Raw genomic sequence first — 54,345 nt, 5'->3', positions numbered from 1 at the left:
TTGTTTCATTATTTCTTGTGTTTCCCGTGTCAGCCGTGTGTTTCAGCGGCGACTTAAATAATATATCATACGGCTGAATCTAATGCAACAGTTTTTTTTATTTCTTTTCTTTAGTAGTTTTACATTATCTAAAACCGTCAATTTAAATCCTATCTTGTCCTATTAAAATGGTGCGCATATAGGGTACAAATATTCTAACACACTCATGAAAGGGTTTACAACAAGTTAGCAATAAAATGCTCCGTATCAGGCCCGAATAGCCATATCTCCGTTATGCGTGCGTGAATCAATCTATATTCAAACAAACGATAAGCCAGCTCTCTATTATAGAGCTGGCTTCCCGCTGATATAACAATTCCCCTGCTTCTTCACCAATCGCAATCCTCTACGTTAGTTTTGTATCCACGGATTACGACGCTTTTTATTTGATTTCCGTTGGTTGGAGGTAGTCGCTCCTTCTCTGGATGTTTTCCCAGACACGGTCACCTTGGATTTATTCTTCAGAGGAGCCTTGGTTGTTCTACGTTTCGCAGCTGCCGGCTTATTCCCGGCTTGCTTGGACTTCGCCTCCGAATCCACTCCAATCTCTTCAATCGCTACCTGGCTTAAGTTGGCGTCGTCACGGCCCCCTTTTTTACCACCCTTACCTTGGCCTTGTGAAGGATACAACTCACCAAAAGCACCAAGCGGGGACGGCGGAACCATGTTCTGGGTAGGGTATGGGTTCTGATAAGCATACTCGATAGGCTGGTTTGGCATCGTTGATGTGGACATTTCAGGCGGCATACCGTACGAAGGACCATACATATTCCAAGCCGGATCCTGATAACCATGTGAAGGATAAGTATACTGAGGCACATGTGTATGTGAACCACATCCGCATGGAGGGTAAGGAAGCATCGAATATGGGGATATAAAAGGCGGCTGATGATTCATATGACTAGGTGCGACATACGATGGGAATGGACTATTCACATGGCCAGCTGGCGATATTGGAAATGAGTTGTTTTGCATTTCTGGGGACAAATTTGGCACAACGTTGTTGTGATTATGGCTCTGCTCCGCCCCAGTCCACGGACTGTTTGGGAGATCACTGCCACTATAAGGACTGACTTCCGGAATTCCTGGAAATGGTGCATTGTTGCTCGCTCCTGCCGTGTACATGTCTTGCTGAACACCATACACCTCTTGTACAGGGACAGGGATTTGAACATAAGGGTGCTCCGCTGGCGCATGATGCAACTTATTACCACAACCGCAAGGTTTTTTCGTTGCTGGTGCAACCTCAGCTGGAGACTTTGTATTAGGCATTACAGGCAAAGGCATAATTTCAGGCGAAAGATTGGGCATTGTGTATTTCTTGGATTCTGCTACAGGTTTTACGTTAACTTCAGGTTTAACCTCTTCTTTTTTGTGCGTTTCCTTTTCAGGCTTCACTTCAGGAAGCTCAGGCAACTGCGGCAGTGCCTCCAGTTCAGGCTTCACATTCGGCTTTACTGGATTGGCTGGTGGTGGAGCAGGCACTGGGACGGGAACTGGAACCTCTGCTACCGGAGCAGGAGGAGTTGGTACAACTTGCGCCGGTGGTTCCGGTTCTTTGACTCCTGTGTATTCCTTACCTTCAGGCGACAATTTTTCATGCGCAGCAATGTTGCTGGCACCCGAATTAGATGTGCTATTTCCTTGTGCGTGCATGGATGGAATATAAACAGTCTCCCCCACCAGCAGAGCGTTCGGATTTTTCAACTGTGGATTGGCATTGATCATATCTTTTAAAGGAACTCCCCAGGCTTGTGACAACTTCCATAACGAATCTCCTTGCTGAACCTTGTGACTGTGCAGCACGCCTTCCGGTTTCGGTGTTACTGGCTCTGCAGGGATTTTGACCTTCATGCCAATATCCAACTTGTCGGGATTTGTGATTTGCGGATTAGCCGCGATCAATTTGTCCAGCGCTACATTGTATTTTTGGGACAGCAGATATAATGTGTCGCCTTTTTTCACCATGTGTATTTTCACAGGGAACTAACCTCCTAGACGTCATACTTGGGCAGTACATTCGCCCATACCGTTACTACATCCTATGCAGAAACCGGGCTAATGACATCAACTAAACAAAAAAAATCCTCCTGTCTCTAAAATCCTCATACGCCAGGTATGCTGAATTTTATCGGACAAGGAGAATTCCTGTTCCCTATGCTAATTGCTCAAACTTAAGATTCCCACACTTTGTAGCCATCTTTGTCAACAATCTGACGGAATGCTTCCAGCAGTCTGAGCGTTACCGGACCTGCTACACCCGTACCAATTGTTCTTCCATCGACTTCATATGCAGCGATAACTTCTGCAGCTGTCCCGGTGAAAAAGACTTCGTCTGCGATATACACATCATGCAGGGTGAATGGCACTTCTTTTAATTCAAGCTCCAGTTCGCCACATAGATCGATAATCGCTTGACGTGTAATCCCTTCAAGTGCTCCGAGATAACAAGGCGGCGTGTACACTACTCCATTTTTGATAATGAAGATGTTATCACTTGAACCCTCAGTAACGTAACCTTGGGAGTTCAGCATAATCGCTTCACCAGCGCCTGAATAATTAGACTGGATTTTAACCAGGATGTTATTCAGATAGTTCAACGATTTAATTTTCGGATTCAATGCGTCCGGAATGTTCCGGCGTTGGGATACAGACACTGCTTTCAATCCAGTAAGATAAGCTTCCTCCGGATAGATCGCCAATTGTTCCACGATGATGATGACAGATGCCTTAGGGCAACGTAACGGGTCCAACCCCAGATTACCAGGGCCACGCGATACAATAAGACGAATATAACCATTACGCATATCATTGCGGCGTACCGTTTCAGCCATGACTTCCAACATCTCATCAATGGACAGCGGGATGTTCAAACTGATGGATTTCGCTGAATCATACAAACGATCCAAGTGGGCCTTACATCTGAAAATGTTTCCGTTATAGATCCGAATACCTTCGAAAATCCCGTCTCCATACAAAAATCCATGATCATATACCGAAACGGTTGCGTTCTCCTTGGTCACATACTGACCATCCAAATAAATCCATTGTTCTGCCACCGATGACTGCACCTCCATAAAATATCCATTCCCTAAACTCCGAAACGTTATTAACCCGTCCATTGTACAACAAAAGACAAGCGATTACTCGCTCATTCTACCCCCACTTATGACAACCTTCTAACATTCACAACCACCATCAGGTCGATTACCTCAAAGGATATGTATAACAAGGATAGCTACCCAGAACGCGCACCTGACAATTCAATGCCTCAATCTCGGCCATGGCTGCAGTCAGTAAAACCGAATCGACCGTTTCCACAACATCAATGTAAAAATAGTAACTGCCCAATCGTTTCTTCGTTGGACGAGATTCGAGACGGGTCAGGTTCAACTTCCGCCAGGCAAAGGCCGACAACACCTGATGCAACGCACCCGGTGCATCTTCTGGCAACGTCACCAGCAAGCTGGTTTTTACATGATCCGGTTCACGTGGAATTTTTACAGGTTCATGGCCAATGAGCACAAAACGGGTGTAGTTATTGTCATGATCTGTAACCCGTTCAGCCATAATGTCCAGGCCATGCTTCTGAGCAGCCAGCTTTGTACCGATCGCCACCCAGCCCTTGCCCGGATTTTTTTTCACAATTTCTACAGCTTCAGCCGTACTATTCACACCTTCAAGTTCCGCCCCAGGCGAATGCAGCCGAATAAAATTCTGACATTGCGGAATAGCCACAGGGTGAGACATAATCTTGGTAATTCTACCGAAATCATACTCGCCGCTCTCCGTCATAAATTCCGAGCCATGTCCAATCACATTCTGGATGGATGGATATACCCACTCCGCTTGCATCGGAATGTCCACTTCGTTCACAAGCCAGTCCATATGAAGACTAACGGAGCCTTCAATGGTATTCTCAATTGGAATAACACTATATTGTGCATTCCCACTATCCGTTGCTCTAAACACATCCGAAATCAGCTTGAAGTGAAGCACATCTAACGGTTCACCGTCAAACAAGAAATCAATCGCTTCATGGGAAACGGAGCCTTCAGGTAATACTGCAATTCGTTTCATGCATTAACTTCCCCTTTGATTCTGTCCAAAAAAGGACGTTCGTCTTGATCAGGCAGCACGGTTACACCGTCCAGATCCGGATCGAGCCACAGTGCCGAAGCAGATATGCCCTCCCGCTCCATGGTGTTCAGCAAATATTGTTCCAATTCCGCTCTGCGGGTGTCATGACGATCTACCAAAGTCAACACGGTTGGCCCAGCTCCGCTCAGGGCAGCTCCCAAAGCTCCATGATCGACAGCGTGTTCCAATATTTCAGCCATGCCTGGTACCAAGGATGCCCGGTATGGCTGGTGAATTCGATCTGACATCGCCTTCTGAATCATATCCAGTCGTCCACTTGCCAAAGCTGCAACGAGCAGTGAGGATCTGCTAATGTTATGCACGACATCAGACATGCCAAATTGCTCTGGAATCACATTCCTTGCTTTTGAAGTAGATAGCTGGAATTCAGGTACAATAACCAAAGCTTGCAGATCTTGATGTGGCTCAATGCGTATATGATCTACCCGCTCACCATCCCATGCAGCTGTAATAATACCGCCATATAGAGATGCACCTACATTATCCGGATGCTTCTCGAGGGATGTGGCCATATCCAGGAGCTTGGCATCCGATAATGGAGCGCCAATTAATGCATTCGCTGCCGCCAGTGCACCAACGATGGCCGATGCACTGCTCCCGAGTCCACGCGTAAGCGGAATATCGGAATACATGGAAATCTCCAATTCAGGTACAGATACCCCAGCTTCATTGAATACCATCTGTGCAACTTCGTAAATCAAATTCGATTTATCTGTTGGCAGGCCTGTCAAATGATTGCCATGAAGATGAAATGTCGTCTGCTCGGCAGGTTTCATTTCCAACCAGGCATACAAAGACAATGCCATGCCCAGGGTATCAAACCCCGGACCGAGATTGGCTGTACTTGCAGGTATTTTTACGGTTACCTTTTCACGCAAACTCATACAGATTGCTGCTCCAGTTGTGCAATGGCCGCCATTACTGCTTCTTCCGTATCTTCAACAACAAGTGGCTCAGTCGCTACCGTTTTGATCGCAATATTAGGATCTTTCAGGCCATTACCTGTCAGCACACAAACGACAGTCTCTCCGCCTTTAAAGTACCCTTCACTCTTCAGTTTGTATACACCGGCAAGGGAAGCGGCAGAAGCAGGTTCTGCAAAAATCCCTTCACGAGAAGCAAGTGTACGATACGCTGTCAGGATTTGTTCATCTGTTACATAGTTAATCTGTCCGCCAGATTCCTCAGCTGCAGCTACTGCTGTTTTCCAGCTTGCGGGATTACCAATTCGAATCGCTGTTGCTACCGTTTCAGGTTCAAGGATCGGCTCACCTTTGACAATAGCCATCGCACCTTCAGCTTCGAAACCAACCATGCGTGGCAACGTATTGGATTTACCTGCCTCTTTATATTCTTTGAAACCTTTCCAATATGCAGAGATATTCCCCGCATTACCGACTGGAATAGCCAGAACATCCGGCGCTTCGCCAAGTTGTTCAATTACTTCAAACGCTGCTGTCTTCTGTCCTTCAATCCGGAACGGATTCACAGAGTTTACAAGCGTGATCGGATGTTTGGCTGTGATCTCACGCACAATCTCCAGTGCACGGTCAAAGTTACCATTAATCGCGATCACCTTAGCTCCATAGATCATGGCTTGGGCTAGTTTACCCAGTGCAATGTTGTTATTCGGGATCAGCACGATACAGTTGAGACCACCACGTGCGGCATAGGCCGCTGCAGCAGCTGACGTATTACCTGTGGATGCACACATGATTGTACGGCTGCCCTCTTCAAGTGCTTTGGCAACAGCCATGACCATTCCGCGGTCTTTGAAAGAACCCGTAGGGTTCAAGCCTTCGTATTTGAAATAGAGGTTCAAACCGAGTTCCTCAGACAGATTCTCTGCATGAATCAAAGGTGTGTTTCCTTCCTGAAGCGTAAGCAGGGGTGTATTTTCGTTAACTGGAAGGTGCTCTCTGTACGTTTGCAAAAGTCCTTGATATCTCATTGTGGGTAAACTCCTTTATGTTTTAATAATCTGAAATGATGACCTTTTGTTACGCATATGATTAACTTGTGCGTTATAACTGAAATAATTGAGATGCCGTATGGAATACGGAAGATTATCCTTCGACTCGATAGACACTCTTAATGCGGCGAATGACGCTGAGTGATTCAAAATGTTTTAACACTTTATCCATTCTTGCCTTACTTGCATTATGTGTAACGATAATAATCTCGGCATCCGGGTTGTGCTCATTCGGCTGTTGAACAACCGAGGCCAGACTGACATCATATTCTGCGAAGATTTGTGTGATTTGTGCCAATACACCGGCTTTGTCATCAACGTGTAGTAAAATAAAGTTTTTCGATACGATCTGCTCGTCGCTTTGCAGTCGCTTCGTCTTATAAGGCACAATCGCTTTTAGACCATTTACGCCAAGTTTAAGGTTTTTGGTGACCGCCACAATGTCAGCTACAACAGAAGTTGCCGTTGGAAGTTCTCCCGCACCTGCACCGTAGAACATCGTCTCCCCTACAGCTTCGCCGTGTACATATACTGCGTTGAATACACCGTTGACTGAAGCAATCGGGTGATTCTGTCTAACCATAGTTGGCTGTACGCTAATCGTGATCTCATCGTCAATACGGTCCGCAATACCAAGTAATTTCATCTCATACCCAAGTCTTCTAGCATACGTAATGTCTTCACGGGTTACGGAGGATATGCCTCTAACGGTTACATCCTTCAACTCCACATTGGTGCGGAAACCGAGTGTACTCAAGATCGCCATTTTACGAGCTGCGTCAAGTCCTTCTACATCGGAGGTTGGATCCGATTCAGCGTATCCCAGAGCCTGTGCCTCGGCCAGCACTTCTTCATAGGATGCACCTTCCTGACTCATTTTGGTCAAAATAAAGTTCGTTGTTCCGTTCACAATCCCCATAATGCGGGTGATCCGGTCGGAAGAGAAACCTTCAATCAATGTACGAATGATCGGAATACCTCCCGCAACACTCGCCTCATAGAACACGTCACATTGTTTTTCCTGCGCCTTCGCCAAAATCTCCGAACCATGCAGGGCCATGAGATCCTTGTTCGCTGTTACGATATGTTTCCCCCGTTCCAACGCTTCAAGAATATACTCCTTCGTCTGATCAATGCCGCCCATGACTTCAACGATGACATCAATATCCGGATGACGAATGACTTCCCAAGGATCTTCCGTAAGCTTGGCACGGTCTACAGCAATAACACGTTCTTTCTCTGTATTTTTCACTGCGATCTTCTCGATGACAATCGGCGATCCAACCTGACTGCTCAGATCTTCCTGATTCCCTTCCACAATGCGAACGACTCCCGTTCCGACAGTTCCCAGACCCAACAATCCGACTTTTACCGGTTTCACTAACGATCTACCCCCTAATGTCTATTCTTGTCCGTCAGTCTTGTATGATAAAGCCTAATTAACCTTGGCCTACAATACGTGTGCGTCTCACTCCAGGCATATCTTGCATCCGATCCAGCATTTCTCCAATTTCTCCGTGAAGATGTGTCGTCTCCACTGAAATGACGACATTGGCTCTTCCCTGAAGCGGGATACTCTGATTAATTGTAAGTACATTGGCCCCATAACCAGCTACATGTCCAAGCACACGAGACAAGATACCCGACTGATGCTCCAGATCAATGGAGATGGTTACAATTCTCTCGCGTTCAAGCTGGTTTATCAGATGAATTCCATCCTTGTACTTGTAAAAAGCACTCCGGCTTAATCCGACCTGCTCAACTGCCTCATGCACTGTTTTAACATCACCGGAAGCCAGTAACTCTTTTACCTGCATGGTCTTCACCACAGCCTCTGGTAAAATATCTTCCCGTACTAAGTAATAGCGTTCGTTCACAGAACGTCCTCTCCTCAAAGACTCATGTATTCATATAGTGGACATTATATAGGATCTACGCCAAAAGGGCAATACATGACACGCCTATTTTTTGAAATACGTTCCTCACAGTATACAAGTTTATCCCTCTCCCATGTCAGGAAAAACAAAAAAACGCAGAGTTGTGGGTCTACTTTCCCACTTCTCTGCGTTCATATATCTATTGGTCTCTCCACGGAAGACGGCTACTTAGTAGTAACTGCTACCTTCCACGAATTCGAATTCAAAGTCTCCGATGCGCACGATGGTGCCTTCTACAGCTCCGCGCTTACGCAACTCAGCATCTACACCCATATAACGCAGTGTACGTGCGAGTTTCAGTATAGCCTCGTGCGAGTTCAGTTGCATCCGTTTCATCATGCGGTCAATCTTGGCACTTTCGACAACGAACATTTCATTCTCACGCACAATTTTGAAACCATCGTCTTCTTTTTTGTCCAGACTATATACTTTACGTTCAGATACATCTGCTACCTCTTCAACCACTCGCTCGTCTGGAGCCTGATCCAGCAGATCAGCTGCACGATACAAGAGCTCTTGAATCCCTTTACGAGTCAAGGATGAAATTGGCATCACTTCAATATCAGGTTGAACTTCACGAACTTGCTGTAAGAATTGCTCTAGGTTCGCTTCAGAGTCTGGCATATCCATTTTGTTAGCTGCGACAACTTGCGTTCTCTCGGCGAGAAGCGGATTGTACAACTTCAATTCGTCATTGATTTTCTGCCAGTCTTCAAAAGGATCGCGTCCTTCCGAACCCGACATATCTACGACATGAACAATAATACGAGTACGCTCGACATGACGCAAGAACTCATGTCCAAGTCCGATCCCTTCATGCGCACCTTCAATCAGTCCAGGCAAATCGGCCATAACGAAGCTTCGGCCTTCTCCTACACCGACTACACCCAGATTCGGTGTAATGGTTGTGAAATGGTATGCACCGATCTTTGGCTTAGCTGACGAAACGACAGAAAGCAATGTGGATTTCCCGACACTCGGGAAACCAACCAGACCAACATCCGCCATAACTTTTAGCTCTAATACGATGTAACGCTCCTGGCCTTCTTCACCATTCTCGGCAAGTTCAGGTGCAGGATTATTCGGTGTGGCAAATCGGATGTTACCCCGTCCGCCCCGACCACCACGAGCAATAACAACCTGTTGTCCGTGACGTGTCATATCCGCCAGTACTTCTCCACTGTCTTCATCCAAAATGATAGTTCCTGGTGGAATGCGCACAATCATGTTCTCAGCGTTTGCACCATGCTGACTTTTATTACGTCCCTTCTCACCACGTGGGGCCTTGAAGTGACGCTGGTAACGGAAATCCATCAACGTCCGCAGACCTTCATCCACGCGGAAGATGATGTCAGCTCCTCTGCCTCCATCGCCCCCGGCAGGTCCGCCGTTTGGTACATACTTCTCACGACGGAACGAAATAATTCCGTCCCCTCCGTCTCCGGCTTTCACATAAATCTTCGCTTTATCTACAAACATTGGTTAACCCCTTCTTCCTATATTCCACACGGCATTCTGAATTGTATAAACGTATCCTCAGACGGAAGCTGCTCCGTTCTGACTTTTTTTCCTTTGAGTACGGCAGTAAGCTGCCGCAGTGTTTCCGGATCGGGTGTTTGATCCCCATCCAGTCGGACAACTACATCTCCATGATCCTGTCCGAAGTTCAAGGTCAGTTTGCGAACCTCTCCCCAAGAAGACCGGCCGCCGCCATATTGATAGGCCCTGATTGCATCCGCAATCGCCCCGGTAAGTGACTCGCCATCCTCGGGAGAGACCAGAGCACTAAGCTGCAACTCATCTTCTATTTCCACATGCAATTCCAGCGCGATTCCACTGGCGCGAAAAGACTGAAGATAAAATACGAGGGAAGGAATACCCAATCTGGAGATTCGGCTTTCTTCTGTAACCCGCTCTTTTATTCTTTCCACACATTGCAAGGATTTATCAAGTTTGCCCAGCCGAAGATATCCATATAACACCTGAAGGTCGTTCATCCAGTCGTGTCGATGATGATTTAATGAAGCAATTGCTGTCTTTTCCATGGATTGTATGATGGCTCTGCGTTCCGCCTCCGCCTGTTTCTTCATCGCATTCACAGAAATGAGCAATACTGCGACGGACCACAATGCGCATACGACGCTTGAAATCATCGCCGGATACAGCATAACGAAAACCAAAGGAATCAGAAGTGAACATGCCGCAATCCACGGCACTCTTTTCCAAGATTTCATGGCTTCTCCCCGTTCTACAAAACTCGGTTGGTTTACACCCACCGTAACCAAGTATAACATGTCTTTTCTGCCAGTTCATTATCGAATAACCGTTGAATACAAAAAACCTCCGGCAAAAATGCCGAAGGCTCCTTAGGCGGAATGCCGATATTACGCTTCTACTGCAGCTGCTACAGGAGCAACGTTAACAGGATAGATGCTTACTTTTTTGCGATCGCGACCCCAACGTTCGAATTTTACAACGCCGTCGATTTTCGCGAACAAAGTGTCATCTTTACCGATACCAACGTTAGTTCCTGGGTGAATTTTCGTTCCGCGTTGGCGAACGAGAATGCTACCACCAGTTACAGTTTGACCATCAGCACGTTTAACACCCAGACGTTGAGCATTACTGTCACGTCCGTTCTTCGTGGAACCTACACCTTTTTTCGATGCGAATAACTGAAGATTTAATTTCAACATGATTGGTTGTCCTCCTTCTTTGCTTATTTGAATTGCTGTATTTTAATATACTTCCCGTATGACTCTGCAATATTAGAGAGCATAACCACCATGGATTCGAGTAACAATTGTACCTGGGACCAGGTTTCCCCTCTCTCTAACAAAGGTAAAGAACCGCTTAAAAAGCCATTCTTCATCTTGGCATCCATTTCGACACCGGTCAATGTTTCAATCGAGTTCACCGTACCCACTGTAACAGCAGATACCCCGGCACATACGATGTCTTCTCCGCGCTTGGCAAAATTAGCATGCCCTTCGATGGAAAAGCGTTCGATGTTCCCGTCCTCATCACGAAAGATTTGAACGATAATCACTTATCGCACCTTCTTTACGCTTTGATTGTTTCGATAGTTACTTTAGTGTACGGTTGACGGTGACCTTGCTTCACATGGTAGTTCTTTTTAGGTTTGTATTTGTATACGATAACCTTTTGTCCTTTGCCATGTTTCTCCACTTTAGCCGTTACAGTAGCTCCGGAAATCAATGGTGTACCTGCTGTCAAACCTTGATCGTTAGATACAGCCAGGACACGGTCGAACGTTACGCTTTCGCCATCGTTCGCAGTCAATTTCTCGATGAACAGAACATCGCCCTCTTGGACTTTGTACTGTTTGCCGCCTGTTTCAATAATTGCGTACATTTGCCTTGCACCTCCTCATGTCTCAGACTCGCCCGTTCTCAGGTGACAGTGTCCTTACGGAACTGTTCTTATACCCGGCCAGTGCGGTTACAGCATGTGCAAGACCATTAGGCTAAACACATACTTGAAGATTATATCACGCAATATTTCAAAAATCAATGTAAAGGTGAAATATATCTTTTTCCCGTACCATGACAGGAAGAACACGGCTCCACATAGGGCAACGTACTCTCTTCCCGCACTTTTTTGCGTGTCAGTTCAAGCAAGCCCAGCTTGGTCCAGCCCATTACGAACGCTTTGGTCCGATCCTTCTTGAGCTCGCCCTCCAAGGTCGCAGCCACTTCATGCCGATTCGAAGCCTCCTCCATATCAATGAAGTCGACAATAATCATGCCACCGATATCCCGCAAGCGCATCAGACGGGCAATCTCTACTGCTGCCTGCATGTTGGTCTCCGTCACGGTCTCTTCCAGACTGTCACCGCCAGCTCCCGTATATTTACCTGTGTTCACATCCACTACAGTTAGAGCTTCAGTATGGTCAATGACGATATAACCGCCTCCAGGCAGCCACACTTTCCGGGCAAAATCCTTGTTCAATTGCTCCTGCACACCATAAGCAGCAAAGATGGACTCTGTTCCCCGATACACCTGTACTTTGGGTTGATGACCGGGACTAATCTCTTCCAACAATGCTTTTACCTCACGGGCTTGTCCTTCATTATCGGTGATGACCTCATCACTGCCTGGCGTGTAGACATCTCTGATGATTCGCTGTACCATGCTATGATCCCGATGCAATAGGCTCGGGGAAGGCAAACTGTCCGCTTTTTCACGAATGAGGTACCACTGCGCACGTAATGTTTCCAAGTCTGCCTGAATGGCTTCATGCTGTTCTTCTGAAGATACGGTTCGGATAATAAGCCCCTCTTCATCCCGTCTCAGTTGCTCTCCAAGTGCCTTAAGGCGGGAACGATCCCCCTCACGGGCAATTTTCTTGGATACCGCCACATAGTCGGCAATAGGCATGTAGACAAGCCAGCGGCCCGGGAGTGAATAATGAGTCGTCACCCGGGCTCCCTTGCCTCCTACCGGTTCCTTCAGAACCTGAACAATGACTTCCTGACCCGGACGAAGCAACTCCGAGATGGAAGGCTTCACCTGAGGCTGCTTCTCCAGATGGGGATGCAACACATCGTCCACATACAGAAACGCATTCTTTTTCTGACCGATATCCACAAAAGCAGCCTGCATACCTGGTAACACATTCACTACCCGTCCCTTGAAAAAGGAACCCAGCAGTCCACGCTCGCGTGTACGTTCTGCCGTGAATTCCACAGCTTTGCCTTCTTCCAGAAGCGCCATTTGCATGAGGTTATGTTCATTATGTACAATCATTTGTTTCATGGCTTCACCTCTAGAAGACAATTCAATTCATCCACATCCATTTCAGTATCTTTACATTTCTCATCGTACATATCTTACATGTATTAACCCATTTCAGAACAGGTCCACCAGAACACTACAATTTATCGCCATTTTGTTGAAAATAGGAACCGATAATGCGTTGTTCAGGCAATACTGCCATAATTCGTCCCTGTCTGTTCATCACGTATACCATATGGTATCTTTCTCTCTTTAATAGACGCAAAATAGTGTCCAAAGGTTTCGCTGGAAATGAGATTATTGGCTGCGCCAAACTGCCAGTAGCCGCATGTCGAGCGAAAGCACCCTCCCGATTCATGAGAAAACGGATAAAGCGATAGGGCACATTTCGGTAATCCGTCAGGTTGGAATAGAACAAAAAAAGACCGATTAACAAAATGTTGAGCGGTAGGCCGTAGTCTCCGGTAAGCCAGCGGCTGATGGCAACCAAAATAACCCCTATGCTACACAGGATGCTTATTCTGTAAGTCCACATTAATGTTGTATAGTAGGGTGCCCACAGGCTGACAAGCGCCTGAACAATTTTACCTCCGTCCAGGGGCAGTACGGGTAGCAGATTAAAGAGCGCAATAAGCAAATTCCCCTGAATGATGTAGTTCAGAAAAACCGGATCGCCCAGATTGCCATACTGCAGCAGCCAAACCATTCCAACCATCAGCATGTTTTGCAATGGACCTGCCAGAGCGATCATGATTTCCCGGAAGGCCGTGATGTTGCCCCCATCTTCAATAACCGCCACCCCTCCAAAAGGGAGCATCTGAATGGACACGACACGACAGCCCAGAAGGGCCGCAGCAGCAGCATGTCCACATTCATGAATGAATACGATGGCAAATAACGTGATGAGTTCAATAAAATGTCCCGTCAGAAGAGACGCCAGCATGATAATCACAAAAAACGGATGAAACGTAATACGTACTCCCCATACCCTAATCAAGGGCAACGACTTCCGCTGGGTCTACGTACTCCTCACCCTCTTTGACCGCAAAGTAGAGCGTGGCCGGTTGTTCACCACCGGTAGTCTTGAGACTCCCCACCGCATTCCCCGCTTCAACCCAATCGTTCACGTTCACTTCACTCTCGTTCAACCGACCGTATATTGCCGTGACATTGCCTGTATGCTGGATGACAACCGTGAATCCACTTGTTGCATCTCCGATAACCTCCATGACACGCCCTGCATCCGAGCTGGCGACCTGTATAAGTTCTGCACCTGCGGCATCCGGAACGATCTCAATTCCCTTCATGCTCAGCGCGAATGGCTGAACCACTGTGCCCGAGATCGGTTTGCTCAGTAACTGCCGTATGCCGGAACCGTTGACAGCATCCGTCGTATGTCCGAGAACCGGAAGAAACGAAGGGGTTCCTCCAAAATGCCGTTCATACCAGGCTGCAGCAGAGGCAAAATTCATATCTCGATGAAGTGCATCAGCAATCACTGTTTTGGAGGATGTCGTCCACGATGTATCCAATTGAAACAGCCCCCATACTCCGCCAAATATCAAAGCGCTAATGACTGTCCGCCTTAGAAGGGACTTGAACAGGTTGAATCTCGTATGCCCGCCTGGAACGAAATGACCATTCTCTTTTTTCCACAACCATTCCGGATCTCTTTCCTGTATCCCCTCACTAGACGTAAACGGCTTACGGTGTATGATCTCATTCTTGTCCAACAATGAACCTAATTTTTGCTCCTGTAGGACTTCAACAGTCGCACCGTCCATCAGTCGCCGAATGCGTTCTTCTCGTCTCTGCTTGATTCTGAGTTTCGTATTCATGGAATGTCCTCCCGCCGAGGCTTGTTTACTACATCCTATGAAGAGGTGGTTGATAATATGAACAAGCCTGACGGCAGGCAACAAAAAAAGCCGGGCTATAAGCCACGGCTGTCATGTAATCAGTTAATGAATAAGTTCATTTAACGAGTTAACCCATTCCGAAGAACTTTTTAAAACGGGTAAAAGCACCCTTTTTCTGCTCCAGTTGCATCAATGGGACCGTATCTCCCAAAATGCGTCGTGCAATGTTGCGATACGCAATCGCCGCAAGTGAATCCGGATTCATGACCGTAGGTTCTCCTGAATTAGCCGCTTTGATGACCAGCTCATCATCAGGTACGATACCAATCAGGTCAATATTAAGTACTTGTAAGATACCATCGATATCCAGCATGTCACCCGATTTAACCATATTATTGCGAATTCGATTCACCACCAGCTTCGGTGATTGAATGTGTGAACTCTCCAGCAGGCCGATGACACGATCCGCATCACGTACTGCAGCATTTTCCGGTGTAGTGACCACGATGGCCTGATCTGCTCCTGCTACCGCATTTTTGAAACCCTGCTCTATACCGGCTGGGCAATCAATAATGACGTATTCAAAATCTTTTTTTAGTTCAAGGATAATATCCTTCACCTGTTCTGGCGACACCGAGTTTTTGTCTCTCGTCTGCGCCGCAGGCAACATATATAATTCTTCGAAACGCTTGTCTTTGACCAAAGCCTGATTCAAACGGCAGCGGCCGTCCGCAACGTCGCACAGATCGTAAATAATACGGTTTTCGAGTCCCATCACGACATCCAAATTACGAAGGCCGATATCGGTATCTACCAGACAAACCTTTTTGCCGAGCAGCGCCAGCGCTGTCCCGATGTTTGCCGAGGTGGTTGTTTTACCCACGCCGCCTTTACCCGAAGTGATCACGATCGCCTCTCCCATGAGCTACACTCCTTTAAACACATTAAAATCTCGGCGCAACCGAACGATATTGCTCATCTTGTCTATCTGCATCTGATTGTCCTGTAAGTAAGCAAATTCCATTCCGGTCTCTCGGCTCTCCCATTCATCGGGAGGACGACTGATGATATCCGCAATCCGCAGCTGCGTCGGTGCAAACACCGAAGCGGCAATGATGGCTTCTTCGTCCCCGCCAATTCCGGCATGAGCCATACCTCTGAGTGAACCCAACACATATATATCTCCGGTACACGTCACCGTGCCCCCCGGATTGATATCCCCAAGAAACAGGAGATTTCCTTCATGATGAAGCACCTGACCTGAACGCACCATACCACACATGGTAACAATCGGCGGCGGTCCTTTAACCTCCGGTTGGAGTGCAGGTGAGTCGATGGATCGAATAAGCAGATTCCCTTTTTGCTTCAATATATCGAGGATTGCTTCTTTCTGGTCCTCTGTCACTTCGCGGGCACCCAACTTGATATCCACATGAACAATCGGTCCGGTCAAAATATTTTGATGGCTGTGTTCCAGCTTATAGCGGAGCTCATAGAGCAATTCCTCGAATTCACATTGATCGTCCAACAGGAAAACCAGGCCGTCTCGGATGCCTTTAATCGTTACGTGATTCGATTTTACCGTCATAAGCCTGTCCCTCCCATCTCATTACATTTCGTGCCCGGGGCCCCAAGTTCCTGCTTTGCGCTCCATAAATGTATTTAAGAAGCTTCTTCTGTCTTGCTCCGTCTCTTGCCAATCCGCTCCAGTTGTTTCCGAAGCGGGACATAAATGATCAAGGCAAATACAAAATGAACGAACAAATTAGGAATCATGTATTCAAGCAACGCCCAGTCAAAGGTCACGTGGTTAAGTTGGAAGAGCTTGTACAGGAAGAACAGCATGGTGTCATTAAGCAAGCTTCCCAAAATGACAACCGATACCATAACCGGCAGTGGTGCACGCGGTGCTTGAAAAATGAGTCCCATCATGTATGCCGATAATCCCATCGAGAATCCGTACGGTCCAATCATCTCGCCGTAGAATACGACGTCATGCAGTAGTCCAAAAAATATACCGAGCACTAGTGCTGTGTGCCGATGATGATATACAGCGATAAACAAAATTACGATATACACCAGATTGGCAGAAATACGCATCTGCCAGCCAGAAGGAATGAGCAGCGGCAAAATCGTGCCTTCCGCAATGAACAAAATGAATAACAACAGGAACAAGACTTGCTTGCGCGTCACCATTATTCTTTTACCTCAGGCGGGATAATGACAATCAGCTCTTTCCAATCAAGGAAGCTTGCATACGGGTCAATTGTAGCTGTTTGCGTTAAACCATATTCACTCTTCTCGACACTCTTCACTTCACCAATCCGCATGTATTTCGGAAAGTTATTGATGATCCCTGAAGAGATGATCTCATCACCCTTTTGGATATCAGAATCCTCTGAGATCTTGGTCATCTTGAGCATACCCGTCTTCGGATCATAACTCTCAATCATACCAAATACTTTCTCCTTACCTACTGCTGTTGCTGCAATGGCATTGGATGTTGGATCATTGGCGTCCATGGACGTTAACAGATTAACCGTTGATGTATATGAGCTGACATGACTGATCACGCCGACCAGCCCTTCCTGCGAGGTAACGGCCATCCCCGGCTTAATTCCCGCATTCTCACCGATATCAATGTTAATGGTTCTACTGTTTGGATCCGAATTGGCACTGATAACCTGAGCAATTCGTGAACCGTAATTATACCGATTCTTCTGTTCTTCGGTGAAATTGAGCGCTTTCTGAAGCTGCTCATTCACTTGCTCCATATCATTGTACTTCAGCCGATCTCGGGTATAGTGCCCCATGGCAATGCGAAGCTCTTCATTCTCATCATATACCGTACGCATGTTCGCTACATCTTTGAAAAAGCCCGCTACATAGGAAGCGGGCTTGTAAAATACGTATTGTACAAATCCAACTGAATCCTTCAGGAATTTCTCCGGCCAGGATAGAGTGGTTCGCGGACTGAGCGTAAAGCCCATTAACGCGATAAATGTAACAAGGCCCACCAGCAAAACAAAAAGTCTTTTGTTGCCTAGCAGTTTAAACAGTTCGAACACCCTCTAACATCCATTATTCTCTTCCGAGCCATGCCCGGCGGGGAGACTGTCAGACTTGTAGTCCCTGCGAGAATATCAGCTGATCCTCCCCTGTTAAGCGGGTAATAGCTCATCCCCGGGGTTAACCGGGTACTCTATAACTTGGCATTGCCACTTAGTCGCAATGCCAAGTTAGGCAAATACCAATTAACGTTTGGAACGAACTGCCGAACTGCTTCTGCTTTTGAACAAATGAATATTCTCTAGCGCTTTACCTGTTCCGATCGCTACACAATCCAGCGGGTTCTCAGCCACAATGACAGGCATTCCTGTCTCACCAGCAAGAAGCTTGTCCAGATTGCGGAGCAGTGCTCCACCACCTGTAAGAACGATACCGCGGTCCATGATATCGGCTGCAAGTTCAGGCGGGCATTTTTCCAGTGTTACTTTTACCGCTTCAACAATCGCATTCACTGTATCAGCCAGCGCTTCGCTGATCTCGTCCGAAGTAATCGTGATTGTCTTCGGCAGACCTGTAACGAGGTCACGTCCACGAATTTCCATCGTTTCCACTTGCTCCAGTGGCATTGCTGATCCGATGTCCATCTTCAATTGCTCTGATGTACGCTCACCGATCATCAGATTGTATTGGCGTTTGATGTACTGGATAACGGATTCATCCATCTCGTCACCCGCTACACGAACCGAACGGCTCGTAACAATACCGCCAAGTGAGATGACAGCCACTTCCGTTGTACCGCCACCAATATCGACAACCATACTACCTGTTGGTTCCCATACAGGCAGATCTGCACCAATTGCAGCTGCAAAAGGCTCTTCAATCGTATAGGCTTCACGTGCTCCAGCCTGTTTGGTTGCATCTTCAACCGCACGTTGTTCTACTGCAGTAATCCCGGATGGTACACATACCATCACGTTCGGATGACGTTGGAACATGGAGCGTTGTTTTTGCGCCTCACGGATGAAATATTTGATCATCGTTGCCGTTGTATCAAAATCGGCAATGACGCCATCTTTCATTGGACGAATAGCACGAATGTTACCCGGTGTACGACCAATCATTTTTTTTGCGGCTTCACCTACTGCCTCGATGCTTTTTGTATCTGTCCGAATAGCGACAACCGAAGGCTCGCGCACCACAATTCCTTTTCCTCGTACATAAACCAGCGTATTTGCTGTCCCCAAGTCAATACCCAAATCTTTCGTAAAACCACCAAACATAACATAATCTCCTTTTCTGCCTCATATAGCCGCTCTATTCTGATTCAGAGCGTAACAATTTCATTCCCACGCAACACGTGGAGCTAATATTCGCATTTGTTTTTTTGCATTTGTAAAGTGAACCTATCTTTTACGGACAACGCCGTTAACATTCATAGGAAAACATCAACGCCAACCATTATATTATACTAAGCCCTTCTCCTTCAAACTTACGTACGTTCCATCTCCGATAATAATATGATCAAGCACGTCAATGCCAACAATAGCACCTGCTTCAATCAGTCGCTTGGTTATTTGGATATCCTCCGGACTCGGCGTAGGATCACCACTCGGATGGTTGTGTGCGCACACAATCGATGCGCTGCTGCATTTGATGGCAGCCCGAAACACTTCACGCGGATGAACAATCGAAGCGTTAAGGCTGCCCATGGAGAGTGTTTCCTGGGCAATAATATGATTTTTGCTATTCAAAAAGAGACACACAAAATGTTCTTTCTGCAAGTAACGCAATTGTTCCATCAGGATATCGGCTGCATCACGCGGTGTACGAATTGAAGTCGACTGTGTGAGTCTGCTCTTGGCAATCCGATGGCCCAGCTCAATGCCGGCTTTCAATTGCACAGCCTTGGCATTGCCGATCCCTTTCATCGCAGTCAATTCTTCCAGACTCAGATCCATCAACGAGCGAATGCCACCCGCTTCGGCCAGAATCCGCTGTGCCATATGCACCGCGGATTCCTGTCTTGTGCCTGTTCGAAGTAAAATCGCCAGCAATTCAGCATGGCTTAAGGCGCCCGCCCCGTATTCCATCATGCGTTCTCTCGGGCGTTCTTCCTGGGGGATGTCGCGCATCATGTATTGAGGCGACTCCATATGTTCCCTCTTTTCAGTTCAAAACGTCAGTTGGCTTAACTCATGTTCGCGGCAACACATGGACGCCAAACCCATCCAACATATCACTCAGCAAGGATAAGGGCAGGCCAACCACATTAAAATAACATCCTTCAATACGGTCGATCAGTGAAGCGCCAATGCCCTGAATGGCATAAGATCCTGCCTTATCTGAAGGCTCTCCTGTCTGCACATAGGCACGGATGGTCGCATCCGACAGTTCTTTCATCGTTACATCGGTCTGACGGTAATGAACGACCGACTGTCCATTGCCTGCATCAATACAAGCGACGCCGGTAAACACCCGATGTACACGTCCCTGTAGACGTCTTAACATACGTTCAGCATCCGTTTCGTCTACGGGTTTGCCTAGAATCTCACCATCCAGAACAACAACGGTGTCACTACCAACAATAATGGCTTCCTGCTCACGGCCTTCAAGCCCGCGATACACGGCAAGTGCCTTGCGCAAAGCAAGCTCCTGTACCGTCTGTTCAGGTGTCCACTCTGGTGGTGTGTCTTCATCGGCATGACTTGGTATTACATCAAACGCTAAGTGGAGTGATGCGATCAGTTCTTTGCGCCGAGGCGATGTGGAGGCCAGAATAATAGGGCGCTGCTGAGTGTTATCCATAATGAACGGCTCCTTATGCTACGGCAACATCCTGTCCGGATCACGATAATAGATGTCACTGATTTTAATTTTTTTCGTCATAACTCGTCATTCTCCTACAGTCTGCGATACAGCCACACAGCGGCAATAATACCGATCAGACTCAGAAGGCTCATTTGAAATTGAAGTGAAATATCATAACTGATAATATCCAGATCAGCCTGCGGCGACCAACGTATGGTCGTGGCTTTCGTAAGAAAGGCTACTGCCTTTACAGGCTGCAGTGCCTTGGCGATCCACGCTCCGGCCATCCAGCCGAGCAGCAGAAACAGCAATAACATGCCGAAGTTTTTTTTCATCGGTAATCTTCCCTCGCCATTTTTTGACACCCACATTATTATACGGGGTTTTGTACGTCAATACAAACACAAATCCGGCAAGGGGAACTATTTCCAGTTCCTTGCCGGATAGGTATTTCCAAGCGTTGTTATGGGAAAGAGCGTGTTACTGCTTAATTGCTTCAAGCCATTTTTTTTGCTGCAGTACATATTCCATCAGATCGGATTGTACGGACCACATGTGCACATCATCCGGGTTTTTGTTGTACTCCGCGATAGCCGTTATTGCACTGTTCATCGATTTCTCCATACCGCCGATAATAGGTTGTACTTCTGCGGTCAGGCCGGGTGAAAGACTATTCAAACCGGTCATCCATGACTGGTGCTTATTCTGAATTGCGGTCATCGCTTCTGCCGAGACTGCTGCCGGAGCAGACTGTCCCAGCTGCTGAATGGACAAGGTAGACAATTGTTCGAACAATGCAGAACTGTTCGTAAAGAAAAGCTGTACATCCTCTTGCTTGCCACCGAATATGGCCGGATTGACCTCAGGGTTCACAATCTCCTTAACGTACAGTTCAACTCCCTGAGCTTTAAGTCTGGTGCTAAGCAGCTTAGCCTCTTCACGATCAGCCGAAATGCCTGCATATACCCGATTGCCATCTTCAGGATCAGAACCCGCGGCTATACCTGCCTGTGCCAGCTCAATCTTGGCCTGCTCCGCTCGTTCGGGGGAACTGAACACGCCATATTGAAGTGCATAATACGTGCTGCCAGTTGCTGCTGTCTGAAGCTGCTGCTCTGTGCCTGCAACACCTTCCTGACCTGTCACAGTGGAAACGGCCTGATTGACGGGAAGAAGATCGCCTGGTTTTGCGGCTCCTTCTTTATTGAAAAATGAAAGAATAACCATGCCAAAGAGTGCTCCTGTAACGAGTGCCCCGGTAACTGAACCAATCATTTTCCAGCCCCTTGGGGGACGATTGCGCTTATAGGAATAGTTCTCTGTATCTGCAAGCCAGTCGTGGCCTTGATCATCATGCGTATTGGACAGATCACGACGCTCTTCTTCAGGATCTCTTGATTGATTATAATAACCGTAACCGGATCGGTTCCCAAGATAATGGGCCTCATCCAAATTCAAGTTCGAATCATGGCTCACTCGCTCATCAGGTTCAGGTACAGTAGAGCTTGTCAGCACCGTCTCTCCCCAGTCTCCGGGGATATCCTCTGGCGTCCAAGACGGGGTTGTATCCATCCGCTTAGGCGTTAGCGGTTGATTGTTCGGCAAATCTTCACTCAACGTCACCAATGGACTGGACGCGGATATCCCCTTGTTTTCAGGCTTGTCCGACTCATGATCCCCGAAGCGAAACGTCATTCTAGCATTGCTCACCCGTACCCTCTCCTTTGTCCCATTTATATCAGCTATATGCAGAGACGGGAGAATACATTCCGTATAACGCAAAAAAAACGCCTGCTTCTTATCGAAGACAGGCGGTTGCTCAATTGATTTATTTCAAACCTTTGGCAAGTGTATCGCCGACTTTCCAGATATCACCTGCGCCCATGGTAATCACAAGATCTCCTGGCTGCAGACGATGCTGCAGATCAGCCACAACTTCCTCTTTCGTTGGGAGGTAACGTGCAGAAGCATTACTGTTTTGAACGATAAGTTCAACCAGTCTGGCTGAGGTTACCCCTTCGATCTGTTTTTCGCCTGCAGGAGAATAGATATCGGTAATAAGCACCTCATCCGCTTCCGCAAAAGCACGACTGAACGCATCCAGCAGGAAGAACGTCCGCGTATAACGCTGTGGCTGGAATACCGCAATAATGCGTTTGCCTGTTGCCTTGGCGGCACTAATCGTAGCTTCAATCTCGGTAGGGTGATGAGCATAATCATCGATGATTAGCATATCGCGCGCCTCGCCCAATACCTGGAATCTGCGTTTGGCTCCGTGGAACTGGATGATCGCTGCCACAATCTTCTCAAATGGAATGCCTGCTTCCAGACAGGTAATCACCGTAGCCATCGCATTATAAACGTTATGCTTACCTGGCACCGATAACTCCACCGTGCCCATTGCAGCACCCTGATGATTCATCGTAAAGGAAATTCGGCGATCGCCCAGTACAATATCTGTTGCCGTATAATCCGCAGCACGATCAATACCATAGGTTGTAATGCGTGACTTGAGTTCTGGCAAAATCGCTTGAACATTCTCGTCGTCAGAACATACAATCGCTGTTCCTTCCGGACGAATCTGGCTCAAGAACTGCACATACGCCTTTTTGAGCTCCTCAAAATCACTATTGTAATTCTCCAGATGGTCTGCCTCAATATTGGTCACAATACCGAGCCATGGATGGTACTGCAAAAACGAACCATCGCTCTCGTCCGCTTCAGCGACTACCCAGTCGCCTTGACCGGCCTTCGCGTTGGTACCCACATTCATGATTTCTCCGCCAATGATATATGTCGGGTCCGTATCACATTTATCCATAACAAGTGCAATCATGGATGAAGTGGTTGTTTTACCATGCGCTCCGGCCACAGCCACACCTTTACGTTCGTTCAACAAACGTGCAAGCATCTGCGAGCGATGCAGAATCGGAATGTTCAGCTCTGCAGCTGCTACCCGCTCCACATTATCTGCAGGCGCTGCCGTAGAGTAGACAACCAAGTCTGCTCCAGTGACGTGCTCTGCCGTATGTCCGATATATATTTTCGCTCCCTTGGCTGCCAACTTCTCGGTCAACTCTTGTGAAGCGACATCCGATCCGGTAACGGTATATCCCATTTCCAGCATAACTCTAGCGATGGCACTCATGCCATATCCGCCAATCCCTATAAAATGAACGTGTTCCGATGTATTTAACAAAACTTTCACCAACCTTTTTCAGAATCGGTTTGATGCAAAAGGGCTGCCCGCACATCCGCAATCAGGTACAGTGTGCCGGAGACCACCCCCAGATCTTCCGCTTCCGTCCGTGACTTCAATAGATCAAGTGCCTTTGCCCATTCGGGCTCGACGATGATTTCCAGCTCCTGCTTCGCAATGGCGGGACGTACCCGTTCGACAATTTGCAGCAATTCGGCTGCATCCATTTTGCGTCGGAAATCTGGCTCGGTCAGGATCAGCGTATCCACTAGTGGCAGTATATGCTGCAAATACGCTTCGTGATGCTTATTCGCCAACATACCCATCATCAAAATTAACTTGTTGTAAGGATAAACTTCTCTAATGCTCTTGGCCAGCGACTCAGCCCCCTCCGGATTATGTGCTCCATCGAGCACAATTCGGGGTTCATCGACGACTTTTTCGAATCTCCCTGCCCAGAAGGCATTCTCCAGTCCAAGTGCAATATCGTTGTCATCCAGCATAAACGCCATGTATTGTCTGAGCAATTCAAGCACCATCAGTGCAGCCGCTGCATTGTCACATTGGTGTGAGCCCTGCATGCGGATGCGAACGTCCAGGTCACGAAACGGTCCTGTAAAATGAAAAGATTGTCCGCTCTCATTACTGTCCAGTCTATGATAAGAGAATTGATCTCCGGCCAAATACACGGTTGATTGAAGCTGCTGTGCTTTCTCCTGAATCACCTTCACAGCTTCGGGTTGAGTCGCGCAGGTCACCACAGGTACTCCCGGCTTGATAATCCCTGCCTTTTCTCCAGCAATCAGCTCAATCGTATCTCCAAGCACATCCGTGTGATCCATACCAATGTTGGTGATGACGGACACAACAGGTGCAACAATATTCGTTACGTCCATCCTTCCCCCTAGCCCCGTCTCCCATACCACAACGTCAGGGTAGCATTCTTCTGCATAATACAGAAGCGCGAGAGCCGTGGACACCTCAAACATCGTTGGTGATCCAAGCGGAGTGGAGGCCATTTCGATGACCAGTGGACGTAACCGATTCGAGAGCTTAATCAGAATCTCTTCGGGAATATCCTCACCATTGTATTGAAAACGGTTCGTAAACTTGGTGATATAAGGCGACGTAAAGGTGCCCACATCATATCCAGCCTGAAGAAGCACTGACGTCAAAAAAGCGCAAGTCGAACCTTTGCCGTTCGTTCCCGCGACATGAATAAATTTGAGACGTTGGTGTGGATTGCCTAACATGGACATCAGACCCTCGATTCGTTCCAATCCAGGTCGGATGCCAAAAGGAATAAGGCCATTGATCCAGTCCACGGCCTCGTCATACGTAAGTAAAGGAGCTGCTGCATCTGTCCCGTCTAATTCCGTCATCTGATTCACCTTCGGTCCCGAGTTTGATTGAAAAAAGCGGCCGGATGGCATACTAGCTCTCCATCCGACCCAGATATATTAACCTTTCAGTTCCTTGATTCGTGCAATCACTTTATCCCGTTTGTCGGAATAATCGGCTTGCTTGGCGCGCTCTTCCTCAATAACCTTGGCAGGAGCTTTGGCAACAAAGCCTTCATTCGCCAGCTTTTTCTCCACACGGAGTACTTCGCCCTCAAGGTTCTGCAACTCTTTCTCCAGGCGAGCCACTTCCTGTTCGATATCAATAAGACCTGCCAGTGGCAAGTATAGTTCTGCCCCCGTAATGATCGCAGTCATTGCCTTATCCGGTGAGCTTAGATCCAGCCCACTATCGAACTCGGACGTATTACAGAAACGTTTGATGTAATGGCTGTTACGCTGAATGATGCTGGACGTCTCAGCACTATTAGCTTTGACCATCAACTCGATCTTTTTACTCATAGGCACGTTCACTTCTGCACGAATGTTCCGAACTGCACGGATGGTATCCATGAGTAGGTTCATCTCGGCAACAGCCTCTGGGTTCTCAAGAGCAGGATCGTATAGCGGCCAAGATGCCAGCGTAATCGTCTCGCCTTCATGCGGCAGATGCTGCCAGATCTCTTCGGAGATGTATGGCATGAACGGATGAATCAGGCGCATGGTCTGATCGAGCACATAAGCCAGCACGGATTGCGTTTTTTTCTTGGCAACCGGATCTTCTCCATAGAAGGACAGTTTCGCAAACTCAATGTACCAGTCACACAGGTCATCCCAGATAAAGTTATACAGTACACGGCCCGTTTCCCCAAATTCATACGCTTCGATTAGACGCGTAATATCGCGGGAAGTTTCGTTCAGACGGTGCAAAATCCAATAATCCGCTGTACCAAGCTCTCCGCTAATGTCACGTTCCTCATAGGTGAATCCTTCCAGATTCATCAATGCAAAGCGCGAAGCATTCCAGATCTTGTTGGCAAAGTTACGAGCCTGCTCCACCCGTTCCCAACGGAAACGCAGATCCTGACCTGGTGTACTGCTGGTTGAGATCATGTAACGCATTGCATCTGCGCCGTATTTCTCAATTACATCCAGCGGGTCTACACCGTTGCCCAGTGATTTGGACATTTTGCGTCCATCTGCATCACGAACAAGACCGTGCATCAGCACATCCTTGAACGGAATCTCATCGGTGAATTCCAATGCAGTGAAAATCATACGTGCAACCCAGAAATATATGATGTCATACCCTGTCACAAGTACACTTGTCGGATAATAACGTTGCAGGTCTTCCGTATCTTCCGGCCAGCCCAATGTGGAGAACGGCCATAAGCCGGAGCTAAACCAAGTATCGAGTACGTCTTCGTCCTGTCTCAGTTTGCGGCCAGCATTCTCTGGCAGTGTCGTCGGATCTTCAGCAGATACAATGATTTCACCGGTTTCCTCATCATACCAGGCAGGAATACGATGTCCCCACCACAATTGACGGGAAATACACCAGTCACGAACGTTCTCAATCCAGTTCAGATACGTTTTCTCAAAACGGTCTGGAACAAAGTTAACCCCTTCGCCGCTCTGCTGCTTCTGAATCGCTCTCTCCGCAAGTGGTTTCATCTCAACAAACCACTGTGTAGACAGATACGGCTCAACAACAGCTCCGGTACGTTCACTGTGTCCAACCTGATGCGTATGATCCTCGATGTTGATCAATACACCCTGTTCTTTCATGTCAGCAACAATCTGCTTGCGGCAGTCACTGCGATCCAGCCCTTGATACTTGCCGGCCTCTGCATTCATTGTGCCGCTCTCATCCATTACCGTAATTTGAGGCAGATCATGACGAAGACCGACTTCAAAGTCATTCGGATCATGCGCAGGCGTGATTTTAACTGCACCACTTCCGAACTCTTTATCCACATAATCATCGGCGATAATTGGAATTTCACGTCCGATGATAGGCAGTACAAGTACTTTACCAATCATATCTGCATAGCGCTCATCCTTCGGATGAACAGCAACCGCGGTATCGCCCAGCATCGTTTCGGGACGTGTCGTTGCCACGGTAACGTAGCCACTTCCGTCTTTGAGCGGATAACGCAGATGGTACAAGTGACCCTGAACCTCTTTATATTCAACCTCAATGTCGGACAGTGCTGTCCGGTTCACCGGGTCCCAGTTAATGATACGTTTGCCTCGATAAATAAGGCCTTTTTCATACAATTGAACAAATACTTTGCGTACCGCTTGGGACAGACCTTCATCCAGCGTAAAACGTTCACGTGAGTAGTCAAGCGACAGTCCCATTTTGCCCCATTGTTGACGAATGGTAGTAGCATACTGATCTTTCCAGTCCCATACCTTCTCCAGAAACTTCTCGCGTCCCAGATCATAACGAGTCAGACCTTCTTCACGCAGCTTCTGCTCCACTTTGGTTTGGGTAGCAATACCTGCATGGTCGGAACCCGGAAGCCACAGTGCATCATAGCCCTGCATCCGTTTCGTGCGGATTAGTATATCCTGCAGAGTAAAGTCGAGCGCATGCCCGATGTGCAGCATCCCGGTCACATTCGGGGGTGGAATTACAATTGTATACGGCTCGGCATCTTTACGTTGACCGGCTTTGAAATATCCACGCTCCATCCAGGTGGAGTACCATTTGTCCTCTGCCGCCTTAGGATCGTAAGTGGTCGGCATTTCTGTTGCAGCTGATTTTTTTTCCTCAGACATGTGTCATTCCTCCGTTACTTCATCATCTTCGCCAAAAAAAACAAAAAAAACCTTTCATCCATCAAAGGACGAAAGGTTAGCTTTCGCGGTACCACCTTTGTTTCACGCCGACAGCAAGATAGACTTCACCCTCTGTACATGACGTGACACTTCAAGCAGATAACGGCTGCTACCGGCCCATCCTACCTCAGAAATAAATGATGATACATCTCATTCATCTCTTGTATTCAAACAGGCAACTCCCGGGCGACTTCGATCAGTTGGTTCCTGCGGAATCTCACAGCGTTGCAATTCCACTCTCTGAAAGGTCATACTGTCTACTACTCCCGTTCCACGTTGTTCTTCAAAAAACCTACACACATCATACCTTGCTCGTGCGCGATAGTCAACCTGACAACAGCGGATAAAGAGCGCTGGAATGCAGGTTTGGGACGAATCATGCAAAAACCCGCAATCCTCAAGGGGATCACGGGTCGTAACGAAGGCTTTAACTACGGATTAAGGGATGTACAATATCTGACCTTCTTCCACAACCTGTTCAGATAATCGGTTATACAACTGAAGTTCCCTCGTGCTCAACTGGTATCGATCTGCAATGGCATCCAGTGTATCTTCGCGCTGAACGATGCACAGTTTCACCTTGCGGAATGGGGTCTGGTCCACGATCGTTCCCAGGAACAAATTCTTCCATTCTACATCATCAGGTGGATACGCTTCTTCCTGTACTACACCAGCAGGAACCTCGTCGCCTCGCTCCACTTCAGCATCGCGTGCCGCTCTGCCAGAGGATAACAAGGAAGAGATACCTACGCCCTCCTCTTGCCGTGGTGCAGATTCTTTCTTGCTGCCAAAAGCAACCTTCAGCTCCGGCTTGTCTTCCGTCTCAGCCACAGGTTCAGGAACAAATGCTTCGTTCTGCACGAACTCGTCTACCCCAGTCGCTTCAAAAGCCGGTCGGTCTTCCTCAGCGCTGCCTGGTTCGGACGAAGCGAATACCCCCTGCCAGTTCTCCGCCTGTGGTTCAACTGGAACATCGGCAACTGCCTGATTCTCCTGCTGAGGTACAGATCTCGCTGATTCGAAGTGCCATACGTCCGGTGCGTCCGGTACATCTGGTGCTGCCAACTCATTAGATGATTGAGCAGTAGGCTCTGAGACTGCTTGATCTGTACTTCTCGGGTTGGCAGGCAATGCATCCACGGAAGGCTCGGACCACGCAGAAGGCTCTTCCTCCAGAGGCAGCAATGGTTCCGACTCAGGGTAAGAAGCTAACCGATCAGCGGTCTCGGCCATAAATGACGAGATGGGAGACGGTTCGCTGTATTGCTCATGGGATGCCAATTCATCTCCATTCGCTGCCAGAGATGCAAGATCTTCGTTTGCATCAGGTTGTCTGTTTTCATTAGCGTACTCCGCACTTGGCTCCTCAGACTGAAGTGGCTCGGCCGAAGACGCATTCGCATAATCCTGGAGATCAGCGAATTCCGGGGCACCGTATGCAAGTTCTGCTGCATTCGCAAGTCTCTCTTCCTCACTCCGCTGGAGCAGATACTCTTGTGCAAATGCATTGGGATCGATGGCGGGCTGTTCTGATTCCTCGGAACGATTGGAATGCTGAATGTCAGGTGAGTGAACAACTGTAAACTCATCTGCCGACCATACTTGAGGCTCCTCAACAGGAAAACCCTCGATGCCTCGCAGTGATAACACGCCTGTAATGTTCAGACTGCGATTGGATAACAGATCCACGTCAAAATTTTCGATCTCGATGGAAATATCATCAATCGATCTGACCCGGTTCAGCGGCACCGTGATCTCCACAGGAATGAAATGTTTGAGCTCCTCTGAAGCCTCATTTTCTCCTCTGTACGCACCTGTAAGTAAAAGATGTCCTCTTAACGTGGCATGATCATCCTGTCCTATGACTTGAATGCGCGGGTATAGTTCAATTTCCTCCAATTCCTCAATTGCAGGGACTCCCTCAGACAAATGAACGCGCTCATAAATATCGAACCGCAAACCATAAGGTTGATTCAACAAAGGTGGCGTCCTCCTTTCGGCATATGTTCACCATGATCCTTCTCATGGGACTGATCCATGGTCCAAATCCTTCGTTACCCCATCTATATGCCTTGAATGAGATGAGCATGCCACCTTTTGAAAAACCTTGCTATATATGTTCAACTCATGGTTATTTCCACTGTAACTCCAATGACAGAATAACCTCTGGTCGCTGTTATCCCCAGATTTTTTCGATTCCTTTTTATAAAAGGGAAAATCCAGGGATAGCTTATGCTTCCGAAGCAGCTTTCTTTCAGAAAGCTTTAAGGCGAACGCTTTGCTTCTTCTGGTTGTTTCTGTCCTTTGCGTTTTCGTGTAAATAGTTAATCGAACTTATATAGAGTACTAGTAAGACCCCTCGCGCTCTGCCAATTGTGTAAAATCGGGCGGCCAAGGGTCATTCACTTCAATCATAGCTCCAGTTAACGGGTGGCTAAACCTCAACACTTCTCCGTGAAGCGCCTGCCGCCCAATGACATCCGCTTTCCCACCATACAACTCGTCACCTATAAGCGGATGTCCTACATAACTCAAATGTACGCGAATTTGGTGTGTTCGTCCTGTATCGAGCTTTAATCGTACAAGGGTCGCTCGTTCCCACACTTCGCTGATCTCCACATGGGTAACCGCTTCCTGTCCACCTTCCGAGACACGTCTGCGCTGCTTGTGATGTCTATCCTTACCAATCGGAGCATCAATTTTGTGGAGTTCAGGGGATAATTGTCCCCCAACAATGGCTACATAATGGCGGCCAATCTCTTTACGCCGCATCGCTTCATCCAGTTTGGCGAGGGCAAACGTATTTTTGGCATACAAGACAGGCCCGGTTGTATCCTCATCCAGTCGATGAACATGGCGTACGCTCGCCTGAATTCCGTTCATTTCATAATAGGAGGCAACCGCGTGATCCAGCGTGATGGCCTGATCAGCACGGCTTCCATCTGGATGCAGTTTCATGCCTGCCGGTTTGTGCATAACCAGACAGAAATCATCCTCATACAATACATCCACATCAGCCCAGCGTGGCTCGACATCGATTGGCTGGGACGCAAAAAGGGCCAGCCGAAGCCGGTCCCCTGCGAGTTGTATTCCTCGGTTTGCTTTAAGCTGACGGAGCAGTTTCTCCGGAAACTGAAGCTCAGACAATAGCCACTGCTCTGCGGCCATCTGTTTGTCCGAACTGTTTATTACGGCTTTCCCTGGCATCAGCTCAAGCCATTCCCCGCGGCGTTTCCAACTTTTGATGATCATAGCGATTGAAGAGCCTTCCGGTTCGCCTCAATCGTATCGTCAATATCCTGCTCCGTGTGCACACCAGAGACAAACATGCCTTCGTATTGCGAAGGCGCAACACTCACACCTTGATCAATCATGGCTGCAAAATAACGACGGAATTGATCCAGATTGCTTTCTTTGGCAATATCATAATTGGTTACGGGAACGGCACTGAAGAATGGACAAACCATGGAACCGACACGGTTAATGGTTATCGCAACACCCGTCTCAGCTGCATTTTTCTCAAAGCCGGCTTGCAGACGTGCGGACAGTGTCTCCAGACGGTCATAGACCTCTGGTGTTAACAATTTGAGCGTCGTATATCCTGCGGCCATAGCCAGCGGGTTCCCGCTCAGTGTACCTGCCTGATAGATCGGACCTGTTGGAGCAATCTGTTCCATCAGATCCCGGCGACCACCATAAGCACCAACGGGGAGTCCGCCACCGATAACTTTACCCAGACAAGTCAGGTCAGGTGTAACCCCAAACCGCCCCTGGGCACAGTTCAAACCTACACGGAAACCGGTCATGACTTCATCAAAAATGAGCAGGCTGCCATATTGCGTCGTCAAACTGCGCAAACCTTCAAGGAAACCGGAAGCCGGAGGTACAACGCCCATGTTACCCGCCACAGGTTCCACAATAATAGCGGCCAGTTCTTCCCCATAACGTTCAAAAGCAAGTCTCACGGACTCCAGATCGTTATAAGGCACCGTAATGGTATTCACAGCTACGCCTTCAGGCACACCCGGACTATCTGGCAGACCCAACGTTGCAACACCTGAACCCGCCTTGATCAGCAAGCTGTCCGCATGTCCATGATATGATCCTTCAAACTTCAGGATTTTACTGCGTCCGGTTACCCCGCGTGCCAGTCGAATGGCACTCATCGTTGCTTCTGTACCGGAATTCACCATCCGTACGATATCGATGGAAGGTACACGCTCACAAACCAGTTTGGCCATTTCGGTCTCCAGTAAAGTAGGTGCACCAAAGCTTGTTCCTTTGAGGGCTGTTTCACGCAAAGCTTTTACAACATCAGGATGTGCATGTCCCATGATGAGTGGACCCCACGATCCCACATAGTCAATAAAAACATTGCCATCAATATCGTAAATTTTGGACCCTTCGCCACGCTCTGCGTAGATCGGGGTAAGTCCCACCGATTTGAATGCGCGTACAGGGCTGTTCACGCCCCCGGGTATGTACTGCTTCGCTTCTTCAAATGCGCTGCGTGAGCGCTCATCATTACGACGATTACCTTGTTGTGCAGTCATGAGTATCCTCCTTAATCTAATTTATTTCTCAGCCAACCAACGGGAGGCGTCTTTTCCGTAATACGTAATAATCATATCTGCTCCTGCACGTTTCATACTGAGCAGAATTTCCATCGCGACCTTCTTCTCATCGATCCAGCCTTGAATCGCCGCTGCCTTCACCATGGCATACTCGCCACTTACATTATAGGCAACAAGCGGAAGATCGAATTGATCCTTAATGGTGCGCATGACATCCAGATACGAAAGGGATGGTTTTACCATCAACATATCCGCTCCTTCGAGCACATCCGTTTCGGCTTCACGCAAAGCTTCGCGCGCATTCGCCGGGTCCATCTGATACGACTTGCGATCCCCGAATTGCGGCGTTGAATCTGCTGCCTCGCGGAATGGGCCATAAAATGCGGATGCATATTTTACAGAATAGGACATGATCGGAATGTGACTGAATCCATTCTCATCCAGCCCGGCACGGATCGCTTGTACAAATCCATCCATCATGTTGGATGGTGCAATAATGTCCGCTCCTGCTTTGGCTTGGGACACCGCTGTTTGCACGAGCAGATCCAGTGATTCGTCATTTAGCACATCTCCGCAGATGTGACCATCAATCTCCACGGTGTGTACCATACCGCAGTGACCGTGATCCGTGAATTCACACAGACAAGTATCTGCAACAACCAGCAGCTCTGGATACCAGGATTTGATCAATCTCGTCGCTTCCTGCACAATGCCATCTTCTGCAAAACCAGATGAACCCACACTGTCTTTAGTCTCCGGAATACCGAACAATAGCACAGCCGGAATTCCCAGCTCGGCAATTTCCGTTACTTCCTCCTGAAGACGATCCAACGAGAAGCGGAACACGCCAGGCATGGATTTGATTTCAGATTTTACATTTTCTCCATACGTCACATAGATCGGTTGAATAAAATCATCTACGGTTAGATGGGTCTCTCTGACCATATTACGAATACCTGTGGATTGGCGTAAACGGCGATGCCGTACAATAGGAAAACTCATATGTGTAAAACCTCCCTGAAAGTTAAATAGAGCAAAAAGGGAAGCGCGCTGGTATCCTGTCGAATTCAGCACGCTTCATATGTTGACTTATTACATGGATCAATTTCATAACTCGCTAAAAATGGATTTCGTAACTAAATATAGACAAATTGAACCGTTTTGATCTATATCTAGCCTTGATTGAAGCAGCTAAAGGTATTATGAAATTGATTCCTATGTGTATTAATTCCGAAGGACGCCTTCTTTGGTGCCAGTCCGTTTCCAGTCGCATAGAACGGTAATCAAGCTATCCATCGTTGCTTCCTCTGCCATCAGTGTAACATGTAATCCAGCGGCCTCTGCCGTCTTCGCTGTAACAGGTCCGATACAAGCAACCTCCACATCTTTCAATAAAGGCAGTGGATCATGCAATCCCATCCGTTTCAACATGTTCATGAAGTTGGTAACCGTCGATGAACTTGTAAAGGTCACCGCGTGAATGCCGCCTTCTTCAAGCAGCTTGAGCAGTTCGTCATCATCCTCACCAGCGAGGATCGTATCATAGATGATAGCTTCGGTGACTTGGAGTCCTCGTTCTCTCAGCTGGTCACGTAACCACGTACGTGCCAGATCGCCGTGCGGAAGCAGTACTTTCTGGCCTTCCTTCAGCTCACTTTCAAAAGCCTCAAGCATACCTTCGGCCTGGAAAGGACCTTTGACGACCTCTGCAACGATGCCATGTTTGCGCAAAGCATCTGCTGTAGAAGGTCCTACGGCAGCAATTCTCGCTTGATGAATCGAACGAATGTCCTTGCCTTCCTGTTCCAGATGACGGAAGAAGAACTCCACGCCGTTCACACTTGTAAAAAACACCCAGTCATACGTATTTAAAGCACTGAGGGCGTCTTTGACACTTTTCTGCGCAGATTCACTGGACGGCATAACCGTCTCAATGACCGGAAACTCATACGGTTCGCCGCCGAGTTCCTCAATGCGATTCACCAGTTCACTCGCCTGACTGCGAGCACGTGTCACCAGAATTCGTTTGCCAAACAGCGGCAGTGCTTCTGCCCATTTCAATTGTTCCCGTTGATTCACGACATCCCCCACCACAATAACAGCTGGCGGTTGGAAATTGGCCGCAATCACTTTCGCTTCTATATCTTCAAGGGTACCTGTAATGGTATCCTGTTCCGCTCGTGTTCCCCAACGAATCAGAGCTACAGGTGTTTGCGCTGGACGACCATGACGAATCAATTGTTCGCTGATATATCCAATTTTGGCAACCCCCATCATAAATACAAGTGTGCCCGTTGCATTCGTCACTTTATCCCAATGGATGCTGCGATCAAGCTTGTCCGGACTCTCATGCCCCGTAATGATAGAGATAGAGGACGCATAGTCACGGTGAGTCACAGGAATTCCGGCATATGCAGGTACACTTATTGCAGCTGTAACCCCAGGTACAATCTCAAACGGAACTCCGTTTTTGTGCAGTAAATCCGCCTCTTCGCCCACACGTCCAAAGATAGTCGGATCGCCACCCTTAAGCCGAACTACAACCTTACCTTCCAGAGCCAGATCAACCAACAGTTGATTGATTTCTTCCTGTTTCATCGTATGCCGATCGGGGCGCTTGCCCACGTAAATCTTGACCGCACCGGGTTTCATCTGTTTTAACAATCTCGGACTTGCCAAACGATCATAGACTACAGCATCGGCTTTACCAATGGATTCCCATCCTTTTACCGTAATTAGCTTCGCATCCCCAGGACCTGCTCCTACCAAAAAGACCTTTCCCACCATGTCTTCATCCCCTAACTTCTGCCAGTATCTGCTCTGCTCCCCGTTCAATCAATCTCCAAGCCACTTCTTCTCCCAGACGAACTGGATCTTTGCCAGTCAGAGCTTCCTTAAGAATCAGTCCACCATCTGGCGTGCCAACCATACCTGTTAATTGTAACGTGTTTTCTCCATTCAGGGAATCCGCATCTTCCAGAGGCAACCATACCGCATGAGCACCAATTGGAACCTGACAGCCCCCATTCAGTACACTGAGAAAACGGCGTTCCGCCTGTACAGGAAATGCTGTCTCGGGATCGTTATACAGCTGCAACAAGTGCAATAGCTCCTCATCGTCTTCACGACATTCAATACCAAGCGCGCCCTGACCCACGGCCGGAAGACAAGCTGTTTCGGTCAAGTACTCGGTAATCCGGTCTTCCCAGCCCATTCGATACAATCCAGCAGCAGCCAAAATAATCGCATCAAGTCCTTCGGTCTCCAGCTTCCGCAGACGGGAATCGATATTGCCACGAAGTGATTCCAATTGCAAATCTGGGCGATAGGCCTTCAATTGACTCGATCGGCGCAGGCTGCTTGTACCGACTCTTGCCCCTTCTGGTAATTGATCAAGCGTAAGTCCACCATTGGAAATCAGCGCATCACGTGGATCTGCACGACGGGGAACAGCACCATTGATTAATCCTTCAGGTAACTCTGAAGGCATATCCTTCATACTGTGCACGGCCATATCAATGGTACGATCAAGCATCGCCTGTTCAATCTCTTTGACGAACAAACCTTTGCCCCCCACTTTTGACAACGTTACATCTAGAATGAGATCTCCCTTCGTAACAATCTTATGTACTTCAAAGTCAAAAGCTAATCCTTCCCGCTCACAAATGTCGCGTAAATCCTGAATAACATGGCCTGTCTGGGTTAACGCAAGCGCGCTCTGTCTACTACCAACTTTAATTGTACGCATATCTACACTTCCTCCTGATTACGGGATATCCAGTCCCCGATTTCTTCTTCGGTCCACCACCGGAAATAGCCCGCACGAATATCTTCTAATATGTTCATTTCAGTTAATTGCCGGAGCAACGTGCTTCTGAGACTAGGAGAGGATACGCGTGACTTCACCTCAGTCCTCATCTGGTGCAAAAACTCCAGATACGTCTCATACTCATCACCGAACTGTTGTTCCAGTGTAGCACGTATCTCGGCTGCTGCTGCCGGCCCCGCTCCTGCTGTGGATATAGCTATGCTTAATCTCCCACGCCTAATCACGCTGGGCGTAATAAAGTTACTTTGTTCGGAAGACATCGCGTTATTTACCAGTATGCCCGCGGCCTCTGCATCCCGAACCACAGTTGAATTAACCTCTGAACGGTCAGTCGCTGCATATACGAGAAAGGCCCCCCGCAAATCTCCATTGCGGTAGGACCGGTCTATCCATTGAATTCGGGATTCATGATGCAGTTGTTTTAATACGGGAGTAAGCTCCGGACTAATGACCGTAATCTGTGCCTCGGCATGCAGCAATCCCTTTATTTTACGTTCAGCAACACGTCCGCCACCAACCACGCAGCACTTCTTGCCTGAAGTATTCACAAATATCGGCGTGTAGCGGTCCATACCCTTCACTCTCCCGTCCAACGATGAAACGCTGAATACGCATTGGATAAAAAACTCATAATGACAAATCCGTATCCAATCAGTGTCCATCTTGCCATAATAATCGTTGAGAACTGTTTCCTTCTCTTGGATACGAAGTAACCCACATAGATGGCTATGGCAAGACCTGTCGCAATAACTTTGAGATCCAAGAGCAGGACCCAGCGTGTTTCCGCTACAATGGACAATACCGCAAGCATCACAGAAACACCCAGGAGCGGTGTACCTATGAAATTAGCACCATCCATGTATTTGCCGATCACTTCCAGGCTCGGCATTCGCCGCATCGTATCATTCCACTTTTTTTTCTTCAGCTTGTGATGCAAGAACAGATATAACAAGGCAAATACCGTAGCAACTGTTAACGCCGCAAAACCGAGATTCGCCAAGGTAATATGCATAATGAGTAATCCATGTACCGTTTGCCAATTGTGCAGTGATATCTCTCCAGCCGTGAACCACAGTCGGTTCAATACAGTAACGGAAAAACCAACAACATTCAGCAACAGAATTACAAATTCAGAACGCTGGATGCGAGTCATGGCGAGCGACATCAGCACAATACTAAATGAAAATATAAACAAAAAATCAAAGGTCGTGTAGATCGGGAAATGGCCTTCGGTCCACATGCGCAATATGACATGCGTTACCTGTAGCCCCCAAACCACAACAAGAAACCCTGTGCCTGTCCGCTTCGCCCCCGCATTGCGTCGAATGCAGTCCGAGAAATAGAAGAGTAGGCTCAGGGCATACATATAAATTAGAGCTTCATAGACTTGTTCAGCTAGGGTCAAGCTGCCCACCCGCCTTATACGCCTGCCGGAGCATAAGCCGGCACGGGGTCTTGCCGGTTTTCGTTAAGGTGAGCGGCTGGTTTGCCCAGAGCCGTGGCATCACTCTGATTTACTTTTTCAGCAGCCATCTCTACGGCATCTTCCAGAGCAAAAATCTGAGTAAACATGCGCAGAGCTTCATCACCTTGCTTCGTACCTGCCATTTCCTTGATCCGGTTAATCGGATCTGTCGTCATTTGATTCACAATACTCTTGGTCAAACGACGAATGACTTTACGTTGATGTTCATCGAGCTCAGGCAGTTTATTGAACAGGCTATCCATCGTTTCTTCATGAATGGAGACACCTTTTTCCTGCAAAGCACGAATGACGGGACGAACGCCCAACGTTTTGAGCCAATGGTAATAATCCTCCATCTCAAGCTCAATCATTCTCTCAATCTTGGCAGCTTCCACTTTACGCATCTCAAGGTTGCTCTCCACGATTCCTTCCAGATCATCAATATCGTAGAGAAATACGTTGGATAATTCACCAATGGCTGGATCAATATCACGTGGAACCGCAATATCAATCAGGAACAATGGGCGAGATTGACGACGCTTCATGCTCTCCCGTACCACTGCTGCATCCATGACATAACGTTCAGCTCCAGTGGAACTAATCACAATGTCAACTTCATTAAGTCGCTCTAATGCCTGTTCCATGGTACAAGGCGTTCCCCGGAACTTGGCTGCCAATTCTTCGGCTCTTGCGAGCGTACGATTCGCCACGATGACTTCGGATGCCCCGTTGGCATAGAGATGTTTCACGGTTAGTTCACTCATCTTGCCGGCACCCAAAATCAGTACCTTTTTGTCTGTGAACATGCCAAATATCCGCTTGCCCAGCTCAACAGCAGCATAACTGACGGATACGGCGCTCTCCCCGATGGAAGTCTCCGAATGTGCCCGTTTGCCCAGCGTAACTGCCTGTTTGAACAGCATATTAAACCAAGTACCTGTTGATTTCTCTTCCTGAGCTTTAAGAAAAGCCTGTTTCACCTGTCCAAGAATCTGAGTCTCACCAATAACCATGGAGTCTAGTCCGCAGATCACACGGAACAAATGGCGCATGGCTTGATCATCTTCATATATATATAAGTGTTGCGTGAATTCTTCCCGTGGTACATTAAACCATTGTTCCATGAATGTTCGAATAAAATAACCACACATGTGAAGACGGTCTACCACAACATACAACTCGGTACGGTTACATGTGGCTACGATTACACCTTCCAATACACTCTTGGTCAGCTTGAGCTGCTGCAGCGCTTCAGACAAGTCCTTTTCTGCAAATGTGAATCGTTCCCTAACCTCTACAGGCGCCGTGCGATAATTCAAACCAACGACAACGATGTGCATTGCAAGTTCACCTGCCTAATAAATTTCCAATCAAAGTGCTTACTACATATCTCTATCCATTTATGATTGACATGGTTAATTATATCACACATCATAGCCGTGACCGGGTCATTTTTATGAAATGTTTATGAAATCACCATGTTCATCATCATATGCACTGTCATTTATTGTAGTGTCTCACCAAAGTTCACCGTTATGCGTTAAAAAGTCCTTATTATGAATATTCATAAGAATTCGGATATTAAAACAAATAGCCATGGAGTAATTCCATGACTATCTCGGTTATCCGTTAATTTCGTTGGTTTCTTCCTCTTCAGAAGCATTCTCTGCATCCAGTACTTCTGGTGCATACTTATCTATGCGGGCATGGCGGGTGATAATGTCCCATAACTCTTCTTTCCCCAATCCTTCTTCGGATGAGAATGGTACAAAAAGATCCCCTGGACGAAGACCCAGTGATTCCTTAATGACTTTGATATATTTGGCTCTGCGGGTTTTTGGAATCTTGTCCATCTTGGTTGCTACTACAACCAAAGGCAGTCCATTATGACGAAGCCATTCGTTCATCATCTTGTCCTCTTTGGACGGTTCATGTCTCATATCCACCATTTGCATGACCAGTTTCAATTCCTCGCGTCCCAACAAGTATTTCTCCATCATTTTGCCCCAGGCAAAACGTTGCTCTTTCGAAACTTTGGCGTAGCCATACCCCGGGAAATCGACGAAGTAGAGATCCTGATTAATCTTATAGTAGTTCAGTTGCTGCGTCTTACCCGGTGTTGAGCTCGTCCGAGCCAGATTTTTACGATTAATCAAACGGTTGATCAGGGAAGATTTCCCGACATTGGAGCGTCCCGCCAAAGCAATCTCTGGCAGACCGTCCTCAGGGTATTGTTCAGGCCGAACGGCACTGATAATAAATTCAGATTGATTTACTTTCATCTTGTATCTTTCCTCTCTTGAACGCCTGTGCTTAGAAAACCTGTTGATGGTATTATGCCATGGATTGTTCTATCATACAAAAAAAACCGTTCCAGCGGACGCCGAAGCCTCCGCAGAACGGTCTACTCTTCATACGAACCTTTCGGATATGTGGATTACAGGTGAATTCCTGCCTGCTCAACAAGTGCATGCTGCAGCACCTGATCCATATGGGCTACTGGGACAAATTCCACATCTTCCTTGATGCTGTCTGGAATGTCACGCAGGTCCCGTTCGTTATCCTTGGGCAATAATATTTTTTTATAGCCGGCACGATGGGCTGCCAGTGATTTTTCTTTCAGACCACCGATCGGCAGTACACGCCCACGCAACGTGATTTCACCAGTCATGGCGATATCCTTCGAAACATGTTTGTTCGTCAAGGCTGAGATTAACGCTGTTGCCATCGTAATCCCCGCAGATGGACCATCCTTCGGAATTGCTCCTTCCGGAACGTGGATGTGGATATCGTTCTTCTCATGGAAATCTGGTGCAATCCCGAGCTGCGTAGCTTTGGAACGGGTGTAGCTGAATGCGGCTTGAGCCGATTCCTTCATGACATCCCCCAGTTTACCTGTGAGGGTCAATTTACCTGTTCCTGGTACGACAGTCACTTCAATGATAAGAGTATCTCCACCCACTTCAGTCCACGCAAGACCGGTTACGGTACCAATCTGATCTTCCAGTTCGGCCATACCATAACGGAACTTGCCAGGTCCAAGGTAGTCTTTGACCGCATCTGATGTGATGTTGATCTGACCTTCCACACCGGATACGATGTTCTTGGCAGCTTTCCGGCACAACGAAGCCATCTGCTGTTCCAGATTCCGCACACCGGACTCCCTTGTATATTCACGAATTACACGCAACAACGCGTCATCCGGGATTTCCAGTTGCTCTTCTTCCAGACCATGGTCCTGTTTCTGTTTGGGCAGCAAATAGTTTTTCGCAATTTGCAGCTTCTCCAGCTCCGTATAACCAGGGATGTTGAGCATTTCCATCCGATCCAGCAAAGGACGCGGAATGTTGTGTACCGTGTTGGCAGTTGTTATAAACATAACGTTGGATAAGTCAAACGGCAATTCTACAAAGTGATCACTAAACGTATTATTTTGTTCCGGATCAAGCACCTCAAGTAGTGCTGCAGAAGGATCTCCGCGGAAGTCTGAAGCCATCTTATCAATCTCGTCCAGCAGGAATACCGGATTAAGTGAACCTGCCGTTTTCATCCCCTGGATGATACGTCCAGGCATTGCGCCAACATAGGTACGTCGGTGACCACGAATCTCAGCTTCATCCCGCACGCCGCCAAGAGATATTCTTACAAACTCCCGCCCTAGCGATCTGGCGATCGAACGGGCAAGTGATGTTTTACCGACCCCTGGAGGTCCAACCAGACAGAGAATCGGCCCTTTGAGCTTCTTGACGAGCTTCTGGACAGCCAGATATTCAAGCACACGCTCTTTCGGCTTTTCCAATCCGTAATGATCTGCATTGAGCACATCCTCGGCTTTTTGGATATCCAGATCGTCTGCTGTCATCTGACTCCAAGGAAGGCCAAGCAGCCAATCCACGTAGTTGCGAATGACTCCACCCTCAGCTGAACTTGCAGGCATTTTCTCCAGTCGATCAATTTCTTTCTCGACTTTTTCTTTCACCTTGTCCGGCAAGCCGAGTTCTTCCATCTGAGTGCGAAGTTCCTCGACTTCACCCGCACGACCTTCTTTTTCACCCAGTTCTTTCTGGATCGCTTTCATCTGCTCGCGCAAATAATATTCCTTCTGCGTTTTCTCCATCTGTTTCTTCACACGTTGACTGATCTTGCGTTCAAGCTCCAGCACTTCGCGTTCGTTGTTCAGGATGTCTAGCAATTTCTCCAGACGTTCCCGAACGTCGATGGTCTCCAGAATTTCCTGTTTATCCTTGATCTTCAAGGACAGGTGACTTGTAATGACATCAGCCAGGCGCCCCGGTTCTTCAATGTCGGACACTGCTGCAAGTGTCTCGGGTGTCACTTTTTTGGACAGATTAATATAATTCTCGAACTGGTTCAGAACGGTACGCATCAAGGCATCCGTCTCCGGGTGAGTGTTCTCCTCTTCAGGCAGTTCTTGTGCCAGCACTTCGTAATATTCCTCGTTGTCCGTATATTCAATAATTTCAGCCCGTTCCAAGCCTTCCACGAGTACACGAATCGTACCATTCGGAAGCTTCAGCATCTGTCTGACCTTGGCCACGGTTCCGATTCTGAAAATGTCCTCTTGTGTTGGTTCTTCAATATTTACTTCGGCTTGGGAACATAGGAGAATCAAATGTTCTTCTACCATCGCTTTTTCTAAAGCCTTGACCGATTTCTCCCGGCCCACATCGAGATGCAGTACCATACTCGGGTAGACGAGAAGTCCTCTTAAAGGCAGTAAAGGAAAACGACGACCTTTCGCTTTGCTCGGTCCCATCGCTTTCGCACCTCCAATGGCTCTCAGGTTGTAGTCATTCATTATTCTATCAAATGTTCACATAAAAAACCAATGAAGGGAAGCGCTTAGCAGCTTCCCGAATCTGTAACCTGTCCTGGACGAGGCACGTCAGCACGCAAATAGGAAGCGGATGCCGGTGGAAAAATCTCCGTTGCAGGTGCAATTGCCTCCTCTGCAAGCTTCGTTTGTTCCATCTTTTGCGATTCTGGAACCCATGCGAATACCTCACGGAATACGTCCTGCACCGTATCTACCGGAATAACACGCAAGCCCTCCAGATTCTCGAAAATGGACTGCCAGTTCTCCGCGGGAATAATAACGGTCTTCGCCCCTGCCTGAAAAGCAGCCTCCACCTTGGCCAGTACGCCACCAATGGGCTTCACTCGACCATGGATGCTGATCTCGCCAGTCATCGCTGTCTCATGATCCACAGGACGTCCCTGAATGGCTGATGTAATGGCAGTCGCCATGGCAATCCCGGCGGATGGACCATCAATAGGCGTCCCGCCCGGGAAATTCACGTGTAAATCGTAATCATTCGGACGAATACCCATGGCTTTTAATACGGTTAACACATTTTCAACCGAGCCTTTAGCCATACTTTTTCGCCGGAGTGTACGTGAACCGCCTCCAATCTCTTCTTCATCCACAACCCCTGTAATGTTGATTCGGCCTTGATCTTTGAGAGCCGGAACAGCAGACACTTCGATTTCCAAAATGGTTCCCATATTCGGTCCGTATACCGCCAAGCCGTTAACAAACCCCACCTGCGGCTGTGAAGGGACCTTGCGATCAGGCCGTGGCTGAATCTGGCTGCTACCAGCCACCCACTCCACATCGGACGCCTGAAGCGTCTCACGTTTCTCTGTCAGCGCAAGCCCAGCAGCGAGCTGAATGATATTGACCGCTTCACGTCCATTGGTTGCATATCGCTTGACCACATCAACGGCATCCGGGCATGGGCTGAACCCAATTTTCTGCACAGCGTCTTCTGCAATTCGCCCAATCTCCTCAGGCAACAAAGGACGGAAATAAACTTCCATACAACGCGAACGCAAAGCCGGTGGCAGTTCATGAGGCGAACGTGTCGTTGCTCCGACTAGGCGGAAATCGGCCGGCAGGCCATTTTGAAAAATATCGTGGATATAAGCAGGAGTATGCGTGTCTTCGGAGTTATAGTACGCACTCTCCAAAAACACCTTGCGATCCTCCAGCACTTTCAACAGCTTATTCATCTGAATCGAATGCAATTCACCGATTTCATCAATAAAAAGCATTCCTCCATGCGCTTTCGTGACAGCGCCAGGTTTCGGTTGGGGAATACCTGCAACGCCCATGGCTCCTGCTCCCTGATATATCGGATCGTGGACCGAACCAATTAAGGGGTCCGCAATTCCACGCTCATCAAAACGGGCTGTTGTTGCATCCAGCTCTGTGAATTTCGCGTCTGGCTTGAAGGGAGAAGATGGATTCTTCTTGGCCTCTTCCAACACGACCCTTGCCGCAGCTGTCTTCCCGACTCCGGGAGGGCCATAAATGATAACATGTTGCGGATTCGCACTGCACAATGCAGCTTTAAGGGCACGCAGCCCGTCTTTTTGCCCAACAATATCGTTAATGGTAGCTGGACGCGTCTTCTCAGACAACGGCTTGGTGAGTGAGATTGAACGCAGCTTGCGCAGCTTCTCCAGTTCCTTGCGAGATTCTCGCTCAACGGCACTGCGGTTCGTTTTCTGGCCACGTAGCAGGTTCCAGAAATACAAACCAATCACCACTCCAAAAAATAACTGAATCAACATGATGACCATACCAAATTCCATGTCTTCACATCCTCCTATTTTGTCGCTATTCTCATATGAGATCATGCTAATACTTGGTAGTATAGCCTTTTCAACGAGACGTAAACGGGCGATGTGGAATTTGTATGAGAGAATATAAAAAGCCCACCATCGCTGGCGGGCTGTTACAGAAACAAGATATGAATCAATCAGTGCGAACGACCAGGAATAACACCTGTCTCTTCATAGGCTTCGACGATTTTGTCGATCTCTTTTTTCAATTCCTCAACCATGATTTCTTCAGGCACTTTACGGATCATCTTACCATGACGGAACAAGAGACCTTCTCCACGAGCACCGGCAATGCCGATATCCGCTTCTTTGGCTTCACCTGGACCATTAACTGCGCAACCCAGCACCGATACTTTAATCGGCACCTTAAGCTTAGAGATATACTCTTCCACTTCGTTGGCAATGGAGAACAAGTCGATGTCCAAACGTCCACACGTCGGGCAGGAGATCAATGTAGCTGCATTCGTAATGAGTCCAAAGGTTTTGAGCAAATCACGAGCAACCTTGATTTCTTCCACCGGGTCCGCGCTAAGCGAGATCCGCATCGTTGAACCAATACCCATGGACAGCAAGGCTCCCATACCTGCAGAGCTTTTGATCGTTCCCGAGAACAGTGTACCTGCTTCGGTAATCCCGAGATGCAACGGATACGGAATAATTTGAGCTGCTTTGGTATAAGCTTCAATCGCCATCGGCACATCGGATGCTTTGAGGGACACGATAATATCATGGAAATCCAGTTCTTCCAAGATACCAATGTGATACAATGCACTTTCTACCATAGCATCAGCCGTCGGGTACCCGTACTTCTCAAGCAGATGGTTTTCAAGTGAACCTGCATTTACCCCGATCCGAATTGGAATACCGCGATCTTTACAAGCCTTAACTACTTCTTCGACTTTAGCACGTTTACCAATATTACCTGGATTGATCCGCACTTTATCAATGCCGTTCTCAATTGCAAGTAAAGCCAGCTTATAGTTGAAATGAATATCTGCTACGAGCGGTATGTTAATACGTTTTTTGATTTCCTTGATGGCTGCGGCAGCTTCCTCATTATTCACCGTTACACGTACCACTTGACAGCCGGCTTCTTCCAGTCGCAAAATCTCTGCAACCGTTGCCTCAACGTCTGCCGTTTTGGTTGTACACATACTTTGGATAATGACTTCGTTACTGCCACCGATCGTTACGTTTCCCACTTTCACGGGACGTGTATCTTGTCTTAAATACATGAGTGATTTCTCTCCCCACAACGTCAAAGCTCCACCCTGACAGAGACACGAATTCGCCTTCTGCCAAAGTGGAGAACTGACAAGTCTATATTTCAGAGTTCAAACAGGATTCAGGCTTTAATTAGGCGCTTTCTTCCTGCTTATCGTCCTTCGATTGGCTAAGTTCAGGCACAACTCTTTTCTCAACGACTTCTTCGGTAATAACACAGTTCGTAACATCTTCACGTGAAGGCACTTCATACATGATTTCAAGCATGATGCCTTCAATGATGGCACGCAAACCACGTGCACCTGTGTTACGTTTGATTGCTTCTTTTGCAATCGCGAGCAATGCAGCTGGTTCAAATACCAGATTCACATTGTCCAGTTCAAGCAGTTTTTGGTACTGTTTGGTAAGCGCGTTTTTCGGTTCGGAAAGAATCCGTACCAACGTATCTTCGTCCAGTGGCTCCAAAGTGGAGATAACTGGCAGACGGCCTACAAATTCCGGAATCAGACCGAATTTCAACAAGTCTTCCGGCAATACCATACCCAGATATTCACCTGGTTTCAGATCTTGTTGCTCAGCCACGGTATTGAAACCAATGACTTTTTTACCGATCCGGCGTTTGATCATTTGCTCCAGACCATCAAAGGCACCGCCGCAAATGAACAGGATATTCGTTGTATCGATCTGAATGAATTCTTGATGAGGGTGTTTACGACCACCTTGTGGTGGTACAGAAGCCACGGTTCCTTCAAGAATTTTCAAGAGAGCCTGTTGAACACCTTCACCCGATACATCACGAGTAATGGATGGGTTTTCGGATTTACGCGCTACTTTATCAATCTCATCGATATAAATAATGCCACGCTCTGCTTTTTCCACATCATAATCAGCAGCTTGGATCAGCTTGAGCAGAATATTCTCTACATCCTCACCTACATAACCCGCTTCTGTTAATGAAGTAGCATCAGCAATAGCAAAAGGTACATTCAGAATTTTTGCCATCGTTTGCGCAAGCAACGTTTTACCAGAACCCGTAGGTCCTAACAGCAAAATGTTACTCTTCGACAACTCAACATCTTCAATCTTGCTTTGCGTGTTGATCCGTTTGTAGTGATTATACACTGCAACAGACAATGACTTCTTCGCTTGCTCCTGACCAATAACATATTGATCCAGGATATTACGAATTTCTTTCGGTTTTGGAATATCTTTGAGGTCTACTTCTTCATCATGACCGAGTTCTTCCTCAACGATTTCGGTGCAAAGTTCGATACATTCATCACAAATGTACACGCCTGGTCCAGCGACCAGCTTACGTACCTGTTCCTGAGATTTACCGCAAAAAGAGCATTTCAGTTGCCCTTTCTCATCGTTAAATTTAAACATGAAACCACCCCTTTAGGAATTGATCGGTCTACTGAGCACCTGGTCAATAATGCCGTACGTCTTAGCTTCGTCAGCGCTCATGAAGAAGTCACGGTCTGTATCCCGCTCAATTTTATCAAGAGACTGACCCGTACGATTGACGTATATTTGATTCAGTTTCTGACGTGTTTTAATAATCCATTCTGCGTGTATCTTAATATCCGCAGCCTGTCCTTGAATGCCGCCGAGCGGCTGATGAATCATCACTTCGCTGTTCGTCAGCGCATATCTCTTGCCAGGTGCACCGGCTGTCAGCAATAAAGAACCCATGCTTGCTGCCATCCCTACGCAAATGGTAGATACATCCGGCTTGATATATTGCATCGTATCGTATATACCCATCCCTGCAGTGACAGAACCACCAGGTGAGTTAATGTACAAGCTGATATCCTTTTCAGGATCGTCGGCTGCCAAAAACAAAAGCTGTGCTATGACAAGATTGGCTACATCGTCATCAATCGCACTGGTTAGAAAGATAATGCGATCCTTCAGCAAACGCGAATATATATCGTAAGACCGCTCGCCTCGATTGGTTTGTTCTATAACCATTGGCACCAGACTCATGAGACCAACCTCTTTTCTACATGTAATTAGACATAGGCCACCTGTAAAGCAAACCCAAATTCATTCTAACACTTTCCTGTGACAATGTCATTTTTCACAAGTGTGTCAGACATCAGTTCGTTTACTTTTTTGCCTGATCATATTTAACCATGTTTTCTATGTATGTGCAAATTGAAGCCATCCTATGCCGTATTGCCATTTTTTATTTGCACGAAGTGTCATAGGTATGTAAAAAGTGTACACCGATCAATAAAATTAGTATTCACCCATATTATTACTTCATTTTCTATAAAATGGATGTCATAATTTAAAAATAAGGCACGCAATGATTCACGTGCCTTATCGTTTATTCAACTGACAAGTTGATAACAGCTTGTCTTATTTTTCGTCAGCTTCTGCAACAACTTCTTCAGCTGGAGCTTCAACTGGCTCAACAACTGTGCTGTTCTCAACAAGAACGTCAATCGTTTTACGCAGTTTAACTTCATCGCGAAGGCTGTCCAGGGAACCATTACCCTCGAGGATGCCACGGATCTCATCAGCAGGACGCTTGTAAGATTCAGCCATTTTTTCGAGTTCTTGATTCACTTCTTCGTCAGATACTTCAATGTTTTCCGCTTTACCTACAGCTTCAAGCACCAGGTTGTTGCGAACACGTTTGGAAGCATCTTCTTGCATTTGTCCTCTCAGGTCAGCTTGAGTCTGGCCAGAGAAGCTCAGGAACATTTCAAGGTTCATACCTTGGTTGCGCAGACGGTTGTCGAAATCACGCATCATGTTTTGTACTTCGCTCTCAACCATTGCAGCAGGAATGTCCACTTCAGCGTTCTCAGCCACTTTTTCTACAACTGCATTTTCTTGAGCAGCTTTGGCTTCGTCAGCTTTACGGGATTCCAATTGTGTTTTCAGGTCAGCTTTGTACTCTTCCAGTGTGTCGAATTCACTAACATCTTTAGCAAACTCATCATCCAATGCAGGAAGCTGTTTGCGTTTGATTTCGTGAATTTTCACTTTGAATACCGCTTGTTTGCCAGCAAGTTCTGCTGCATGGTAGCTCTCTGGGAAAGTCACTTCTACGTCTTTGAAGTCGCCTGTGGAAAGACCCACAACTTGCTCTTCAAATCCAGGGATGAATGTGTTGGAACCCAGTTCCAGGGAATAACGCTCAGCTTGTCCACCTTCGAAAGGTACACCATCAACGGAACCGTCGAAGTCGATAACTGCAACGTCGCCGTTTGCAGCAGAACCTTCGTCGATTACAACGAGTTCAGCGTGACGTTGTTGAAGACGCTCAAGCTCTTCAGTCACTTCTGCGTCAGTTACTTCACCTTTTGCTACAGCAACTTCGATTCCTTTGTAGTCACCCAGGGTAACTTCAGGTTTCACAGTTACTTTCGCTTTGAACTTGAAAGTTTGTCCTTTAGCGAATTGTTCAACATCTACGTCAGGACGATCAACCGGGAAGATATCCGTTTGGTCGATTGCTTCTGTATAAGCTTCAGGAAGCAAAATGTCGATTGCTTCTTGATAAAGGCTCTCTACACCAAAACGTGCTTCGAAGATGGAACGTGGTACTTTACCTTTACGGAATCCAGGTACGTTTGCTTGTTTAACCACTTTATTAAAAGCTTTGTCGAGTGCTGCAGTTACACGATCTGCATCCACTTCAACCTCAAGAACCCCAAGGTTCTTCTCTATCTTTTCCCAAGTTGCTTTCATTGTATACTTTCCCCTCCAAAATTCACATGTTCACGTAGGCAATCACGTACAAAATAACCATTTTAGTATAAACAAGATTAGATTCTTTTTCAAGGGGAATCCCTTGATACAGTTTAAGGAAAACGTTTCCGGCCTCGATTAACCGTCCAAACCGGCAGATACAAACTGTTTCATCGAACGATAAGCCTGCTCCAGTCGAAAGCGCATCGCGCCTGTCACAGCATACATTGAGCGGGTATTTTCCTCATCATGCGAGCCACCCAGACTGTCTGCAACGGTCATATGTAGAGCTGCTGCCCATATATCTGTCATGGAATCATTTTCTTCCAACATCGATACATAATCACGGGTTCCATACACCGCCATGACATATTGTATCCACAGTTCCTGGGCAAAATAAAAGAGAGTAGGTTCATGAACCTCCGTCTGATCTGCCACTCGTTCCAGAATCTGAACGATTTGGAGCGGGAATTCCTCTGGTTTAAGAGGCACGGTATCAATCTCGACCTCTACCTGCTCTTCGCCTCTCGTAAACAGGATCATACCTTGAACACCTCTACGACGCAAGGTTTGCAGCACCCGGAACTGAAGTAAAGGGTGAAGCGACTTATCTTTTAACCAACTCGTAAGTGCCTCATCAATCTTCGGCAGATCAAGATAGGCCAGTTGCTCCAAAGCCAGCATCGTCTGTTCAGACAACGGTTCTTCCATTACTGTGCGAAGCATCTTATCTGCATAACCATCATCCTGTTCAAGCTTCAAACGGGCATGCTGCCTCGCCATGTCTTCCTCACTGATCTCTTCCTCTTCCCGTTCCTCATCAACGGCAGGCGAGGTTTCTTCATAATGAGGGAACGCGGCCTGAAGCCATTCGAGCAGGGCCCGCCATTCATCATAATGGCGCTCTTCCTGTCCCTGACATTGCAGCAAAAAGTGAAGCAATTTCATCGCTTCACCATACCGTTCATTTTCAAGCATCACTGTCAATTGAATCTGGTAATAGTCCAGCGTCTTAGGAAACAGCACAATATTGTTGTTGTGCTCGGTTTCCGGGGTCGTGGATTCCTTAATAGGAGCACCTCCTCTATATCCTGAATCTCCAGTCGGAATCAACATAAATAGATGTATATATTAAAACGATTGTCGATCTATTTTCTGAGTTCTCCTGATATTCTAACATAACCTTAAATATAATGAAAAAAACGTTACTGCCGCCAAATATCATATATGAAAACCATATTAAAATAAAACGCTTGATATTCCTCTTTGCATGTGATAAAATCAATTTTGCTTGAAAAAATTCATGTCTCAGTAGCTCAGCTGGATAGAGCAACGCCCTTCTAAGGCGTCGGTCGGGGGTTCGAATCCCTCCTGGGACGTATAAAAAGAAGCTTCCTTCGGGAAGCTTTTTTTGCGTTCTAGGGATGAGTTTGACCCATTTCATTGCTCAATATTGACATAGAATGTTATGCTTGCGGAGTGGATAATGTAACAATCCATACATATTAACTCATTAGGAAACAGGAGATTTTATCATGTCATCTTCAATACAACAGCACTCATCCATCCAAGCCGAGGAAGAACATTCTTCGACATCCAAAAGATTCGGCCTGTTATTAGCAGGCATTATCGTCATCGCCGCTACCATGAGGTCACCGATCACGGCAATTGGTCCCGTCGTGGAGATGATCCGGTCCGACACAGGTATCGGTCATACAATGGCAGGGCTTCTGACCTCGCTTCCTCTGCTCGCCTTTGCAGCAGTCTCTCCGTTTGCACCACGTCTTGCGAAACGTTTAGGACTCGAATCAGCCTTGCTGATCGCTATCATCATCGTAACTCTCGGGGTGGCGTTACGTTTATCCCCCTCTGTCTTGGCCTTATATGCAGGAACTGCCATCTTGGGATGCGGCATTGCGTTAAGCAACGTGCTTTTACCCAGTTTGATCAAACGCGATTTTCCATTGCGGGTAGGTATCGTGACGGGGCTATACTCCGTATCCATGAATATATTTGGCGCCATCGCCTCAGGCATGAGTGTGCCAGTAGCAGGAGCAACCTCCATCGGTTGGCGCGCTTCTCTGGGCATGTGGGCCATATTATCCATACTTGCACTTCTCTTGTGGCTCCCCCAAGTCGCTGCGGGACGCCAGCGAATGTTATATGTGACCAGCCAGAGTGAAGGGACGCCTGTACGTCTACGGACATCATCCTTGGCTTGGTTTATTACATTATTTATGGGTCTGCAATCTCTAATCTTCTATACTACGATTACCTGGCTTCCCGAGATTCTCGCCGAGCAAGGCTTCAGCCCCACCTCAGCAGGCTGGATGCTCTCCTTGATGCAGATGGTTAGCGTACCCGTTACCTTTATCGTTCCAATCCTTGCTGGTAGAACGCGAGACCAGCGTGTTCTAACCACGGTAACGTGCTCATCTTTAATTGTCGGGTATGCTTTATTGTTAAGCGGACTCCCTTCACTCGTTACCATCGGCGTCACGTTGGCTGGAATAGGTGCTGGCGCTTCCTTTGGACTGGTGACGATGTTCTTCGTCCTTCGCACAAAAGATGCCAGACAAGCTGCCAGCCTATCCGGTATGGCCCAGTCAATCGGTTATATGCTGGCGGCAGTGGGACCTCTACTGTTCGGCATGCTTCATGACTGGACAAAAGGGTGGACCCTTCCATTGCTGATACAGGTTCTTCTGGCCATCGCCTTACTCATCGCAGGTATCCAGGCCAGCAAGAATCGAATGATCGGGTAGTCATACAATTCATTTAATAGAAAAGAACAAAATAAAACGGCCTCCATCCTGCAAAATCAGGATGGAGGCCGTTTGTGCGTTGAATAATTCCTTCATTAATTGATCAGATTCAATGAGGAAGATCTTACTTCACTTTTACCGTAATCGTGTCTGTGCTAGTAACTCCAGCTGTGTTAATTAACTCAGCTCGATACGTATACGTACCCGAAGCTTTCCCGGACAGTGTACTCACAGCACTTTGCGCAAGAGGTGTAACCGGACGAAGTTCTTGGGTATCGATCAGTTGATCATTCTCATAGAGACGATACTCGGAGGCATTCGTCCCCCACCACAGGTTCATGGTTACCTTATAGTTGCCGTCGCCATCCCAGTTATCCTGAGAGAGAACTGCTTTGCCTGGCGTTGCATTGGTAACTTGAACAGTCAACGTCTGACTCCGCGTTGTTCCCTTGTCATTCGTTAGCTCGGCCACATACGTATATGTGCCGTTGGCTTTGCCCGTGATCTTCGTCTGAGCAGATTGCGCCGAAGGCGCGTTATAAGTCAGCTTCTGCGTATCAACCAGAACCCCGTCCTCATATAATTTGTAGCTAGTTGCGTTCTCGCCCCACCACAGGTTCATGGTAACGATATACGAACCTTCTGGCAGGCCGTTGCCTACCCAGTTATTGTGAGACAATGCAGGCGTACCTGGGGCCTTGGTAGCCGGAGTTTCGGGTTCGGTCTCCACGGCTTCCAATTTCAGTGCCGTATTGGCTGTACCCGAAAGCCCCTGTTGGTCTTTTACTGTAAGTTCAACGACATATTCGCCCGCTTCGATCCCTTCCAAAGGAAGGCTGAAGGTGCCATCAGGCTGTACTTCAAAGACTCCTTCTTTTTGAATCGAGCCATCTTCTTTTTTCACAACATACGTTGCTTCCAAGGAAGCTGCCGGATCAAACGCAATGTCCCAACCGCTGGCAAGCGCAGGTGCAACTCGGAAGTACAAATCTTCCACGCTACCATCAAGGATAGCAGATTCATCTACTTTGAACTCCAACGCTTCTGGTGCAGTTACAGCCGGAGCTGTCTTTTTGACCAAAAATGTAGAAGTATCTTCCTTATAGGTTTTGCCGTCCGTACCAATGGTAGTGATATCAACCGTGTATAGACCATCTGGAATCTCTGTCACTTCATCCGTTGTGTAGTCTGCATATGTGCCGTTCCAGGCAAGGTTATATCTTGCATTTGCACTGAAGTTAAAATAGTTACCGAAAATGGAGCCGATATATCCATCTTGATAATATCCACCTTCTGGGTTAAGACCATCATAAATCTCAATCAGGGCGAAAGTCATCGGATTATAGAATTCCATCGCTACGTTAAGCGTATCTAATGTACCATCAGCCTTCAATGGATAATGGAATGGATTTTTTTCAGTGCCTTTTACCGTCTCAATATACTTCACTCCACTCAACGTAACGTTGAAATGAGCAACATATGGCACAGTAAAGGTACTGGTTCCGTTCGACAACTCAATGTATCCTTGTGCTTCTGTAACCGCAGTAACCCCTCGTGGAACGGTGATTGTCACAGCAAGTTCTTCCTCACCATTCAGTGTGAAGGAACTCTTGTCTACCGCAACAGATACACCTGCCACATTACGAGTTGGATTCACATTTACAGTGTAATCCCCACCGCTACCATTCAATGCTTCAACTTTGATTGTTTTGGTAATGGTCTTTTCATCTGTGCTCAGGAAATTACCGTAGTTGATGCTTCCGGTGATATTATCCTTTTCAACAACTACGCCACTCTCTGTGTATTGAGTAACATCAAGCACTTTCACAAAAGCAGCAGGATCAATGGTGTTCACAGCCTGAATACGGCCAGCACCTTGATCAAATACATCAAACTTGGTCGTATCCAGCACCTTACTATTGTTCATGAGCGCTACTTTGATATCAAATGGCGTCCAGTCCGGATGCTTCTCAATCAACAGCGCAATCAAACCTGCTACATGAGGTGTAGCCATACTTGTACCTGTTTTACGATCATAAGCTTGTGCGTAATCTGCGTCCGGCTCATCCTTGCCGTAGGCAGGAATCGTAGACAGAATGCTAGTACCTGGGGCAACAATATCCGGTTTAATGTCCAGTGTTACCTTCGCAGGTCCACGTGAACTGGATGAATTCATTTCGTCGCCCGGAGTTTGTGAACGT

At 47.4% G+C, this 54,345-nt stretch carries 46 protein-coding genes, 1 tRNA gene and 2 other annotated features (1 of these 49 only partly in view); of the genes, 2 read left to right on the top strand and 45 right to left on the bottom strand.

What is annotated here, in order from left to right; genetic code table 11:
- Positions 1-390: 390 nt before the first annotated feature.
- From OM416_RS25750 to OM416_RS25535, 44 genes are all read right to left on the bottom strand, one after another.
- Complete coding sequence (locus tag OM416_RS25750) at positions 391-2,019, bottom strand: LysM peptidoglycan-binding domain-containing protein (RefSeq protein ID WP_264934269.1); 1,629 nt, start codon at positions 2,017-2,019, stop codon at positions 391-393.
- A gap of 194 nt (positions 2,020-2,213) precedes the next feature.
- Positions 2,214-3,098, bottom strand: coding sequence for a branched-chain-amino-acid transaminase (ilvE, locus tag OM416_RS25745; RefSeq protein ID WP_017692630.1), 885 nt, complete (start codon positions 3,096-3,098; stop codon positions 2,214-2,216).
- Between the two features lie 148 nt (positions 3,099-3,246).
- Entirely contained in the window at positions 3,247-4,119 is an 873-nt protein-coding gene (gene pheA, locus OM416_RS25740) for a prephenate dehydratase (protein WP_264934268.1), read from the bottom strand.
- Entirely contained in the window at positions 4,116-5,084 is a 969-nt protein-coding gene (gene thrB / locus OM416_RS25735) for a homoserine kinase (RefSeq protein ID WP_264934267.1), read from the bottom strand. Before thrB ends, pheA begins: the two co-directional genes overlap by 4 nt.
- Positions 5,081-6,151 carry a threonine synthase gene (gene thrC, locus OM416_RS25730; protein WP_169480441.1) on the bottom strand — a complete coding sequence of 357 codons (1,071 nt, stop codon included), beginning with the start codon at positions 6,149-6,151 and terminating at the stop codon, positions 5,081-5,083. The genes thrB and thrC overlap by 4 nt, the downstream gene beginning before the upstream one ends.
- A 115-nt stretch (positions 6,152-6,266) precedes the next feature.
- A complete protein-coding gene (locus OM416_RS25725) occupies positions 6,267-7,553 on the bottom strand; it encodes a homoserine dehydrogenase (RefSeq protein ID WP_264934266.1) in 1,287 nt (428 codons plus the stop codon).
- A gap of 58 nt (positions 7,554-7,611) precedes the next feature.
- The gene (locus OM416_RS25720; RefSeq protein WP_017692625.1) at positions 7,612-8,049 is read right to left on the bottom strand and encodes an ACT domain-containing protein; all 438 of its coding nucleotides are present in this window, start codon (positions 8,047-8,049) and stop codon (positions 7,612-7,614) included.
- Between the two features lie 228 nt (positions 8,050-8,277).
- The gene (gene obgE / locus OM416_RS25715) at positions 8,278-9,588 is read right to left on the bottom strand and encodes a GTPase ObgE (RefSeq protein ID WP_169480443.1); all 1,311 of its coding nucleotides are present in this window, start codon (positions 9,586-9,588) and stop codon (positions 8,278-8,280) included.
- A gap of 17 nt (positions 9,589-9,605) precedes the next feature.
- On the bottom strand, positions 9,606-10,343 hold the full coding sequence (locus OM416_RS25710) for a Spo0B domain-containing protein (protein WP_062838040.1): 738 nt from the start codon (positions 10,341-10,343) through the stop codon (positions 9,606-9,608).
- A gap of 150 nt (positions 10,344-10,493) precedes the next feature.
- Positions 10,494-10,805 (bottom strand): 50S ribosomal protein L27, encoded by a 312-nt coding sequence (gene rpmA, locus OM416_RS25705; RefSeq protein ID WP_017692622.1) that lies wholly within the window; start codon positions 10,803-10,805, stop codon positions 10,494-10,496.
- 23 nt (positions 10,806-10,828) lie between these two features.
- The gene (locus OM416_RS25700; protein WP_036605912.1) at positions 10,829-11,158 is read right to left on the bottom strand and encodes a ribosomal-processing cysteine protease Prp; all 330 of its coding nucleotides are present in this window, start codon (positions 11,156-11,158) and stop codon (positions 10,829-10,831) included.
- Between the two features lie 14 nt (positions 11,159-11,172).
- The gene (rplU, locus tag OM416_RS25695; protein WP_017692620.1) at positions 11,173-11,484 is read right to left on the bottom strand and encodes a 50S ribosomal protein L21; all 312 of its coding nucleotides are present in this window, start codon (positions 11,482-11,484) and stop codon (positions 11,173-11,175) included.
- Between the two features lie 14 nt (positions 11,485-11,498).
- Positions 11,499-11,583 (bottom strand) — a sequence feature (ribosomal protein L21 leader region).
- 56 nt (positions 11,584-11,639) lie between these two features.
- The gene (locus OM416_RS25690) at positions 11,640-12,890 is read right to left on the bottom strand and encodes an Rne/Rng family ribonuclease (protein WP_264934265.1); all 1,251 of its coding nucleotides are present in this window, start codon (positions 12,888-12,890) and stop codon (positions 11,640-11,642) included.
- A gap of 115 nt (positions 12,891-13,005) precedes the next feature.
- On the bottom strand, positions 13,006-13,866 hold the full coding sequence (locus OM416_RS25685) for a M50 family metallopeptidase (protein WP_264934264.1): 861 nt from the start codon (positions 13,864-13,866) through the stop codon (positions 13,006-13,008).
- Positions 13,859-14,707, bottom strand: a complete 849-nt coding sequence (locus OM416_RS25680) for a M23 family metallopeptidase (protein WP_264934263.1) — start codon at positions 14,705-14,707, stop codon at positions 13,859-13,861. The genes OM416_RS25685 and OM416_RS25680 overlap by 8 nt, the downstream gene beginning before the upstream one ends.
- Positions 14,708-14,855: 148 nt before the next feature.
- Positions 14,856-15,650 carry a septum site-determining protein MinD gene (gene minD, locus OM416_RS25675; protein WP_053783092.1) on the bottom strand — a complete coding sequence of 265 codons (795 nt, stop codon included), beginning with the start codon at positions 15,648-15,650 and terminating at the stop codon, positions 14,856-14,858.
- Between the two features lie 3 nt (positions 15,651-15,653).
- Complete coding sequence (gene minC, locus OM416_RS25670; RefSeq protein WP_017692615.1) at positions 15,654-16,316, bottom strand: septum site-determining protein MinC; 663 nt, start codon at positions 16,314-16,316, stop codon at positions 15,654-15,656.
- Between the two features lie 74 nt (positions 16,317-16,390).
- Complete coding sequence (gene mreD / locus OM416_RS25665) at positions 16,391-16,924, bottom strand: rod shape-determining protein MreD (RefSeq protein WP_264934262.1); 534 nt, start codon at positions 16,922-16,924, stop codon at positions 16,391-16,393.
- Positions 16,924-17,796 carry a rod shape-determining protein MreC gene (mreC, locus tag OM416_RS25660; RefSeq protein ID WP_264934261.1) on the bottom strand — a complete coding sequence of 291 codons (873 nt, stop codon included), beginning with the start codon at positions 17,794-17,796 and terminating at the stop codon, positions 16,924-16,926. Before mreC ends, mreD begins: the two co-directional genes overlap by 1 nt.
- Before the next feature lie 186 nt (positions 17,797-17,982).
- Positions 17,983-19,017, bottom strand: coding sequence for a rod shape-determining protein (locus tag OM416_RS25655; RefSeq protein WP_024633969.1), 1,035 nt, complete (start codon positions 19,015-19,017; stop codon positions 17,983-17,985).
- A gap of 183 nt (positions 19,018-19,200) precedes the next feature.
- Positions 19,201-19,890, bottom strand: a complete 690-nt coding sequence (gene radC, locus OM416_RS25650; protein WP_036673540.1) for a RadC family protein — start codon at positions 19,888-19,890, stop codon at positions 19,201-19,203.
- Between the two features lie 40 nt (positions 19,891-19,930).
- On the bottom strand, positions 19,931-20,542 hold the full coding sequence (locus OM416_RS25645; protein ID WP_264934260.1) for a Maf family protein: 612 nt from the start codon (positions 20,540-20,542) through the stop codon (positions 19,931-19,933).
- A 95-nt stretch (positions 20,543-20,637) separates the two neighbouring features.
- A complete protein-coding gene (locus tag OM416_RS25640) occupies positions 20,638-20,880 on the bottom strand; it encodes a DUF4321 domain-containing protein (protein ID WP_105410708.1) in 243 nt (80 codons plus the stop codon).
- 145 nt (positions 20,881-21,025) lie between these two features.
- Positions 21,026-22,255: an SPOR domain-containing protein gene (locus tag OM416_RS25635; protein WP_264934259.1), complete on the bottom strand. Its 1,230-nt coding sequence runs from the start codon at positions 22,253-22,255 to the stop codon at positions 21,026-21,028.
- Between the two features lie 118 nt (positions 22,256-22,373).
- Positions 22,374-23,693, bottom strand: a complete 1,320-nt coding sequence (gene murC, locus OM416_RS25630; protein WP_062837803.1) for a UDP-N-acetylmuramate--L-alanine ligase — start codon at positions 23,691-23,693, stop codon at positions 22,374-22,376.
- 56 nt (positions 23,694-23,749) lie between these two features.
- On the bottom strand, positions 23,750-25,126 hold the full coding sequence (locus tag OM416_RS25625) for a bifunctional folylpolyglutamate synthase/dihydrofolate synthase (RefSeq protein WP_264934258.1): 1,377 nt from the start codon (positions 25,124-25,126) through the stop codon (positions 23,750-23,752).
- A gap of 78 nt (positions 25,127-25,204) precedes the next feature.
- A complete protein-coding gene (locus tag OM416_RS25620) occupies positions 25,205-27,871 on the bottom strand; it encodes a valine--tRNA ligase (RefSeq protein WP_264934257.1) in 2,667 nt (888 codons plus the stop codon).
- 61 nt (positions 27,872-27,932) lie between these two features.
- Positions 27,933-28,214, bottom strand: a binding site (T-box leader).
- A 155-nt stretch (positions 28,215-28,369) separates the two neighbouring features.
- Positions 28,370-29,911, bottom strand: a complete 1,542-nt coding sequence (locus OM416_RS25615; RefSeq protein WP_264934256.1) for a LysM peptidoglycan-binding domain-containing protein — start codon at positions 29,909-29,911, stop codon at positions 28,370-28,372.
- 366 nt (positions 29,912-30,277) lie between these two features.
- Entirely contained in the window at positions 30,278-31,183 is a 906-nt protein-coding gene (locus OM416_RS25610; protein WP_264934255.1) for an RluA family pseudouridine synthase, read from the bottom strand.
- Positions 31,180-32,484, bottom strand: coding sequence for a glutamate-1-semialdehyde 2,1-aminomutase (gene hemL / locus OM416_RS25605; protein ID WP_264934254.1), 1,305 nt, complete (start codon positions 32,482-32,484; stop codon positions 31,180-31,182). The genes OM416_RS25610 and hemL overlap by 4 nt, the downstream gene beginning before the upstream one ends.
- Positions 32,485-32,505: 21 nt before the next feature.
- The gene (gene hemB, locus OM416_RS25600) at positions 32,506-33,507 is read right to left on the bottom strand and encodes a porphobilinogen synthase (RefSeq protein WP_017692601.1); all 1,002 of its coding nucleotides are present in this window, start codon (positions 33,505-33,507) and stop codon (positions 32,506-32,508) included.
- A 222-nt stretch (positions 33,508-33,729) separates the two neighbouring features.
- Positions 33,730-35,292, bottom strand: coding sequence for a uroporphyrinogen-III C-methyltransferase (gene cobA / locus OM416_RS25595; RefSeq protein ID WP_264934253.1), 1,563 nt, complete (start codon positions 35,290-35,292; stop codon positions 33,730-33,732).
- Positions 35,293-35,296: 4 nt separating this feature from the next.
- Positions 35,297-36,253, bottom strand: coding sequence for a hydroxymethylbilane synthase (hemC, locus tag OM416_RS25590; protein WP_264934252.1), 957 nt, complete (start codon positions 36,251-36,253; stop codon positions 35,297-35,299).
- A 2-nt stretch (positions 36,254-36,255) separates the two neighbouring features.
- Positions 36,256-36,906, bottom strand: coding sequence for a bifunctional precorrin-2 dehydrogenase/sirohydrochlorin ferrochelatase (locus OM416_RS25585; protein WP_264934251.1), 651 nt, complete (start codon positions 36,904-36,906; stop codon positions 36,256-36,258).
- Positions 36,907-36,911: 5 nt separating this feature from the next.
- Positions 36,912-37,739 (bottom strand): ABC transporter permease, encoded by an 828-nt coding sequence (locus OM416_RS25580; protein WP_413775827.1) that lies wholly within the window; start codon positions 37,737-37,739, stop codon positions 36,912-36,914.
- Between the two features lie 14 nt (positions 37,740-37,753).
- A complete protein-coding gene (gene hemA, locus OM416_RS25575) occupies positions 37,754-39,139 on the bottom strand; it encodes a glutamyl-tRNA reductase (protein WP_264934250.1) in 1,386 nt (461 codons plus the stop codon).
- A 282-nt stretch (positions 39,140-39,421) separates the two neighbouring features.
- Entirely contained in the window at positions 39,422-40,081 is a 660-nt protein-coding gene (yihA, locus tag OM416_RS25570; protein WP_264934249.1) for a ribosome biogenesis GTP-binding protein YihA/YsxC, read from the bottom strand.
- Positions 40,082-40,236: 155 nt separating this feature from the next.
- Entirely contained in the window at positions 40,237-42,576 is a 2,340-nt protein-coding gene (lon, locus tag OM416_RS25565) for an endopeptidase La (RefSeq protein WP_264934248.1), read from the bottom strand.
- Positions 42,577-42,662: 86 nt separating this feature from the next.
- The gene (lonB, locus tag OM416_RS25560; protein WP_264934247.1) at positions 42,663-44,417 is read right to left on the bottom strand and encodes an ATP-dependent protease LonB; all 1,755 of its coding nucleotides are present in this window, start codon (positions 44,415-44,417) and stop codon (positions 42,663-42,665) included.
- 167 nt (positions 44,418-44,584) lie between these two features.
- Positions 44,585-45,682: a flavodoxin-dependent (E)-4-hydroxy-3-methylbut-2-enyl-diphosphate synthase gene (gene ispG / locus OM416_RS25555; protein WP_017692591.1), complete on the bottom strand. Its 1,098-nt coding sequence runs from the start codon at positions 45,680-45,682 to the stop codon at positions 44,585-44,587.
- Positions 45,683-45,803: 121 nt separating this feature from the next.
- The gene (gene clpX, locus OM416_RS25550) at positions 45,804-47,057 is read right to left on the bottom strand and encodes an ATP-dependent protease ATP-binding subunit ClpX (protein ID WP_062837817.1); all 1,254 of its coding nucleotides are present in this window, start codon (positions 47,055-47,057) and stop codon (positions 45,804-45,806) included.
- Between the two features lie 12 nt (positions 47,058-47,069).
- Positions 47,070-47,660, bottom strand: a complete 591-nt coding sequence (gene clpP / locus OM416_RS25545; RefSeq protein ID WP_264934246.1) for an ATP-dependent Clp endopeptidase proteolytic subunit ClpP — start codon at positions 47,658-47,660, stop codon at positions 47,070-47,072.
- 378 nt (positions 47,661-48,038) lie between these two features.
- A complete protein-coding gene (gene tig / locus OM416_RS25540) occupies positions 48,039-49,379 on the bottom strand; it encodes a trigger factor (protein WP_264934245.1) in 1,341 nt (446 codons plus the stop codon).
- Positions 49,380-49,517: 138 nt separating this feature from the next.
- Entirely contained in the window at positions 49,518-50,450 is a 933-nt protein-coding gene (locus OM416_RS25535) for a hypothetical protein (RefSeq protein WP_413775829.1), read from the bottom strand.
- Positions 50,451-50,684: 234 nt separating this feature from the next.
- On the opposite strand from OM416_RS25535, the gene OM416_RS25530 reads away from it, so the two are divergent.
- A tRNA-Arg gene (locus OM416_RS25530) sits at positions 50,685-50,758 on the top strand.
- A 156-nt stretch (positions 50,759-50,914) separates the two neighbouring features.
- Complete coding sequence (locus OM416_RS25525) at positions 50,915-52,144, top strand: CynX/NimT family MFS transporter (protein ID WP_264934244.1); 1,230 nt, start codon at positions 50,915-50,917, stop codon at positions 52,142-52,144.
- A 124-nt stretch (positions 52,145-52,268) separates the two neighbouring features.
- On the opposite strand, the gene OM416_RS31845 is transcribed toward OM416_RS25525, so the two are convergent.
- Positions 52,269-54,345, bottom strand: the 3' portion of a protein-coding gene (locus OM416_RS31845; RefSeq protein ID WP_319951932.1) for a S8 family serine peptidase. 1,871 nt of this gene lie beyond the right edge of the window; only the last 2,077 of its 3,948 coding nucleotides appear in the window; its start codon lies beyond the right edge, outside the window; its stop codon occupies positions 52,269-52,271.

It is taken from the genome of Paenibacillus sp. LS1, from assembly GCF_026013365.1.
Lineage (GTDB): Bacteria > Bacillota > Bacilli > Paenibacillales > Paenibacillaceae > Paenibacillus.
Note: the sequence above shows the minus strand (reverse complement) of the source record. Positions and strands in the feature narration are given on the sequence as shown.

Bases quoted from the DNA above. Each gene is read 5' to 3' on its own strand.
- OM416_RS25680 (WP_264934263.1), bottom strand. From the start codon at position 14,707: ATGAATACGAAACTCAGAATCAAGCAGAGACGAGAAGAACGCATTCGG.
- murC (WP_062837803.1), bottom strand. From the start codon at position 23,693: ATGAGTGCCATCGCTAGAGTTATGCTGGAAATGGGATATACCGTTACC.
- minC (WP_017692615.1), bottom strand. From the start codon at position 16,316: ATGACGGTAAAATCGAATCACGTAACGATTAAAGGCATCCGAGACGGC.
- ispG (WP_017692591.1), bottom strand. From the start codon at position 45,682: ATGTATTTAAGACAAGATACACGTCCCGTGAAAGTGGGAAACGTAACG.
- radC (WP_036673540.1), bottom strand. From the start codon at position 19,890: ATGGAGTCGCCTCAATACATGATGCGCGACATCCCCCAGGAAGAACGC.
- rpmA (WP_017692622.1), bottom strand. From the start codon at position 10,805: ATGTTGAAATTAAATCTTCAGTTATTCGCATCGAAAAAAGGTGTAGGT.
- obgE (WP_169480443.1), bottom strand. From the start codon at position 9,588: ATGTTTGTAGATAAAGCGAAGATTTATGTGAAAGCCGGAGACGGAGGG.
- OM416_RS25645 (WP_264934260.1), bottom strand. From the start codon at position 20,542: ATGGATAACACTCAGCAGCGCCCTATTATTCTGGCCTCCACATCGCCT.
- OM416_RS25585 (WP_264934251.1), bottom strand. From the start codon at position 36,906: ATGGACCGCTACACGCCGATATTTGTGAATACTTCAGGCAAGAAGTGC.
- thrC (WP_169480441.1), bottom strand. From the start codon at position 6,151: ATGAGATATCAAGGACTTTTGCAAACGTACAGAGAGCACCTTCCAGTT.
- pheA (WP_264934268.1), bottom strand. From the start codon at position 4,119: ATGAAACGAATTGCAGTATTACCTGAAGGCTCCGTTTCCCATGAAGCG.
- hemC (WP_264934252.1), bottom strand. From the start codon at position 36,253: ATGCGTACAATTAAAGTTGGTAGTAGACAGAGCGCGCTTGCGTTAACC.
- mreD (WP_264934262.1), bottom strand. From the start codon at position 16,924: ATGGTGACGCGCAAGCAAGTCTTGTTCCTGTTGTTATTCATTTTGTTC.
- OM416_RS25620 (WP_264934257.1), bottom strand. From the start codon at position 27,871: ATGTCTGAGGAAAAAAAATCAGCTGCAACAGAAATGCCGACCACTTAC.
- hemL (WP_264934254.1), bottom strand. From the start codon at position 32,484: ATGACTGCACAACAAGGTAATCGTCGTAATGATGAGCGCTCACGCAGC.
- OM416_RS25710 (WP_062838040.1), bottom strand. From the start codon at position 10,343: ATGAAATCTTGGAAAAGAGTGCCGTGGATTGCGGCATGTTCACTTCTG.
- cobA (WP_264934253.1), bottom strand. From the start codon at position 35,292: ATGGTGGGAAAGGTCTTTTTGGTAGGAGCAGGTCCTGGGGATGCGAAG.
- clpX (WP_062837817.1), bottom strand. From the start codon at position 47,057: ATGTTTAAATTTAACGATGAGAAAGGGCAACTGAAATGCTCTTTTTGC.
- OM416_RS25655 (WP_024633969.1), bottom strand. From the start codon at position 19,017: ATGTTTGGTGGTTTTACGAAAGATTTGGGTATTGACTTGGGGACAGCA.
- OM416_RS25690 (WP_264934265.1), bottom strand. From the start codon at position 12,890: ATGAAACAAATGATTGTACATAATGAACATAACCTCATGCAAATGGCG.
- OM416_RS25640 (WP_105410708.1), bottom strand. From the start codon at position 20,880: ATGAAAAAAAACTTCGGCATGTTATTGCTGTTTCTGCTGCTCGGCTGG.
- tig (WP_264934245.1), bottom strand. From the start codon at position 49,379: ATGAAAGCAACTTGGGAAAAGATAGAGAAGAACCTTGGGGTTCTTGAG.
- hemB (WP_017692601.1), bottom strand. From the start codon at position 33,507: ATGAGTTTTCCTATTGTACGGCATCGCCGTTTACGCCAATCCACAGGT.
- OM416_RS25525 (WP_264934244.1), top strand. From the start codon at position 50,915: ATGTCATCTTCAATACAACAGCACTCATCCATCCAAGCCGAGGAAGAA.
- lonB (WP_264934247.1), bottom strand. From the start codon at position 44,417: ATGGAATTTGGTATGGTCATCATGTTGATTCAGTTATTTTTTGGAGTG.
- minD (WP_053783092.1), bottom strand. From the start codon at position 15,650: ATGGGAGAGGCGATCGTGATCACTTCGGGTAAAGGCGGCGTGGGTAAA.
- OM416_RS25610 (WP_264934255.1), bottom strand. From the start codon at position 31,183: ATGATCATCAAAAGTTGGAAACGCCGCGGGGAATGGCTTGAGCTGATG.
- thrB (WP_264934267.1), bottom strand. From the start codon at position 5,084: ATGAGTTTGCGTGAAAAGGTAACCGTAAAAATACCTGCAAGTACAGCC.
- OM416_RS25625 (WP_264934258.1), bottom strand. From the start codon at position 25,126: ATGACGGAATTAGACGGGACAGATGCAGCAGCTCCTTTACTTACGTAT.
- clpP (WP_264934246.1), bottom strand. From the start codon at position 47,660: ATGAGTCTGGTGCCAATGGTTATAGAACAAACCAATCGAGGCGAGCGG.
- rplU (WP_017692620.1), bottom strand. From the start codon at position 11,484: ATGTACGCAATTATTGAAACAGGCGGCAAACAGTACAAAGTCCAAGAG.
- hemA (WP_264934250.1), bottom strand. From the start codon at position 39,139: ATGCACATCGTTGTCGTTGGTTTGAATTATCGCACGGCGCCTGTAGAG.
- yihA (WP_264934249.1), bottom strand. From the start codon at position 40,081: ATGAAAGTAAATCAATCTGAATTTATTATCAGTGCCGTTCGGCCTGAA.
- lon (WP_264934248.1), bottom strand. From the start codon at position 42,576: ATGGGACCGAGCAAAGCGAAAGGTCGTCGTTTTCCTTTACTGCCTTTA.